Source organism: Winogradskyella sp. (assembly GCF_028282165.1).
Taxonomy (GTDB): domain Bacteria; phylum Bacteroidota; class Bacteroidia; order Flavobacteriales; family Flavobacteriaceae; genus Winogradskyella.
Window position 1 is genome coordinate 1 of record NZ_JANQIM010000044.1, and the last position, 57671, is coordinate 57671.

Below are 57671 nucleotides of genomic sequence, written 5' to 3' on the forward strand. Positions count from 1 at the left end.
ATAATAAAGGAACTGCAGATATGTTACAAGTTAGAGGTATTGAGATTTGCGGCAAAACTGGGACTGCAGAAAATTTTGCTATAATTGACAGTGTAAAAACACAGTTGACGGATCATTCTATTTTTGTTGCATTTGCTCCAAAGGACAATCCTAAAATAGCCTTAGCTGTATTTGTTGAGAACGGATACTTTGGAAGTCGATTTGCAGGGAGAATGGCTAGCCTTATGATTGAGTACTACATCAAAGGGGAAATAACAAGAAAAGACATGGAAAATTTTGTGCTTCGCTATTCCCTCGAACATGAATACCAAAAACCATTTTCAGGCGAACCTTTTGGTATTAACCGACAGACAACGCTTGAAGCTATTGATGAAAAAGCCTTTCGGAATCTTTTGAAACTTAAATCAGAAATACCAAAGTCATAAACTTATGCTTAGAGAGAATCAAAGACGCTTTAAATTTGATTGGCTCACAATAATTCTCTTTTTATTGTTGGTGGGTTTTGGGTATCTCAATATCTTATCGGCATCACATATTGGTGATATAACCAGTTATTTTGACACGTCTCAACTTTATGGAAAACACCTCATTTTTATAGGGCTGACCTTTGTCTTAATCATTCTAATACTCTCGTTTGAAGCCAAATTTTATGAGAGGTTTGCCAGTATTATATATTTAGTGGCTATATTATCTTTGCTTGGTCTATTCGTTTTTGGCAAAGATGTAAATGGCGCACGCTCATGGTATGGAATTGGCAGTATGACGATACAGCCCAGTGAATTTGCTAAATTTGCTACCGCATTGGCTGTCGCTAAATACATAAGTGACCTACAGACCAATATGCAGACCCTAAAGGACCAAATACGGGTTACTGCAATAATATTTATTCCTGCATTGCTTATTTTGCTTCAAAACGATGCTGGTAGCACCATAGTATATCTCGCTTTTTTCTTTGTATTTTATAGAGAGGGTTTGCAACAAATCTATCTCGTTGTTGCATTATCATTAATTATTTTAGCTGTCCTTGCTTTAAAATTCGGAATTGTTATTACAGCTGTAGTTACCGCTTTGGTTCTAGCGACGCATTATTTTTTCAGAAAAAAGAAACGGGCTTCAATGCTCCAATATGTATTGGTTTTATTATTGGCTATTGGTTTTTCTTATGGTGTAAAATTGTTTTATCAGCATGGTTTAAAAGTGCATCAGCAAAACAGAATTACAATTTTTCTTAGGTTGGAGAAAGATCCTGTAAAGCTAGAACAAATGCGAAAAAAGGAAGCTTACAACCTTATTCAATCCGAACAAGCTATCAGCTCTGGTGGTTTAACTGGTAAAGGGTTTTTACAGGGCACAAGAACTACAGGAAAGTTTGTACCAGAACAACATACAGATTATATTTTTAGTACTGTTGGTGAAGAATGGGGTTTTATAGGCAGTAGTATTGTAGTTATATTATTTGTACTCCTTATAATAAGGGTATTGTATCTAGCCGAGGCCCAAAAATCGCAATTTAGCCGCGTATATGGTTACGGAGTGGCTTCTATTCTTTTTGTGCACTTTACGATTAATATTGGAATGGTAATGGGATTAATCCCTACGGTTGGTATTCCGTTACCCTTTTTTAGTTATGGTGGCTCAGGACTTTGGGGCTTTACAATTTTACTATTTATTTTTGTAAAGTTAGATAGTAACAAAATAAACGAATGGTAAAAGTAAAAAAGACTGCCTTATTCTAGGCAGTCTTTTCAATCAACATTACTATTGAGCTATTAATCAATATTGATTATGTTTTTGGTCTTAAATGTGACCGACATTATATAAAAAAAGACACCAAGCACAGGTAGAAACAACAATAATACTAACCAGACTATTTTACTCTTAAGATTCCTCCGTGATCTAAGCACAACAATACACAGAAGCAGAATAATTAGTATGTAACAACCTATGAAAAAATTTACCAATCCTGAATCTACCATTGTCATGGTGTCTTTAACTTTTAACTTACATTCCAAGGGCTACATAACTAACTCTAAAAGTTTCCTTGGAATGTAAGCTTTGAAAACCCTTTACTGTCCTTGTCCTAGCGAGTAACCCCTTACTCCATCGAACGTATACAAGTTTTCTGTTTTAATGGCATCTATGTCATACTCCATAGCGGCCTGTAATACTTCTATAATTTTTCTTTTTGATAACTCTTTCCCATCTTTAGCAGAATACCTACATCGCCAATGGTCTGTACAAAAGGTTTCTTCAAAACCGTTTGGCCACACTTTTATACCTCTATTGGTAATCATTGACAGTTCTAGTTCATCATTATTCAATTGTTGTAATTTTTCTGCAAGTACATTGGCATCATAGCCATGCCAATCTACAAACAAATCTACTCCAACAACTTTCTTATCTCTTGAAGGTTTTCTCTGGTATTTAGGTAAAACTAAAGGCGTACTATCCTTAAATGATACTTCAGGTAGTTGCTTCGGTTTTTTCCCCAGATTCTCAATTACTGCTTCAGCAAATTCCTTAGTACCTACTCGTCTCGTACTCATTATAGGGTCATAAATATCATTGGTATGCACACCATCTTCTATAGTTCTTAACCAAGCATTCTGTATTTTCTCTGCAACATCACTTTGTCCTATATGATTAAGCATCATTACCGCTCCGTTTATTAAACCGGATGGGTTAGCAACATTTTTACCAGCAATATCTGGCGCAGAACCATGAATAGCTTCAAACATGGCACATTCCTGTCCTATATTTGCGGAACCAGCTAAACCTACAGAACCTGTAATTTGAGCTGCAATATCTGACATAACATCACCATAAAGGTTAGGCATAACTATAACGTCGAAATCTTCTGGAGAATCTGCTAAAAGCGCGGCACCAATATCTACGATCCAATGCTCATTGATGATTTCTGGATAACGTGAAGCTACCTCATCAAATACCTGATGGAACAACCCATCTGTTTGCTTCATAATGTTATCTTTTGTGAAGCAAGTCACTTTCTTTCTGCCATATTTTTTAGCATATTCAAAAGCATAGGTCACTATTTTTTCGCAACCAGGACGACTGATCAATTTTAAGCATTGAACAACCTCATCAGTTTGCTGATGCTCTATACCTGCATACAGATCTTCTTCATTTTCTCTTATGATCACAACATCCATATCTGGGTGCTTAGTAGTTACGAAAGGATGTAGACTACGACATGGTCTCACATTAGAATATAAACCTAATGTTTTTCTCATAGTTACATTGAGACTTTTATATCCTCCACCTTGAGGTGTAGTAATTGGTGCCTTAAGAAGAACTTTATTTCTTCTGATGGTTTCCCAAGCCTCATCTGAAATTCCGGTAGAATTACCAGATAAGTAGACTTTTTCTCCAACTTGGATTTCTTCGAAAATTAAATCCGCACCTGCTGCAGAAAGAATATTAAGTGTAGCGTCCATAATTTCTGGACCTATACCATCTCCTTTTGCTAACGAAACTTTTATCATAATTACATTTTTGTTTAAAAATTGTTATGCAAATATGACACTCATTTTCTATATATTTTTATATATGTTTCTTATGATATATATAAACAACATTTATAGAAAACGTTTTCGTAGCAGGTATTTGTTGAAAATTTGTTAATTTAAAGTAAGAAATGGACTAAAAATTTTTAAGAAATTTTAACTAATTAAGACTGTCTAAACTTGCTTTTATAGTCTCAATCTTTGCTAAAGCATCGGCTTCTTTCTTCTTTTCTGAAGCTACAACTTGCTCTGGTGCATTGTTGACAAAACGTTCATTTGATAGTTTTTTCTGAACAGATTTTAAAAAGCCTTCCGTATAGTTTAATTCGTCTGTAAGCTTTTTTATTTCGGCCTCCACATCAATATTTCCCTCCATCGGAATGAAATATTCATTAGACTTTACGCGATAGGTTAAAGCACCTTCAACAGCTTCAGAGACATAACGGAAACTTTTAAGATTACCCAATTTTGAAATGACTTCGTCAAATGTAGGATTTACCTCTTCATTATTAACCACTGAAAAATCTACAGCGTCCTTAAAAGCTATACTTTTTTGCTTTCTTATATTCCTGATCCCTGAAATAACCTCAGATGCAAAATCAAACTCAGAAATTAATTGCTTATCAACAGGCTTAGATACTGGCCAAGTTGAGATGATTAAGGCGTCTTTTGGTGAGCGTTCCTCAATAAATTGCCAAATCTCTTCGGTTAAGAAAGGCATAAATGGATGAAGAATTTTTAAGTTATTCTCAAACAATCTTATCACTTCATTGTAAGTCGTTTTATCAATTGGGTTTTGGTATGCCGGTTTAATGATTTCTAATAACCATGAGGCAAAATCGTCCCAAATTAACTTATATGTGGCCATAAGGGCATCACTTAAGCGATACTTACCGAAGTGATCTTCTATCTCTGCGATAGTTTTCTGGAATTTAGACTCAAACCACTCTAAAGCTATTTTACTAGAATTTGGTTGCTCTAAAGATACATCAACATCCCAGCCTTTAACTAATCTGAAGGCGTTCCAAATCTTGTTGGCAAACTGCTTTCCTTGCTGGCATAAGGCTTCATCGAACATTAAATCGTTTCCAGCGGCTGAACTTAAAAGCAATCCTACCCTAACGCCATCTGCACCGTACTCCTCGATCAACTTTAGGGCATCTGGTGAATTCCCTAATTGCTTGCTCATTTTACGGCGTTGTTTATCCCTAACTAAGCCTGTTAAATATACATTTTCAAAAGGACGCTCGCCTTTATATTCATAACCAGCTATAATCATACGCGCTACCCAAAAGAACAGAATATCTGGACCAGTTACCAAATCATTGGTTGGATAATAATACTTTATATCTTCATTTTCAGGATTTCTAATACCATCAAATACACTAATTGGCCATAGCCATGAACTAAACCAAGTGTCTAATGCATCAGCATCGCGAGTTAGATCTGAGATATTAAGTTGTGGATCTGCCGCTTTTTTCCTAGCTAATTCAAGTGCTTCCTCAATGGTCTCTGCAACCACAAAGTCTTCTTTCCCATCTCCGTAGTAATAGGCCGGAATCTGTTGTCCCCAAAGTAGCTGACGAGAAATATTCCAATCGCGAATGTTTTCCATCCAATGACGATAGGTGTTTTCAAATTTCTTAGGGAATAGTTTTACATCGCCATTTTTAAGTACCGCATCTAATGCCGGCTTTGCCAAGTCTTTCATCTTCAAAAACCATTGATCACTCAGTCGTGGCTCTATGATGGCTTTTGTACGCTCCGATATTCCAACACGGTTGTTATAATCTTCTATTTTAGCAATATGTCCTAAAGTTTCGAGTTCTTTGACTATGCCTTTGCGAACTACGAAACGGTCTTGCCCTTCATAGTGCAAACCATAACTATTAAGGGTAGCATCGTCATTAAATATATCGATAACTTCGAGATTATGCTTATCGCCCAAAACCTTGTCATTTTCGTCATGTGCTGGTGTTACTTTCAAACAACCTGTACCAAATTCTACATCGACATAATCATCTTCTATAATTGGAATTACACGATTACAAATAGGCACAATAGCTTTTTTTCCTTTAAGATTTTGATGTCTTGGATCTTCTGGATTAATACAAATAGCTGTATCTCCAAGAATAGTCTCAGGCCTTGTCGTAGCAATGGTTAAGCTTTCATCTGCACCTTCAATCTTATAATTTAAATAATAAAGCTTCCCTTGTTTTTCAATATATTCTACTTCCTCATCAGAAAGTGTTGTTTTGGCTTCAGGATCCCAATTCACCATTCTATAACCACGGTAGATCAGTCCTTTGTTATATAAATCAACAAATACCTTGATGACTGCTTCAGACATATCGTCATCCATCGTAAACTTGGTACGATCCCAATCGCAAGAACACCCTAATTTTTTAAGCTGCTCTAAAATAACGCCTCCATATTCTTCTGTCCATTGCCATGCATGTTTTAAGAATTCTTCGCGGGATAAATCATTTTTATCAATACCTTCTGCCTTTAACTTAGCTACCACCTTAGCTTCTGTTGCTATGGATGCGTGATCTGTTCCTGGTACCCAACAGGCATTTTTACCCAATAGCCTAGCACGCCTAATCAATACGTCTTGTATGGTGTTATTTAACATGTGTCCCATATGCAATACACCTGTTACATTAGGAGGTGGTATAACAATAGTGTATGGTTCTCTTTCGTCTGGTGTAGAGTGAAAAAAATTATGCGCCATCCAGTAGTTGTACCACTTTTTCTCTACTGATAATGCGTTATATTTTGACGGGATTTCCATATTTTGGTATCGTTTTTGCTAAGTAACTGACAAAAGTACTTATATTTCTTTTTTTGAAAAATTATTAGGTAGTTATTATAGATTAAAAAGCATCAAATACTGTTAAATGCCATGTAATACATCTAATTAATTTTGATGAGAATAAAAAAGTAAGTAGTTTTGATACTATCAATTTAAAATTAAAATGATGAAAAATTTAATAGCAATCCTATTTATAGGTTTAATAAGTCTGGGGTCTATTGCTCAAGAAAAAAAAGTAGCAAAGATTGAATTTAAGACAACTGTTATTGATTATGGCACAATAGAAAAGGGGTCTGACGGTGTAAGAACTTTTGAATTTACAAATACAGGTAATGCACCTTTAGTGATCTCTAATGTGAAGTCTACATGTGGATGTACTGTTCCTAAAAAACCAGAAGGTCCTATTATGCCTGGCGAAACTGGTGAGATTGAAGTGAAGTACGATACTAATAGAGTTAACTATATCAGAAAAACCATTACGGTAACTTCTAATGCAGAAACTGAAATGGTTGCGCTTAAAATTAAAGGAAGAGTTATTGACCCTAACAATACAAGCGTATTAGAGAAGAAAGAAAAAAGTATGATTGAGCAATAACCAATATTCAATCATTTAAACAACGGCTTTGAGCCCTCAATTATTTGAGGGCTCAATTTTTTTAAAGGCATTGTCTAATTTAAATTTATATATCATTTCTTCTCCATTTCGCTCTACCTTTAACCTGACGTTCTTTCCCGTCTTACCATGAAAAACAGCATTTACTTCTGGTAATTTATAATTATAAACTTCTTTCCCGTTTATACTGATTAAAATATCTCCTACCCTTAAACCAGAAGCAAAAGCATTAGAAGATTTCCTCAACTCAACAATTTCATAAATAGGTTTTAGTGCAATCCTATAATCTACAGAAAAATCTATTTGTACCGCACTGCTATTAGTGTCGTTTGAGTTATACCTCTCTTTTCTAGGTATTCTAATTTGCTCTTTGACAAATCGGGTGCCATTATATTCTAAAACGATTCCGCTATTATTATAGGTAAAAGGATCCCTATACAAGCTATTCTTTTTAAGGTGCAATTTTTGGCTATTGTAATCAAAAAATAAATTAAAGCGTTTTAAAACATCCCCTCCTAAACTCCCGCTTCTGCCCTTGTAAACTCTTGTTAGGTCTACAGACATGGTATCTGGATAAGCTACATTGACATTATCTAAAATAAAATCATTCAACTTAAAAGTATTTACTTTAGACCTCTTGCCATAAACCGATCCACTTAATCCTTTTCCTAAATAGTCCAAAAAGAACAAATCCTTATCTGGTATTAAGCCCTTTTTTTCATTTTCAAAGAGCCACAATGCATCACTACTGCCTGTATCTATAAGAAGCTTAACAGATTTTTGGCCCGTATTAATTGTAACTAAAGCATCTATGTAAGGTTTTTTCTTATAGATATCGATAGGGACGGTCTTCCATTTCGCAGAAGCTTTCGGCTTAAATACTTTAGGTTTATAAAGCCTGATGAATTGAGAACTATAATTGATCTCCACCACAAAATCCTTAAATACATCATGACCAATAATACCATGTACCAAAACACCAAGTCTTGGAGTAAAGTTTATGGCATTATCATAAACCACATACAGGTCTTTATTTACAGCAACCGCATCCCCTATTTTAATTCTATTGCTACCCGATTTTAATGCTTTTAGCTTACCATCTCCTCCTAATCCATGCAAAAAGAAGGTTTTTGTGTTTTTAAGATCAAGGGAATCACGTTCCGTTAAATTAAAAAGAATAGGTTTACTCACTCCTGTATCTAACACAAAGGACAATGTTACACCATTAATCTCTACAGGAATTATGATAAGATTACTGACAAACTCGAAATCAATTTTTTTGCTAACCTCATTTTTGAGAAAGAAATTATTTTGGGCTTTTATTAATGAACAATTAAAAAGTAAAAAAAGCAAAAAAATATGTCTAATGAGCAGTTTCAACTTTGATTGATTTTAAATGAAGTTACAAATCTTTAGCAAACAAGTTATTTTAAACATCATTTTTTACATAAACTTTAAGAAATTTCAGAACTTAGCACTTTAAAACTATTACGATGCCAAATATTTCAAAAAAAGGTATTGACATGCCTGAATCGCCAATTAGAAAGTTGGTGCCCTTTGCAGAGGAAGCCCATAAAAAAGGAAAAACTGTCTACTATCTCAACATTGGCCAACCAGATATAAAAACCCCAAAAGTAGCACTAGATGCTATTAAAGCAAGTACCTTAGATATTTTGGCTTATTCGCGGTCCGAAGGTTCAGAAACATATCGAAAAAAAATCGCAGGGTATTATGAACGTAATTCCATAGATGTTTCCCATAATGACATTATTGTAACTACGGGAGGTAGCGAAGCGTTACTGTTTACTTTCGGAAGTATAATGGACCAAGATGATGAAATTATTATTCCAGAACCTTTCTATGCCAATTACAATGGATTTTCTACAGCTTCTGGCATTAATATTGTGCCTGTAATATCCAAGATCGAAAACAACTTTGCTTTACCACCAATTGAGGAATTCGAAAAATTAATTACCCCAAAAACCAAAGCCATTCTAATTTGTAATCCTGGCAACCCAACAGGTTACTTATACTCTAAAGAGGAAATCAAAAAATTAGCAGCTATAGTTAAAAAACATGATTTGTTTTTGATTGCGGATGAAGTATATAGAGAATTTGTTTACGACGGTATATCACATTATTCTATCCTTGAAGAATCGGGATTAGAGGAACATGCCATAGTTATCGATTCGGTATCCAAACGCTATAGCATGTGTGGAGCACGTATCGGTTATTTAGTTTCAAAGAACAAAGCCGTTATTAGTACGGCCTTAAAATTTGCACAGGCTAGACTAAGTCCTCCTACACTAGCCCAGATTGCCAGTGAGGCTGCGTTAGACACACCTCAAAGTTATTTTGATGATGTTAAAGAAGAGTATGTAAAACGCAGAAATACGCTCATTGAAGGCTTAGAGAGTATTCCTGGAGTAAAAGTGGCCAAACCAAATGGTGCATTTTATTGTATTGCCGAATTACCAGTGAAAAATTCGGACGACTTTGCTAGGTGGCTACTAGAATCGTTTGATCATGAAAACGAGACGGTTATGGTTGCACCAGCTGCTGGCTTCTACTCCACACCTAATGTCGGTTTAAACCAGATTAGAATTGCTTATGTCTTAAAGGAAGATAGTTTAAAAATCGCAATAAAAATATTGGCAGAGGCTCTAAAAGTTTACAAAGACTAATGGCCATAGAGAAAAACATTTCATTAAGACCTTACAACACTTTTGGCATTGATGCTAAAGCCAAGTCCTTTTGTGACATCACTACAATTGAGAACCTGAAACATAATTTAGCCGAATATGCCAACCAACCTTTTTTTGTGCTCGGAGGTGGAAGCAACATGCTACTTACTAAAGACATTGAAGCACTAGTTTTACACATCAACCTAAAAGGCATAGAAGTCCTAGAAGAGACCGGAGACAAAGTCATAGTAAAAGCTATGGCTGGTGAAAATTGGCATGAGTTTGTACTATGGTGCCTTAAGCACAATTATGGCGGCGTGGAAAACCTTTCATTAATTCCAGGAAATGTAGGTACTGCTCCTATTCAAAATATAGGAGCCTATGGTGTAGAACTAAAAGACATTTTTGTGAGCTGCGAAGCAGTACACATCCAAAGTCAAAATGTAAGAACCTTTACTGAAGAAGACTGTAAATTTGAGTATAGAGAGTCTGTATTCAAGCAAGAATTAAAAGGCCAATATATTATCACCAGTGTTAATTTTGAGCTAACAAAGACCAATCACAAGCTGAGTACGGATTATGGAGCCATAAAACAGCAACTAGAAAATCTAGACATTAAAGCTCCAACTATTCAGGATATTTCTGATGCTGTCATTGCCATAAGGCAGAGCAAATTACCTGATCCAAAAGAAATTGGCAATAGCGGTAGTTTCTTTAAAAATCCTGTTATTTCTATAGATCAATTCAAACAACTACAGGAAAATTTTCCAGAAGTACCCTCTTATAAAGTTTCTGATAAAATGATAAAAGTACCTGCCGGTTGGCTTATTGAAAAGGCTGGCTTTAAAGGAAAGCGTTTTAATAACTATGGTGTACATAATAAACAAGCTTTGGTTTTAGTTAACTATGGCAACGCAAAAGGAAGCGATATATACGAATTGGCATTATTAATTCAGAAAACGATTAAAAGAATCTTTAATATCAGTATTGAGACTGAGGTAAACATTATATAAAACAAAAACACAATTTGTATTTAAGTATATTTACCCGTGAAAATCCTCTTTTGGATAACTAAAAAAATCTAATAAACGATTTTAAATTTTGAGCATAACACCAACAGAGCAAAAAATAATTGATTTACTTGGAAAAGGTGATAAACGCGCTTTAAGTCTACTGTACGAAAACTATTCTAACAGTCTTTATGGTGTCATTCTAAAAATAACCATAAATGAAGAGATAGCAGAAGATGCACTGCAAGAAACCTTTATTAAAGTTTGGAAAAATGCCCACAAGTACGATCCTAGCAAAGCAAAATTATTTACTTGGCTGTTTCGAATAGCTCGAAACACAGCAATCGATAAATTACGCAGTTTTAACAATCGTTTTCAGAAAGAAGTCCAAATCGACACTTCTAACGTATATATCTTACCATCAAGTAATTTAAACCAAGATGTTTTGGACATTAAAGAGCATGTTGGTCGGCTTGAAGAAAAGTACCAAATTGTGCTTAATGCCTTGTTCTTTCAAGGTATGACACAGCAAGAAGCAAGCGATGAACTAAATATTCCTCTTGGTACCATAAAGTCGAGATTAAAAATAGGATTGCGAGAACTTAAAAAAGTTTATAATCCATAAAGCAAATCATATGGAAACAAAATTACATAGCTTCTTAAATTCTAACTTACTGAATAAATATTTAGTAGGTGAGACTTCCTATGAAGAAACCAAGGAAGTAGAATTTTTTATCAATAATTACCCTGAGGCCGCAGAGGCTTACGAAAAACTTCAAAAAAACTTAGAGCTTATTGCCAAGGCCGGTGCAGTCGATGTTCCTAAACATATATTAGGAAATATCCTAAATGCCTTAGAAGACACTAGTGACACTAAAGTTATACAGCTGGTTCAAAACAAAAAAACATCCTGGTACAGTATTGCTGCAACTGCTGCTGCTGTGTTGTTTGCAGTAACAACATTCTTCTTATATCAGAAAAATCAAAATTTAATTGACGAAAACAACGTTGTTGTTGAGGAGATTTTTGATTTAAGAAGTGATATAGAGAAAAACAATGCAAAGTTAACAGAGCTATCTATAGAGCTCAATAAGCTAAATAGCCCTGACGCCAGAAAATATATAATTAACGGCAACGAACGTGCTAAAGACTTAAAAACCGTCGCTTATATCAATCCTGTTGAAAAAACATCGATGATAGATGTCATTAAACTACCTCAACTACCCGAAGACCAGCATTATCAAATTTGGGCCGAATTACAAGACAGAATGGTTAACTTGGGTATTTTAGACGAATCAGACCGTAAGCTAACACCAATTCCTTACATGGAAGATGCTTTAGCTTTGAGTATTAAAATAGGCAAAGATGGTGACGATACTAACACGAACAATACAGAAGTTGCTGAAATTTCGTTAAAAGATAATGATTAATGTTTCTTTCAATAATAAGAAAAAGGCACTTAGTTAAGTGCCTTTTTTTATTTTTTCATTTGTAGAACTCGTTGTGCATTTTAATGAAATTCGTATTCTCGATACAAATTTTACTCATTTACAATCGTAAAATGCACTCAAATTGACATTAAATATTAGTTTTTGAATCAAAATATAAAGCGGTTTATAAATTACTCTTTTTCAAAGAAAGCCTTGTGGATAATTCCACCTAAAATTGCACCTGCTATAGGAGCCACCCAAAATAACCATACCTGAGACATATAAGCGCCATCAGCAAAAATAGCCTGGCTTAATGATCTTGCAGGATTAACCGAGGTATTTGTAATAGGAATACTAATTAAGTGGATTAAAGTCAATGCCAAACCTATAGCAATAGGAGCAAATCCTTTAGGTGCTCTGGCATTAGTACTTCCTAAAATGACCAGTAAGAAAAATGCAGTTAGAATAACTTCCGCGATAAGCGCAGACATCATACTGTAACCATCAGGAGAAAGCTCTCCATAGCCATTGGCTGCAAAACCTCCTACGGTTTCAAATCCAGATTTTCCAGAGACAATGGCCCAAAGTGCCAAAGCCGCCACTATCGCACCAATGACTTGGGCTAAAATATAGCCGATTAAATCCTTAGCTTCAAATTTTCCACCAGCCCAAAGACCAATGGATACTGCAGGATTAAAATGACCCCCAGAAATATGCCCAACAGCATAAGCCATGGTTAATACCGTTAAACCAAAAGCCAATGCAACACCTACAAAACCTATGCCTAAATCTGGAATTCCAGCAGCAAATATAGCGCTACCACAACCACCAAATACAAGCCAAAACGTTCCAAAAAATTCAGCAAATAATTTTTTCATAATCGATAATTAATTAGTTAGTTAATAAATGTTTTATAATAATGTGACACAACACTTAAGCATTAAGTCACAAGAGTTTTAGGGCAAGAAATAAATGTAAAAACATTATCTTTGCATTAAATTTAAGGATAAATATGAAATTATTACTTCTTACCCTAGGAATGTTAGCATTGGCCATCGCGGGAATTACCATTAAGCTTTGGGCAAAAAAAGATGGTGAATTTGCCGGTACTTGTGCTAGCCAAAACCCAATGCTCAATAGAGAGGGAGAAGCTTGCGGTTTTTGCGGAAAAACTCCAGATCAATTTAAAGACTGCAAAGAACCTCAACATTCATAGGTCTTAAATGAACTTTACAGCAATACTCTTTTTTGCTTTTGTAGTTATTGTTGGCATTCAAATTATTTACTACCTCGCTTTTCTTTTTTCTTTTTCTATTAAGTCTGAAGACATACGATTAAAGAAACATTTTCCTATTTCTGTTATTATATGCGCTAAGAACGAAGCCCAGAATTTAGAAAATAACATTCCTCTAATCCTAGAACAAGCGTATGCAGACTTCGAACTGGTCTTAATCAATGATGGCTCGTCTGATGATACCTTGGAAGTGATGAAACGGTTTGAAGCTAAAAATAAGACTATAAAAATTGTAGACGTAAAGACCAATGAAACCTTTTGGGGAAACAAAAAATATGCGCTAACACTAGGAATTAAAGCATCCAAAAATGATTTTTTAGTATTTACCGATGCTGACTGTAGACCTAATTCAAACAAATGGCTAGCACATATGAGCAGTAAGTTTTCTAACGAGAAAGCTATTGTTTTGGGTTACGGAGCCTATGCTAAAAAGCGATTTTCTTTTTTAAACCAATTAATTCGTTTTGAAACTGTATTTACTGCTTTACAATACTTTTCTTATGCAAAACTAGGTTTACCTTACATGGGAGTGGGCAGAAATATGGCGTATAGAAAAGAGGTTTTTTTCAATAATAATGGCTTTAATGGACATATGGCTATAAAATCTGGTGATGACGATTTATTTATCAATGAAGTCGCAAATCGTTCGAATACAGAAATCTGTTTTGCTATAGAGAGCTTTACCATATCAGAACCCAAAACATCCTACAAGGATTGGATTTTACAAAAGCGTAGGCATGTGAGTACAGCTAAATTCTACAAAACCAAGCATCAATTGCTACTAGGTTTATTTTATGTTTCACAACTTTTATTTTGGGCTTTAGGCTTTCTACTTCTTATAATTGGTTATGATTGGCGGTGGGTAGCAGCGCTTATTGTACTGCGCTTTGTAGCACAACTATTGAGTTTTGGTTTTACTGCAAGGAAGCTCAATGACGTTAATCTTATCTTTTTAGCTCCTTTTCTGGAATTGTTTTTAATTAGTACGCAATTAAGTATCTTTATTGCTAATCTAATATCTACACCAAAGCATTGGAAATAAAAGACGTAATTAACAAAGCCAAACAAAATGACCAGATTGCGTTCAATTTTCTCTTAGATACATTCTGGAATGACGTGTATGCCTTTCAATTAAAACGTACACAAAATGAAAATGATGCCGAGGATATTACCATTCAAACCTTTTCAAAGGCTTTTGATAAAATCAGCACCTATAATGAAGATTATAATTTTAAAACTTGGCTGATTACCATATCAAGAAATATTCATATTGATTTAGTTAGAAAACAGAAAAAAACAATTCGTAACACCTCTAAGGATAACGAAGATAGTTATCTCGAAATCATTGATGACTCTCCTACTCCTGAAGATAAAATTATCACAGAACAGAATCTTGCAAAACTACTTAGAGACATAAAAAAGTTGAAACCACATTACCAAGAGGTGATTAATCTAAGGTACTTTCAAGAATTTAGTTATAAAGAAATATCAGACGAGCTAAATGAACCTATAAATAATGTTAAGGTGAAATTGTTAAGAGCAAAAAAGCTTTTAGCTGCTATTATCACCAAAGTATAATGCTCGCTCTACTAAAAAAATTAGGCCCAGGTTTATTGTTTGCCGGTGCGGCAATCGGCGTATCGCATTTAGTGCAGTCCACTAGAGCCGGTGCCGATTTTGGTTTGGGTTTGCTATGGGCTTTGTTATTGGTAAACCTTTTCAAGTATCCCTTTTTTCAATTTGGCCCAAGATATGCTTCAGCTACAGGCGAAACCTTATTGGAAGGCTATCGTAAATTGGGAAGGGGCATTTTAATAGTTTACTTCATCCTTAACCTAGCGGTCATGTTTACCATTCAAACCGCAGTAACCATAGTTACCGCAGGTTTGGCTAACTCATTTTTTGGAGATATTAGCTTTTTAAATTTTGGTATTGAGAGTATAAGCAGTGTAGAAATTTGGACTATTATCATACTTTGTCTATGTCTATTCATTCTTTTTTTGGGAAAGTATAGCACATTAGACAAACTCATTAAAGTTATAATCATAATTCTCACCATTAGTACTTTAGTAGCTGTTTATTTTGCATTTACAGAATTTGATGCTCCCCTTACCTATACTCAAATATTTCCCGATAGTAAAGTAGAGATTGTTTTTCTGATTGCTTTTATGGGCTGGATGCCTGCACCACTAGACATATCTGTATGGCATTCTATTTGGGCTATAGAAAAGAAAAATGATGAAGCTACATTTTCGCCACAAAATGCCTTGCTCGATTTTAATATAGGATACATAGGAGCAATCATCTTAGGCATTGCATTTATGTGTTTAGGCTATTTTGTAATGTTCAATACTGGAGAAACCTTTAGTAATAAAGCTGCCATATTTTCAAATCAATTAATAGATTTATACACCAAAAGTTTAGGTAATTGGGCATATATTATTATCGGTATTGCTGCTTTCACAACAATGTTTAGTACTACGATAACCACTTTAGATGCCTCACCAAGGGTCATGTCAAAAACTTTGGAAATTTTATTGAATAAAACCTACAAAAACGGTTATTTATCTTGGATTTTAATCCTAACCATAGGCACCATTATCATCTTTTTTGCCTTTGCTTCAGAAATGGGGCTACTGATTAAAATAGCAACAATTCTATCTTTTGTTACCGCACCCTTTTATGCTATTATCAATTATAGATTAATTTCCAGTAAATACACTCCTAAGATCTGGAGACCTAATTTAGCCCTCCATATTTTATCCTGGGCTGGAATACTATTCTTAATAAGTTTTAGTGTTTGGTACCTAAGTATATTATAAAAATTTTAATTAATTACTTCGTATCTTTGCTTACTGAAAAAGAAAATGAATGGAATCTAAAGTCGCTTCAAATATTTTACCAGAACGAAAACCAAAATGGTTACGCGTTAAGTTACCCACAGGTAAAAAATACACAGAACTCAGAAGTCTTGTAGATAAATACAAACTGAATACCATTTGTACCTCGGGAAGCTGTCCTAATATGGGTGAGTGTTGGGGAGAAGGTACAGCTACATTTATGATATTGGGAAATATCTGCACACGTTCTTGTGGCTTTTGTGGTGTTAAAACGGGACGTCCAGAAACTGTAGATTGGGATGAACCCGAGAAAGTAGCGCGTTCTATTAAAATAATGCAAATAAAACATGCGGTTTTAACGAGCGTGGATAGAGACGACCTTAAGGATATGGGTAGTATCATGTGGGCAGAAACCGTCAAGGCGGTCCGCAGAATGAATCCTGAAACGACTCTCGAAACGTTAATTCCAGATTTTCAAGGCGTAGAAAAGCATATCGATAGGATTATAGATGTTGCACCAGAAGTGGTATCCCATAACATTGAAACCGTAAGACGATTAACACGCGAAGTTCGGATTCAGGCCAAATACGATCGTAGTATGGGCGTTTTAAAATATTTAAAGCAGCAAGGACAACGAAGAACAAAATCTGGTATTATGCTCGGCCTTGGCGAAGCACGTGAAGAAGTTATACAGACACTTCACGATTTAAGAGAAAATGATGTAGATGTAGTAACGATTGGCCAATATCTTCAACCTAGTAAAAAACACCTACCTGTAAAACGTTTTATCAATCCTGACGAATTTGACGAATACAAGGCTATAGGTTTAGAACTTGGTTTTAGACACGTAGAAAGTAGTGCTCTTGTAAGATCATCCTACAAAGCACAAAAACACATTAATTAATGATTAAGGTTGCCATCAACGGATTTGGTAGAATTGGTCGTCGTATATTTAGGTTAGCACTTCAACATCCTCAAATAAAAATAGTCGCCATAAATGATTTGGCAGATGCTAAGACCCTAAGCCATCTATTAAAGTATGATAGTATCCATGGTATTTTAAACCATAATGTTTCTTATAATGAGCACTATATTATAGTAGGTGATGTAAGCATCCCATTATACAATCAAACACATCCAAAATCAATTCATTGGAACAGCGTTGCACCAGATTTTGTTATTGAGTCCACCGGAAAATTCAAAACTAGGACAGAACTTCAGTACCATATCACTAATGGTGCAAAGCAGGTTATCTTATCAGTTCCACCTGTGGAAGAACATATAAAAACTATTGTATTAGGTGTTAATGATGGTAGTATTGATGGCAGAGAAGCGATTATATCTAACGCATCCTGTACTACCAACAATGCTGCACCAATGATGGCCTTAATTAAGGAGCATTTTGGCATTAAACAAGCCTATATTACAACCGTTCATTCCTATACCACTGACCAAAGCCTACACGATCAACCGCATAGAGACTTAAGACGTGCCAGAGCCGCAAGTCAATCCATCGTACCAACAACTACAGGAGCAGCAAAAGCTTTAACCAAGATTTTCCCAGACCTATCCGATGTTATCGGTGGCTGTGGCATAAGAGTACCTGTGGCCAATGGTTCATTAACGGATATCACAATTAATGTGGAAAGAAATACTACCATTGAAGAAGTTAACAATATCTTTAAAGCAGCTTCAACTTCTCATTTAAAGGGTATTTTAGAATATACTGAAGATCCTATAGTGTCCATTGATATTGTGGGAAATCCCCATTCATGCATTTTCGATTCTCAAATGACCTCCGTTATCGGAAACATGGTAAAAATAGTAGGCTGGTACGATAATGAAACCGGTTATAGTTCAAGAATTTTAGATTTAATTTGCAATTTATCGGATAAAAAAGCACTTTTGTCGAATAAATAATTATATTTGTTCCAATAAAGTGAGCTGAAATGTCCCGAATCAAATATTACATATTTGTTTTTTTAGCGTGTTTTTGCAGTCTGATTTTCGCCCAACAAGATGGGATCGAAGATACAGATATGCTAACTATGAGATTACAGGAGCGTATTAATCAGGCCAAATTAGAGAGCGATCGAGGGGATTATTACGACGCTTTAGGTAATCTGGATAAAGCACTCAATATTGCCATAAAAATAGACGACAAAAAAAATCAAGGCATCATTCACACGAAAATCGCAAAAGTGAGGTACTTGGTAGGAGAAACAGACAAAGCATACGTATCACTAAATACTGCAATTCAATTACAACGTGAGAATAATGACTATGCCAACCTTGCCGTAACATATAATATTAAGGGTGTTATCCACAATACAAAAGAAGAATTTGAAGATGCACTCGAATATTACAACTCAGCTAAGAATTTATTTGAACAAGAAAGTTTAGAAGAATATATATCTGAAGTCACCTTAAATGAAGCTAAAGCTTATATTGCCTTAAATCGTTATGAAGAAGCCAAGGCACAGCTAGAAAAAACCATAATCATATCGAAAAAGTATGAGCAAAGACGGCGATTAAGCAGTGCATTAATACAAACCGGAAAAGTATCTAGCGCACTCAATAGCAATGATTTAGCCCTATCTCAAGTAGAAGAAGGACTCTCTATTGCCAAAGCCTACAATATTTCAGAAAATATAAATGAAGCTTATCTTACATTAAGTGATATTCACAAAGTGCGTGGTGACTACAAAAACTCTTACGAATACATTACGAAGCATATAAAATTATCTGATTCTATTTTAGATGTAAAGCGCGAGAATTTGGCACCAGGTATTTCTAGCCAATCCATCAGTAAGTATAAAGATGCGCAAAATGCACAACTAAAGGAACAAATAGAAGAAGTAAGTGCCGAAAGTAATTTTACAAGAATTACAACCATTTTAAGTATTGCACTAATAACCATACTATCACTTTTAACCCTGTCATTGTATAAAAACAATAACATAAGGTTAAAAACCAATAATATGCTTCACAAGAAAAACGATGAACTTATCGTTGCTAAAGAAAAAGCAGAATTGGCCTCTAAAACCAAAGCAAATTTCTTATCGACTGTTACCCATGAGTTGCGTACTCCTCTTTATGCAGTGACAGGTTTAACTAATATGTTGTTAGACGAAAAACCGAAAGAGCACCAAATTCCGCATTTAAAATCGTTAAAATTTTCCGGCGACTATTTGTTAACGTTTATAAACGATATTCTTCAAATCAATAAGATTGAAGCTAATAAGGTTGAACTCGATCCAGAAATATTCAACCTTAAAAATAAAATAGAAAATGTAATGTCTGCACTTTCCAATTCCGCTAAGGATAACGGTACAGATTTACACTTCGACTATGAAGAAGGGTTGCCCGAAACTTTTAATGGCGACCAATTAAAGATATCCCAAATCTTAATTAATCTACTAGGAAATGCTATTAAGTTCACTAAAGATGGTGACATCTGGGTAAGAACGTACAAGATCGATCAAAAAGACGATATGTACAGATTACGTTTCGAAATTGAGGACAATGGCATCGGTATTACAAAAGAAAAACAAGACGAAATGTTTGAGAGCTTCTCTCAAGGTTCTGTACAAATCAACCGTAAGTATGGCGGCACTGGTCTTGGTTTATCTATTGTAAAAGGACTTATCAAAATTCTAAAAGGAAAGATTTATTTAAAGAGTGAGCTTGGTAAAGGCACCACCTTCTTTTTTGAAATTCCTTTAGAAAAGGCCGAGAAGGTCGAAGCGCCAAAAGTAGAAGAAACTAAACAATCTAATAAAATGGAAGATTTGGATTTAAGCGAAGTAAAAATTTTAGTGGTAGAAGATAACAAGATCAACCAAATGATCACAAAGAAAATTCTCAATAAAATGGGACTTTATTGCGACGTTGTTGATAACGGCGAAGCTGCCGTAGAACAGGTAAAATCAACAGACTATAATGTAGTGCTGATGGATATTCACATGCCTGGCATAAGTGGTTTAGAAGCTACTAAAATCATCAGAACTTTTGACAAAGACTTGGTCATCTTTGCACTAACGGCAGTGACTCTAGAAGATAAAATGCATGAGTTTGGTGAGGCAGGGTTTAACGATATTATCTCTAAACCATTTAAACAAGAAGATTTTGAAGGTAAGCTATATGATGTACTTTCTGGTAAAGAGGTTGTTTCAAGCTTTTTTTAATCGACATATTTTCTGATAATATCATCAAAATCATCTGACTTATCCAAAACTACCTTAATTGGCAGATAATACAAATTAGGCTCTAAAATTTCATTATTAGATAATCTTACATAATCTTTTTCGGTCGTAATTATCAACCCTTTCTTAGATAACATCTCAATATCATTAGGTTTAAAAGAATAATGATCTGGATATTCAATATGATTGAACTTTAACTGTTTGCTTTCTAAAAATTCAGTTAGTGGTTTTGCATTTGCAATTCCTGTGACCAATGTAAACTTTGGCAAGGTATGAAGCGCTAATTTACCTTGCTTAGAAACAAAATCCTTAGCATAATCAATATGACTAAAAAATAATTTTTGTTTAGGCCTGACTTTTAGTTTTGACGCTATTTTTTCTTTCTCAGTCTCTGAAATATTACCAGGACATTTAGTAATAATAATAATATCGGCACGCTTTGCACCAGAACGTGGTTCCCTTAAATTTCCGGTAGGCAAAACTATATCATTAGAGTAAAGATTATAGTAAGCCGTTAATAAAATATTTAGTCCAGCTCTTACTTTTCTATGTTGGTAGGCATCATCCAACAAAATAACTTCAGGTTTGTTCTCTAATGATAATAGCTGTTCTATTCCATTTTGGCGATTGCCATCAACTGCAACTTGTATGTCTTTAAACTTTCTAAAAAATTGAAAGGGCTCGTCTCCAATAGTATCTGCATTAGCATCGCCATTGGCTAAAACAAAACCATCTGTAATGCGCTTATACCCTCTACTCAAGGTAGCCACAGATTTTCGATCCTTCAATAATCGTATTAAATATTCTATGACAGGTGTCTTTCCAGTACCTCCAGTACTTAGATTGCCAACACATATTATAGGGATGTCGTAAAATTTTGAAGATATTATTCCCTTGTCATACAACCAGTTTCTTATCCAAGTCACCAGATAATAAATCGGTACAATAGGGAACAATATGATACGGATAAATTTCATGAGCACTAAAATATATTATTTTTGAAACAAATATGCACAGTATGACAGTTCAAGATGTAATTAATCAACTACACCATTTAGCACCATTAGCTTACGCTGAAGATTTTGATAATGTTGGACTCTTGGTTGGAGACAAAAACCAAGAGGTCTCAGGAGTTCTAGTAACGCTAGATACTTTAGAAGCTGTGGTAGATGAAGCTATTGACAATCATTGCAATCTCATTGTTAGTTTTCATCCCATAATCTTCAAGGGTTTAAAAAAACTTACAGGAAAAACCTATGTCGAACGCGTCGTAATTAAAGCCATTCAGCATCAAATTGCCATATTTTCTATTCATACGGCTCTAGATAATGCCCTACAAGGCGTTAATTCAATAATTTGCGACCAATTAGAACTCCAAAATAAAAAAATTCTAATTCCTCAACCTAGCACCATAAAGAAACTCCAAACCTATGTACCCAAAAACCATGCAGAAGCTTTACGAACTGCTTTATTTAATGTAGGCGCGGGCAACATAGGTAATTACGATTCTTGTAGTTTTAATATTGAGGGCGATGGTACATACAGAGGTAACGAAGACTCAAATCCTTCCATCGGGAAAAAAGGAGAACTACATACCGAAAATGAAATTGCAGTTTCTGTTGTTTTTAAAAAACATCTCGAATCTAAAGTCTTAAAAGCTTTATTTAAAGCACATCCTTATGAGGAAGTAGCCTATGAAATTACTACTTTAGACAACACCAATCCTTATATTGGTATGGGAATGGTTGGTGAGCTTACAAAACCCATGGAAGCCCAAAAATGCCTTGAATATGTAAAGGCAAAAATGAACGCCAGTTGTGTTAGACACTCAAAACTATTAGATAAACCTATCAAAAAAATTGCGGTTTTAGGAGGCTCAGGGAGCTTTGCCATTGGCGCTGCAAAGGCCTCAGACGCAGATCTTTTAGTGACTTCAGACCTAAAATACCATGACTTTTTCAGTGCCGAAAACGACATCGTACTGGCAGATATTGGGCACTACGAAAGTGAACAGTTCACAAAATCGTTTTTAGCAGACTATCTCTCGAAAAAAATTACTAATTTTGCAATCATTTTATCAAAGACAAATACAAATCCGGTAAAGTATTTATAATTATGGCCAAAAAAGCTGAAACTACTGTAGAAGAACGTTTAAGAGCACTTTACGATTTACAATTAATAGATTCTAGAGTAGATGAAATAAGAAATGTTAGAGGAGAACTTCCTTTAGAAGTTAGAGATTTAGAAGATGAAGTTGAAGGACTTAATAAGAGATTAGAGAAATTAAATGATAGCCTTGCTGTTATTGATGAAGAAATTAAAAGCAAAAAGAATTTAATTGAAGAGGCTAAAGCTTTGATTAAAAAATACAGCGAACAACAAAATAATGTTAGAAATAATAGAGAGTACAACTCATTAACTAAGGAGATTGAATTTCAAGAACTTGAAATTCAATTAGCCGAAAAACACATTAAAGAGTTTAAAGTACAGATCGATCAGAAAAAAGAAGTCATTTCTGAAACTAAAGACCGTTTGAAAGATCGCCAGTCACATTTAAAGCACAAAAAAGGGGAACTGAACGAAATCCTTAAGGAAACAGAAAAAGAAGAGGAAGCGCTTTTAGATAAATCTGAGGAGTTTCAAAAGAAAATCGACGAACGTTTAGTTAAAGCTTATCTTAGAATTAGAAGCAATGTGAAGAATGGTCTGGCGGTTGTAGCCATTGAACGTGGAGCTTCAGGTGGTTCTTTCTTTACCATTCCTCCGCAAGTGCAAGTAGAAATTGCCTCTCGTAAAAAAGTAATAACCGATGAGCACAGTGGTCGTATCCTTGTGGATGCAATGCTTGCAGAAGAAGAAAAGGCAAAAATGGATAAACTATTTGCTAAACTGAGTAAATAAATAGTACATAATATTTTGAATTAAGCCTTCACAATGTTGTGAAGGCTTTTTTATTTAGTAAAACTTTATAACAATTCGCTTTAAGGAATCGTAATTTTACACGTCTATTGAAAAAGAAAAATAAACTTCAGGGTATCATTTAATGGGATCCTGAAATAAATTCAGGATAAATGAAAAAATTACTTTATGTCTTAAGCATAAGCCTATGCTTTAGTTGCCATAATCAAGCACAAATAAATCCAGAACAACAAAAAGTCATCGATGCAGATCCCGTTGAAGTCCCTTTAGAAAATGGAAAAGCTAGAGCTTATTTTGCAAGTGGCTGTTTTTGGTGTGTTGAAGCTATTTATGAAAGTGTTAAAGGCGTCGATGAAGTTATAAGTGGCTATTCTGGTGGGTTTACCGAAAATCCAACTTACGAGAAAAGTAATACTGGTAGAACAGGCCATGCCGAAGCCGTAGAGGTCATTTATAATCCAGAAGTGGTAAGTTTTTCAGCTTTAGTTGATGTGTATTTTGGATCACAAGATCCAACCCAGGTCAATGGACAAGGACCAGATTGGGGCTCGCAATACCGTTCCATTATTTTTTATCAGAATGATGCACAAAAGAAAATCATCCAAGAAAAAAAAGAAGCTTTAGCAAAAAAACTTGATGCTAAAATCGCTGCGGAAGTGTACCCATTTCAAAAGTTTTGGATTGCTGAAACTTACCATCAAGATTTTGAAAAGCGCAATCCTAATCAACGTTATATCCGAGCGGTGTCCATACCACGTTTAAATCGATTTAAAGCGAAATTCCCTGAGTTGTTAAAAGAAGAGGGAAAACATTAAAACAGATGTCAGTTCTAATGTCCCGACATTTACCGTCAGGATGTACTTCGACAGGCTCAGCAGGGCTATCGAGAGAACTATATCTTCGTTGCCTTAATCTCAAAAATCATAGGAAATAACTGATCCTTCATGCGATACATGCCATTGTCTTGCTTTATCAAATCAGGAAAAACATCATAAGGACTTTCATCATATTCGTTGAAGTACTCGATTTGCAATCCTGATTCAATCAATGCATTAACAACTTCGCTTAAGCCATGATTCCAGCCATATTCCTTGCTTACCATCTTAGAGGAGTTATCAGCATAAGTTCCTTCGTATTCTTCATAGATCACCTCATCTTGGCTATAATGGTATTTCATTTTTGGTTTACCATCAATATAGTCGAACATCCAAAGAATAGGATGAAACTCAACTATATAAAACATACCACCGACTTTTAAACGCTCTGCAATCATTTTAGCCCAAGGTTTTAAATCGGGTAACCAACCGATGACACCGTAACTGGTAAAAACAATATCAAAAGTTTTAGAAACATATTGTGAAGTATCTAAAACATTACAACACACAAATTCGGCATCTAATTTCAGTTCATCGTTTAACTCCTTAGCCAGCTTAATACCCTCATCACTTAAATCTACACCAACGCATTGGGCGCCCATTCTACTCCAGCTCAACGTATCTTGTCCAAAATGACATTGCAAATGCAGTAGGGACTTCCCTGAGACATCATCTAAAGCTTTTAGCTCATAAGGCATCAAAGAAGTCTCACCCGCTTTAAAAGCTTTCATATTATACATATCACTTTGAGAGTGTACAGCTACTTTTTGATTCCAGGTCTCCTTATTAACCTTAAAATAATTAGTGTTGTCCGTCATGGTTGGTTAATTTTGCATCTAAAATAAAACTTCTTTTACAATGAAATATATCCCGACACTGATTATTTATTTATTGTTATTTGTATCGTGTAAGTCTGAAAAAAAGGAGACTTTAGTAGATGAGTCCTCTAAAGCATTGAGTATCGCCGAAAAAATAGCTAATGCGCATGGGTTTAAAAACTGGGAGAATGTATCAGAAGTAAAATTTACATTCAAAGTAGACAGAGATACCATAAAAGGTAAAGGACGCTCTTGGGTATGGAAACCTAAAGAAGATATAGTAAAGATGACCGTTGGTGAAGCCGTAGTGGAGTATTCGAGACGTCAAATGGATAGTTCGCACATTGCTGCAGACAGAGGTTTTATCAATGATAAATTTTGGCTTTTAGTCCCTTTTCAGTTGGTTTGGGATGCCTCAGCAACCATTTCAGAACCTAAAGAAATGGTATCTCCCATAAAAAAGGAAACATTGCGAATGATTACCTTGACCTATCCAAATGAAGGTGGTTATACACCTGGTGACGCGTACGATATCTTTTTTGACGACAACTATATGATTAGAGAATGGGTATTTAGACAAGGAAATTCTGAAAATCCTTCATTAACCACAACGTTTGAAAACTATCAGGACTTTAGCGGTATAAAGATTGCTATAGATCATAAAAAAGAAGGTGGTAACTGGAATTTAAACTTCACCAACGTTAGCATAACATTAGAATAACATTTAAGTTAATATTTGGCATTACTTTTGTAAAGTACAGTGTAAGTATATCATCTAAATACCGACTTAGATCGTATATATGATACATTTCCGCTTTACGCGTCTATATATTTTCACCTGCGCTTTGTTTACAAAGCGCTTTTTTATGAAGCTCATTTTACAATTCACCAAAAGCCCTTTTAAAATATCTAGTTTAACAAACCCCATTGAATAACAGGATCATTTAAACTTAACCGTAATTATCCCCTAAAATCTTGCTTTACATGTGCACCATCACAGTAAGGCTTATTTTGCGAAGCACCGCAACGACAAAAGGCAGTCGTTCTATTCTTGGTTTCTTCAGTACCATCCTTGTGTGTCACCTTTAGAGTACCATAGACCAATAGGGGGCCATTTTCCAAGACTTCCACCTTCGTTTCTAAAATTTCAGATGTTTTGTCTTCACCATCATTCATGTAATAACTCAATGCTCCAGACGGACACTTTTTTATAGTATTGATCAACTCATCTGTTGAAGCGGCATCAACATTGATCCAAGGCTTTTCGTTTGGTTTAAACACATTTGGCAAACCATTAACGCACATTGCCGAGTGGATACATTTTTCTGCTTCCCAAACAACGGTAACTTCGCCATTGCTATATTCTTTTATTTTGCCCATAATTTATCTTTTTCTCTAAAGATAGTTAAAAATATTATGCTTTAAAAATGACTTTATCCTACCTATTAAATCCTTATTTTTGTTACAAACCGATAAAAACAATCTTACATTGTCCGACTACAAACTTGGTCTAGAATACGCTCAACAACAAGATGCATTAGACGAATTATCAAGCTATAGGCAACAATTTCATATTCCAAAAGATAAGGAAGGAAATGAACTTATTTATCTATGCGGTAATTCGCTAGGACTACAGCCAAAATCTACAAAAGACTATATCAATCAAGAGTTAGACGATTGGGCAAATTTGGGTGTCGAAGGTCATACCCATGCCAAAAATCCTTGGATGCCATATCATGAGTTTTTAACCGAAGCCACGGCAAAGTTAGTAGGTGCAAAACCCATTGAAGTAGTCACCATGAATTCGTTAACGGCCAATCTTCATTTTATGATGGCGTCGTTCTATCAGCCTACAAAGGAGCGCTATAAGATTGTTATTGAAAGTGATGCATTTCCATCCGATAAATATGCTGTAGAATCTCAGTTGCGTCATCATGGCTATGATGATAAGGAAGGATTGATTCTTTGGAAACCAAGAGCAAATGAAGAGTTGTTACATTACGAAGATTTAGAGCAAATCCTAGAAATCCATGGTCGTGAAATTGCCCTAATCATGATCGGTGGAGTCAATTACTATACAGGTCAGTTTTTCGATTTAAAACGCATTACAGCACTAGGTCATAACTATGGCTGTGTGGTTGGTTTTGATTGTGCTCACGGTGCAGGAAACGTTAATTTGGATCTTCATAATTCTGGTGCCGATTTTGCGATATGGTGTACTTATAAATATTTAAATTCTGGGCCGGGAAGTCTATCGGGCTGTTTTGTACACGAGCGACATGCCTACAATAAAAACTTGAATCGCTTTACAGGATGGTGGAGTCACAATAAGGAAACACGCTTTAATATGCGCCATGAATTTGATGTATTACCAGGAGCTGAAGGTTGGCAATTGAGCAACCCACCAATTCTATCAATGGCAGCTATAAAAGCATCACTAGATATGTTCAATGAAGTGGGTATGGGAAAGCTTGTTGCAAAATCCCGAAAGCTTACGGGCTATTTTGAGTTCTTATTAAAGAATTTAGGCGAAGATGTCATCCAAATCATAACACCCGAAAACCCTGATGAACGTGGTTGCCAGTTATCCATTCAAGTGTTGAATGCAGATAAATCATTGTATCAAAAATTAACAGCCTCTGGAGTTATAAGTGATTGGCGAGAACCCGACGTCATAAGATGCGCTCCTGTACCTTTATACAATTCATTTGAAGATGTCTATCAAATGGTTGAAAAAATGAAAGACATATTAAACAATAACTAAATGTCACCTTGATCGCAGTCGAGGTGACGGAATAACAATGAGTAATAAAAAACAAAACATATTGATTATCGGAGGAGGGCTTTGTGGAAGTCTTCTAGCTTTACGATTAGGTCAAAGAGGGTATAATGTCACAGTATACGAGATGCGCCCAGATTTACGCACCACAGATATTTCTGCTGGCCGTTCTATAAATTTGGCATTTTCGGATCGTGGTAACAAAGCCATGAAACTCGTTGGCATTGAAGACAAAGTGAAGAAACTTTGTATCCCTATGAATGGACGTATGCTCCATGATAAAGAAGGGAATACATTCCTATCAAATTATAGTGGTAGAGACTATGAATATATCAATTCAATATCCCGAGGAGAACTTAATGGTTTATTACTCACGGAAGCTGAAAAGCATAAAAATGTGAGTATTCATTTTAATAAAAAATGCTTGTCGGTTGATTTTGAAAAAACCACAGCACTATTTCAAGATTACCATACCAAAGATGAATTTATTGAAGATGCCGATTGTATCATTGCTACCGATGGCGCAGGTTCTGCATTGCGACAGAGTTACTTTTTAGAAAAAAAATTCCTCTTCAGTTTTTCCCAACAATGGTTAACCCATGGTTATAAAGAATTGAGTATTCTTCCTAACGAAGACGGCAGTTATAAAACCTATAAAAATGCTTTACATATCTGGCCAAGAGGAGATTTTATGGTAATTGCGCTACCTAATTTAGACGGTAGCTTTACGGTAACCTTGTTTTTGAGTTTTGATGAGGGTGAATACAATTTTAATAATCTCACCACACCCGAAATCGTTACCGAATTCTTTGAGAAAGAATTTCCAGATGCCTTAAAATTAATGCCCAATCTTGTTGAAGACTTTTTCGAAAACCCAACAGCCCCTTTAGGCACTGTTAAATGTTCACCTTGGCATTACAAAGGCAATACTTTGCTCATGGGAGATTCAGCACATGCCATTGTTCCGTTTTATGGACAAGGCATGAATGCTTCATTTGAAGATGTCGTGGTCTTTGATGAAGTGTTGGACCAGCATGAAGGTAACCTGCCTGACGGCGAGGCAGGTTGGGAAAAAGTGTTTTCAGAATATGACAAAATCAGAAAGAAAGATACAGATGCCATTGCGGATTTGGCCATTGATAATTTTCATGAAATGAAAGATCATGTGGCCAACCCTATTTTCCAAGAAAAACGAAAAATTGAAATGGCTCTAGAGAAAGAATTCCCAGAAGATTATTCTTCAAAATACAGCTTGGTGACCTTTAACGAAGATATAGGTTACAGAGAAGCTATGATAAGAGGAAGGGCGCAAGATAAAGCTATATTAAATATGTTATCAGATGGTGTGATTTCCACAGAAGATGACATCAATGATATTTTAGATAAAGTAAAAACTGAAACTGAAGCAATTTTGGAGGATGACAAAATTGCTGGATTACAGTGACGTTTTTGTCATTCCGCACGGTTCCACTGAGCGTAGTCGAAGTGTGATGCGGAATCCATTATAAATCGAAGTCAAATCAAAAAGATTCCTGCTTTTGCAGGAATGACAACTATTATGAGTAACAAAACCGTAACACCAAGAGGAGCTTATCCACATGTAAAACAAGTAGGAGATTTTATTTTCGTTTCTGGCACAAGTTCTAGACGACCAGACAATACTATTGCTGGCGTCGACATCATAGATAAGATGGGTACCAAGCGTTTAAATATTGAAACACAAACCCGTGAGGTACTTCAAAACATAGATAAGAATTTACAAAAAGTTGGGGCTTCGTTAAAGGATGTTGTTGATGTGACCTCTTTTCTAGTAAACATGAACGATTTTGCAGGTTACAATAAGGCCTATGCCGAGTTCTTTGATGCAGCAACTGGTCCTGCAAGAACCACAGTGGCTGTACACCAGTTACCACATCCGGATTTGGTGGTGGAGATTAAAGTGATGGCTTATAAGAAACAATAAAATGAAGTTTTTATTTCTTTTTTGTTGATTATGTTACAAAATTCATGTTCTGAAGATCAAGATAAATTGCAAGACAAAAAACAAGCTACAATGGATGACATCTCAAAGTTGGGTAAAGTTTATGAAATGTTAGATGAGGATATTTTCTGGTATATTGTTGATAAATCAGTTACTGAATCAAATTCTCAGGAGGAACAAGAGAAAATCCTTATCAATGAGATAACTAAACTTCCATTAAAAGATATAATTGGATTTAGATTAAGGACAGATAAACTGCTATTTGACACCTATAATTCCGAAATGTGGTGTGCAGGATATCTAATGAATCAAGGGTGTTCTGACGATGGTTTTGAATATTTCAGGAATTGGATAATTTCAAGAGGAAAAGAAACTTATTACAACGCAGAGACCAACCCAGATTCGTTGATAAGCCAGATTGAACATAAAGCATATGGCTTTTATGAATTTGAGGGATTCTGGTATGTAGCTTTAGAAGCTTTCAAAACGAAAACCGGACAAGAGTTATACGATTACATTGATTATGACAATTTTAAAACAAGGGAGGGCAATTACCCTAATTTTGAGTTTACTTGGAAAGAGAAAGAACCTGAATCTATGAAAGCCATATGCCCAAAACTTTACAAGGAATTTTGGAATTAAAATGAATATTAAAAACTACATAAACGGCAATTTTCAAAATCCAATCTCCAACGAATGGATTGATAACTATAATCCTTCAAATGGTGAGGTTTATGGAGAAATTCCCAATTCATCCAAAGCCGATGTTGAAGAGGCTTACAAAGCCGCAAAATCTGCCTTTAAGCAATGGTCACAAACGACGTTGGAAGAACGTAGTCGTATCCTCATAAAGATTTCAGAATTATTAGAAGCCAATTTACAACGCTTTGCTGAAGCCGAAAGCAAAGACAACGGCAAACCGGTAGCTTTAGCAAAAGCAGTTGATATTCCAAGAGCGGCGAGTAATTTTCGATTTTTCGGTAATGCCATTACCCAATTTGCAAGTGAAAGTCACGAGTCTGTTGGGCAAAATGCTATCAATTACACATTGCGTCAACCCATAGGTGTTGTCGGTTGTATTAGCCCTTGGAATTTACCCCTCTATTTATTCACTTGGAAAATAGCACCTGCACTTGCTGCGGGAAATTGCGTTGTTGCAAAACCTAGTGAAGTCACACCTATGACAGCATACTTATTGGGAGAAATATGCAATGAAGCTGGGCTACTTAAAGGTGTATTAAACATTGTTCACGGTTTGGGCACAACGACCGGACAAGCTATTATTGAGCATCCAGATATTAAGGCTATTAGTTTTACAGGTGGTACGGCAACTGGTGCGCACATTGCCAAAGTTGCTGCCCCTATGTTTAAAAAACTATCTCTTGAACTCGGCGGAAAAAATCCAAACATCATATTTGCCGATTGTGATTATGAAGATATGTTGAACACAACCGTTCGATCGTCCTTTGCTAATCAAGGACAAATCTGCCTATGTGGAAGTCGCATCTTTGTGGAAGCTACTATATACAAAAAGTTTAAAACTGATTTTGTAGAAAAAGTAAAGCAGCTAAAAGTCGGTCACCCTTCAGATTCAAAAACAAATATTGGCGCATTAGTCTCTAAATCACATTTAGAAAAAGTAAAAGACTATATAAAAATTGCAGAGGAAGAAAATGGCGTCATCCTTTGCGGAGGTCAGGAAGTAAATGTCCAAGGCTATGAAAATGGTTATTATCTAGAACCAACGGTAATTGAAGTTCCAACGGATGAGTGTCGTGTTAACCAAGAAGAGATTTTTGGACCTGTGGTAACCATTATGCCTTTTAATTCTGAAGAGGACGTCTTGCAAATGGCTAATAAGGTAAAATATGGACTGTCGGCTACACTTTGGACCAATGACCTAAAACGGACCATGCGAATGAGCAATCAATTACAAGCAGGCATTGTTTGGGTGAATACTTGGATGATGCGCGATCTACGTACACCATTTGGTGGTGTAAAAGCCTCAGGCGTAGGGCGTGAAGGCGGTTTTGAAGCCTTGCGATTTTTTACTGAACCTAAAAATGTGTGTATTAAGTATTGAATTGTCATTGCGAGAATCCTGATAGCTATCGGGAGACGTGGCAATCTCTGGGATTAAAAGAAATAATTAATTAAAAGATTCCTGCCTACGCAGGAATGACAATATGGATTTACAATTAAACAACAAAAACGCTCTCGTCTGCGGAAGTACAGCAGGCATTGGCAAAGCCACAGCTTTTGCATTGGCCGAAGAAGGTGTAAATGTCACCTTAGTGGCGAGAAATGAAGAGAAACTTAAAGCAACTTTAGCTGAATTGCCTCAACATCGCAACCATGATTATATTGTTGCTGATTTTTCTAATCCAAAAGAATTAAAGCAAAAGATTGAAGCTTATGTAAAAGCATACCATGGCTTTCATGTCCTAGTCAACAACACAGGTGGACCTGCTGGTGGGCCAATATTTTCTGCAAAAGTTGAAGAATTTGAAGCTGCATTCACCCAACATTTAAAATGTAACCATGTATTAGTTCAAGCTTTAGTTCCTTATATGAAAGACGAAGGCTATGGCAGAATAGTAAACGTCATTTCTACCTCAGTAAAACAACCGCTAGATGGTTTGGGAGTGAGCAATACCATAAGAGGTGCCGTAGCAAATTGGAGCAAGACTTTAGCCAACGAATTAGGCCAATTTGGAATCACAGTAAACAATGTACTTCCAGGCGCAACTGCTACAGAACGGCTAGCACAAATCATTAAAAATAAATCTACCAAGACAGGAAAATCAGAAGAAGAAGCTTCAGATGCAATGAAAAACACGGTTCCGGCGAAGCGTTTTGCTCAACCTGAGGAAACCGCAGATGCTATTACATTTTTAGCGAGTGCGCGTGCGTCATATATTAACGGAATTAACTTACCAGTTGATGGTGGACGCACAAAAAGTTTGTAACTTTATAGCGCTTGTTATTCCATATATCATTTGGAATTCAATTCTGATCAGAAGTGTAATTAAAAAAGATTCCTGCTTTCGCAGGGATGACAAAGTATTATGAGTAAAATATATCCACCCGTTAATTTCAAAGCATGGATTGAAGAAAATCGTCATTTGCTAAAACCACCTGTAGGTAATAAAGTCGTCTGGAAAGATGGTGATTTTATAGTTATGGTCGTTGGCGGACCAAATAGTCGTAAAGATTATCACTATAATGAAACCCCTGAATTTTTTTATCAGGTTGAAGGAGATATCGTTTTAAAAGTTATAGAAGACGGCAAACCTAAAGACATTCATATTAAGGAAGGTGATATTTTTTTATTACCACCAGGAATACCACACTCACCACAGCGTGGTCCTAATACCGTTGGTTTAGTTATTGAATATCCAAGACCTGAAGGTGTAAAAGACAAATTACAATGGTATTCTGAGGAGAATGGAAATTTATTATATGAAGAAGAATTTACTCTAGAAAATATTGAGACTGATATGCCTGCAATTTTTGACAGATATTACAATAAAATAGAGAAACAAAATTCTAACGAGTGAGGACAAATCACGAAATCACCTAAAAAGGTGAAGATTGATGGTTTATATCATTCCTGCAAAAAGTAGGAATTTAAAAAATTACAAACTACTAAGAAATTCTTGTTTTACAGGAATGATATACAATGAATAGAAAAAAGTTAAGAATAAACGGCCATTCTCACCTTCTTCCTTATCCTGAGGAAATCCCAGACTTTATGAGAGATAAAGGTATTTTCTGGGTAGATAAGGATCGTAAATTTATGCTTCAAAAAGATTGGAATCGTCCTATTACGGATTCCAGCTTCTTTTTAAATGAGAAGTTGGCGTGGATGGACCATTTTAAAATAGACCATGCTGTTGTATTAAACCTATCCCAACTTTATGGTAATGGTCTACGGCTTGAAGAAATGAAGCAAGCACTGCGATTTCAGAATGATTTTAATGCGCGTATACAACACAATCATCCAAGTAAGTTTACTTGTGGCTTTGTAGTGCATCCAGGTTTTGTTCGTGGAGCTTGTTGGGAAATTGAGCGTTGTGTAGAAGAATTAGGCCTACAATTGTTATGCTTGCCGACCCATTACATGGATACCATAGGGACTTGGCGTTGTATTTTTGACGAGGAAAACGAACCCATTTTTGAACTCGCGGACAAATACAATCTAGCGGTAGAAATTCATCCCTACGATGGCGAGAAGTTTATAAAATTAGAAAATACCTCTTGGCGCTTCCATCTTATTTGGATGCTTGCCCAATGTGCAGATGCTTATCACTTTTTAACACTTAATGGCTACTATGAAAAGTATAAAAATATGCGTATTTGCTTTGCGCATGGCGGACAGTTGGCACAAATAAATCTCGGAAGACGTATCCAAGGCTTTGATGGACGACCAGATCTTTTTGAAGGCAAGAGGCATCCCAGAAAAGCTGTTGGTCATAAAAATATATTCTTCGATACTTTGGTTCACGACACGGGCTCTTTGGAATTGCTTATTAAAAATCAAGGCTGTAAACAAGTCTTAATGGGCTTGGATGATCCTTATCCCTTAGGAGAAATGGAAAGTGCTAGGCAATCCTCATATCCAGGGAAAATTTTAGACTTAGCCATAGACCGAAACATTATTTCTGAGAAAGAACGCAATGCCATTTGGGAAGACAATGTCGTTCAATGGCTATGTGGTGACGATGAACGGGCAAAAAAAGAGTTAATTACCCGGATTACTTCTTAAAGCCTTGATGTTAGATTTTTATATCTATATTTAGATTCTAAATCATCAACTATTTATTTTATGAGAAAAATTGGTTCTTACATAGCAATTATAGGTCTTGCATTAATATTGCTTCCTTTCATAGGCTTAACCATTAGATTCACAGATTGGATCTACAATTGGGGAGAAGGCGTCGCTTGGGCCATAAAAATAGGTCTTGTAGTTGTAGGTGTGATCATGTTCTTTATGGGTAAACCATCCCAACAACAACCTGCATCTGAAGAAGAGGCGGCAGAATAATTTCATTCAATAATCTCATCAGAATATGTATTTCTTGCCAGAAGCCTTAGACAATTATATTATTGCCCATTCTGAGCAAGAGCCTGAGTTATTGCAACAATTAACTCGCGAAACTTATCAGAAAGTATTACAGCCTATTATGCTTAGTGGGCCTTACCAAGGAAGAGTACTAAGTATAATATCTAAGCTTATACGCCCTAAATCTATTTTAGAATTAGGAACTTTTACGGGTTATTCTACGCTTTGTTTGGCAGAAGGATTAACCAATGACGGACAAATCCATACCATAGATATAAATGAAGAATTATATGATTTTCAAAGAAAATATTTTGATAAATCTGGTTTTGGATCTCAAATTATTCAACATGTTGGCAATGCCTTGGATATCATTCCGACATTAGCCAAGACTTTCGACTTGGTTTTTATAGATGCCGACAAACCTAATTACAGTCATTATTTCCATCTCACTATTGACAAGCTTAATCCAGGCGGTATCATCCTATCGGATAATGTTTTGTGGTACGGAAAAGTTATTGAACCAACGGAAGAAAAAGACATATCGACAAAAGCTGTTGTGGAATATAATACACTTTTAAAAAATGATGATAGGGTCGAAACTATCATTTTACCCATACGAGATGGATTGACTATTAGCAGAAAAAAATAAAATGAACAGAAAAGATATTGCCAAAGAATTTTTACAATTAGCAGGAATGGGGCATGTTAAAGAAGCTTTTGACAATTTAGTTTCAAAAGACTTTATACACCATAATCAATACTTTGAAGGTACGAGAGAAGCACTACAAAATGCTATGAGTGATGCCCACTTAACTGATCCTAATAAAAGTATTGAAGTAAAGAATATCTTTGAAGAAAATAATATTATTATTACTCATAGTTTAGTGCACAAGGCTACAATGGATATTGCTGTTGTGCATATTTTTAAGTTTAACGCAGACCATAAAATAACTGAACTCTGGGATCTTGGTCAGGTTATCGAAAAAGATTCACCTAATAAAAATGGTCTGTTTTAATAAAAAATCGCTTTAAAAGGAAAGATTTAAGGACAATATGAGTATTACATCTTACGCTTAACCGAACCCGTAAAATCCTCTAAATCGTCTTTTACTTTATTAATTTCTTCTTGAATTTCTTTGGCAGCATCAGTGTCTATAAGGTTGCTTTCCTTAGCGCTTTTGGTTACTTCGTGCTTAATGTCGTTGGTAGCATCTTTCAAGGTTCGCATCCCTTTACCCAAACCTCTTGCTATTTCTGGTAATTTATCAGCACCGAATACCAATACTACGATAAATAGTATAAATACAATTTCGGTTCCACCTATAAAAAGAAATATTGGTTGCATCACGTTGCAAATATAATCAGTTTCACTAAAAAAGCCGACTGATTAAAGCCGGCTTAATATTAACACTAATTAAAAATTAGTTCTTGATTTTGTTTTTAAACTTATCGAAATCGCTCTCTTTTACCTCTCTTGGCCATGCGTTATTAGATGTATCAATATCTGCTGTCTCCAGATCAGGATCTACTGTAATTGATACTATTTCCTTGTCACTGGCAATGGCTCTTCTTACCTCTTTGTCATTAAATCTCCATATTTGAGCAGGATAAGTAATTTTTTCTTTAGAACCGTCTTTGTATTCGTACTCAACGATTAAAGGCATTACTAAACCTCCAGGCTTATCAAAAGTTACCTGATAAAAGTATTTAGGCGACTTTTTCATGTTCTTTTGCTGCTCTGGTGTAAAATTATCCATAATGTATTCTTTAACCGTAGGCATATCTTCCATAGCAACACTATTTTTTATAGCATCATCAAAACCTTCTTCACCTTCACCAACAAAGTATACCAAAGCGTTTGGATCAATATTATAACGCTCGGCTATCTGCTTACCTTTAGTATTAGGATTATTGGTTACTGCATATTTCTTTACTTCCTTAATACCAATATCTGTATAATCCGTGGTATAGAACCACCCTCTCCAAAACCAATCTAAATCAACTGCAGACGCATCTTCCATAGTACGGAAAAAATCTTCGGGTGTAGGGTGTTTAAACATCCAACGATTTGCATATTCTCTAAAGGAATAATCAAAAAGTTCGCGTCCCATAATGGTTTCTCTTAGGATATTAAGGCCTGTCGCTGGTTTGCTGTAAGCATTGCTGCCAAATTGGTAGGTATTAAGACCTTTGGTCATAATTGGCGCAATGTAATCTTGATCGCCTCCCATATATCTCACGATATTCTTAGCTGGCCCCCTACGAGATGGGTATTTATCCTGTCCGGGAGATAATGCACTTGGATACCACTCACCAAAATCCTGTTCGGCTACATATTGCACAAATGTGTTCAATCCTTCATCCATCCAAGTCCATTGACGTTCGTCACTATTTACAATCATAGGAAAGAAGTTATGACCAACTTCATGTATTATTACGCTTATCATTCCATACTTAACTCTATCTGAGTAATTACCGTCTTTATCTGGTCTTCCATAGTTCCAACAAATCATTGGGTATTCCATTCCTTGATTTTTGGCATGAACCGAAATTGCTTTATGGTAAGGGTAATTGAACGTCATACGAGAGTATGATTTTAACGTACTGGCAACGGCCTTTGTTGACCATTCTTCCCATAGGGGGTTCCCTTCTTTCGGATATAAGGAAACTGCCATTACATCTTTATCACCAATTTTAACAGCCATCATATCCAAAATAAACTTTCTAGATGTAGCAAAACCAAAATCTCTTACCATTTTAGCCGATAACTTCCATGTCTTTGTTTTTTTGCTTTTTGACTTCTCAGCTTTTTCAGCTTCTTCTTGAGTTACAATCATCACAGGCTCATCATATGACTTTTTTGCCTTTTTGTAACGCTTCATCATTTCTTTAGAAAAAACCTCTTCTCTATTTGTTAACACCCCTGTACCATCTAAAATGTGATCTGCAGGTACGGTAATATTTACGTCAAAATTTCCAAACGGTAAAGCAAACTCATCTCTTCCCCAAAACTGAGAATTTTGCCAGCCTTCAACATCATTATAAACTGCCATTCTCGGATAGAATTGTGCAATAACATAAGCTCTATTATCATCTTCAGAAAAATACTCATATCCAGACCTTCCTCTTTGATTTACGTGATCGTTAATATTGTACCACCACTTTATTTTAAATGAGAATTGATCTCCGGTCTTCATCGGCTTAGGTAGCTCTACACGCATCATGGTACGATTTATGGCATGCTTTAAGTCTTTTCCGTTTACATCCTTTACATGCTCTATATTAAATCCACCATCAAAGCGTTCTCTTAGATACGTTTTTGCGGCAGTTGAAGGAAAATTAGCTGGACTAATATCAGAACTATTTATCAATGGTGTTTTAGAATCCTTTGCACGCATATTCTGATCTAGCTGAACCCAAAGATAAGTCAGCACATCTGGTGAATTATTAGTATATGTTATCGTTTCATCTCCGTATAATCTAGCATTTACATCGTCAATTTCGATGTTCATTTTATAATCTGCTTGTTGCTGGTAGTATTCTGGACCCGGTGCTCCAGAACCTGTTCTAAACATATTTGGTGTAGCAAATTCGTCATATAACTGCTTGAATTTATTTTCATTGGTATGCCCAGGCTTACGTTCTGGCTTTATTTCATTTTGTGCGAAAGCTGTAGTAGAAATAAATAGGAAAGTGTAAAAGAAATACTTTAAAGTCTTCATTTTGCGATAGAAATTTTTAAAATGTGGTCGAAAATAGCCAATTTCTATGGCTTCAACAGATTTTTAGTTAAAGTTTAACATGCATTCCTCATTGCCCATTATCAAAAGAAAACTCTTGTTCTTATTTTTCATCTTAATCCTTACTATATTTTGCTGTTGATTAAAAACGTCGAATAAAATTTTATTTGTTAATTTTATGGATTCCACATTGGGTACATTACTTATCTCTAAGTAGCAATACGCTATATCCTCTTTATATTCTTTTCCTAAAAAATTAAACCGTTCAATTTTATCGTTGATACTAATATTTAATTTATCAGATAAATAGCGTTGCAAATAGTCATCAACCATCATGGAATCACTATCAGGATCTAGTGTAATTGTTTCGTCATACCGTTTACGCAATAGTTCTTCCAAATCATCAATAAAAATTTGACTAATAATCTGAACGGATTTGTCTTTTTCTGAATAGCCTATTTGTGTTACGCTCACATAATACTCGTGTTTCTTATTATATGACACTAACAATAAGGAAACCAAAACAATAAGGATTAGTTTAGACTTCATGCTTTCAACTCAGTTTTTTCTCTTTAACCAAAAAGTATTCCAAAATTAATCATTATCATTTAACTCCCTATTTTGACGATAAACTATTAGCTTTTGTTGCAAATACTCTAAGAGCTTTATTTCGTTATTTTCTTCGCATAAAGTCAAAAAGTTTTCATCTTCTTGAGAGAACAAAAAATATTCATTTCTTAGGTTTTTTGCCAAAGTATCTTTCTCAAAAATTATGGATTCGTAATTCGATCGCAGTCTATTGATACATTTATCCCTATCGTCTAATTCTACAATGGTTTTTAGCTTCTTTGTTCTTCCACTTATTTTGTTTAAGAGTTTATGGAAATTGACCCCAAGGCCTCCTCCAAATGGGCCTCCCATAATTGATCCCCAAGAACCGCCATCGGCATCATGTAACTTACGTTCATTCTGTGTTAGTGGCAATTTTGTATTTCCTGGAATACCCAAGTCGTAAAAATTAATATCGGTTTTGGCATCGGAGTTCTCAATATCAGATTGTAAACTACCCGTTAATATATTACCTACTATAACTTTATCTAGGGCATTAATTTTTTCTACGAGTAGAATTGATATTGCTTCTTCATCTTCATTGGACTGTGTAACAACGACCTCTTTATTTTCATATTTTAGACTTGAAACGAACAGTGTATCTTGTGCCTTAGCAAGAATAATGAAGCTTCCATCTTCGGAAGAGATAGCAAATTTAGAGGCTGTTTTATTCAAAATATGAATACCCTCTACCTCATCGCTTGCGATGAGCTGGCCTTTAATTTCTTTTCGTTGGGCTTGTAATATAAAAATCGAAAACAGAGCAACAAGACCACAAATTAGATTAGTCGTCTTCACTTTTGGTTTTCAAAAAAGATTTACTTAGCTGTGTAATACGCTCTAAAAACTGAAGCTCTTTGTCTTTATCTAATAATTTAGCATCAATACCTTCTTCCTCAACATAATCGATAAATGCCTCAACTTGTTCTAGAGGAATATTAAAATTGGTATTTATATAATTGACACTGTATTTATCCAAAGCTTCTTTAAAGGGTGTTTTATTTATGGCTTTTTCTCCATTTGTTTTGGAATCACCGGTATCTACATCTACAACTTGGCTAACTATAAAACCAGCTAGATTGACGATGTTAAGCATATTCTCTACACGAGGATTGTTTTCATTAAAAGCTACATTTTCTGCTCTCGTTTTGAAATCGGCAGAAAATTCAAAATCCTCAATATGGTCTAAGCCAAAATAAACATAATCCAAACTCACGTTATAAGTCCTTACATTCTCTAAATCTGCATTGATATTCCCCGTTAATCCAAAAGGCAATAATACCACTTCATCTAGCTTATTAACCTCTTCTACTAGTATAACCGTTAGTTTCTTTGACTTTAATACATCTTCGGTAATGGTTATTTTAAAATCCTTGAATTGAAGTGCCCTAAATTCTATGATATCGTTGAGTGCTACTTCTATTTCAAAATCTCCATTTTCATCGGTAACAGTACCTTTATTAGAGGATGTATTATAAACCGTTACGCCTTCTTTATCTTCAGAAGAAACGGCTATTCTCCCATTTATTGTAACTCTTTCCACCTCTTGTCCATAAATAGAAATGGTCAAAAAGGAACAAATTATAAATATAAAGTTTCTCATATTGGTCTTATAGTTCTATAAATTTCGTTGATATTCTCCACTTCTCATAAAAATCTGCTGATAAATCTTTGTTAAATAGTTATTCACTTTAAGCCTAGTTATTGTAAAAGATAACATTTACTTTTACAAAACATTATATGATTTAAAAGATGAGATCGATAATAATTGCAAGTACCTCAACAATCCATGGTAGTGAACCTCTTGAATATCTTTTAGATGAGCTAAAGATTCATTTTAAATCGGCTAGTAAAATATTGTTTATCCCTTATGCTAGGCCCGGTGGTATATCTCATGAAGACTACACGAAAAATATTACCAAAGCTTTTAATAAGATTGAAAAATCTGTAATAGGACTCCATGAATTTAATAACCCAAAAGAAGCTATAAAAAATGCCCAAGCCATCTTTACTGGTGGCGGAAATACCTTTGTCCTTGTTAATCAATTATATAAGAATGATGTTTTGACCGCTATTAAAGATGCTGTTAATAGTGGAACTCCTTATTTAGGTACGAGTGCTGGAAGTAATATTTGTGGCCTAACGATGAGCACCACCAACGATATGCCTATTGTATATCCACCCAGCTTTCAAACACTTGGTTTAGTACCTTTTAACATCAACCCCCATTATCTAGATCCTAATCCAGATAGTACTCATATGGGAGAAACCCGAGAAACACGTATCAAAGAATTTCATGCTTTTAACACGCAACCCGTAGTTGGTCTCAGAGAAGGGAGTTGGATAGATGTAAAAGGCAAACAGCTAACCCTTAAAGGCAATCTGGATGCTAGAGTGTTTGAATATGGTAAAACGCCATATGAAATAAAACCTAACTCTGATCTATCCTCATTAAATTAAAGCCGCTTTAAAAAGTGATAGCCCAAGATTTCGTAGCCTTCGTTATAATAAAACTTGTGTGAAGGATAATTCTGTACGTAGGTATTAAGCTCCATGGACTGATAACCTTTCCTTTTTACATAAGTAGTAATCCAATCCATAAATTGCTTGCCCAACCCTTTACTTCTATACTCTGGCTTTATATAAACATGATCTAATTCTACGGACTTTCCTATATAGTGTCTTGTGCAAAACCAAAGCCCTGTAACACCTATTACTTCATCACCATCGAGAATAACGGCACATTCGTAATTTTGTTGACCCATTTCATCAAAGCGTAATTTTAAGACTGCTCTGCTCACTCTATGCTCGTTTAATTCATAAACTAAAGGAATTATTATATCTAAGCTGCTATTAGGAATTATTTTGAATTGATAGCTCATTACCACTACTTTTTGTTTTTATAAAAATAAAACATTAAAGTTTTGACAGCAAAACCGATGACTTTTCAAGAAAAATTGTGTCAAACTTTTGTACATTTAACATACTAAGACAATCATCATGAGAAGAGGTAATTTTAAAGTTAGAATTTTAATTGCATTGGCTGTCGTAGCCTTTGCATTTATAAGAAAATGCAGTCAGGAGGAAATAAATCCATATACTGGCAAAAAACAGGCTATATCTTTATCACCCGAACAAGAAATCGCTATAGGTTTACAAAGCGCACCTGGCATGGCACAACAGCATGGCGGATTACACCCAGACAATCGCTACCAAGCTTTAGTTGATGATGTAGGCAATAAACTAGTTAATAGTAGTATTGCTAAAGACACACCTTATAAATACGAATTTCACTTACTGGCTGACGAACGCACCATTAATGCTTTTGCTTTACCAGGTGGCCAAATATTTATTACCTACGCTTTGTTTTCTAAACTTGAAAATCAAGATCAACTCGCTGGTGTGTTAGGTCATGAAATTGGTCACGTTCTAGGCAAACACTCTAACGAACGTATTACCAATGCTAATTTCTGGAAAGTCATAGCCATGGGAAGCTCGGCCATTGACATGGGAGGAGTAGCACAACAATATGGGCAAGGCCAACTTCTAAAAAATGGCAGAGGTGACGAATTGGAAAGTGACGAATTAGGTGTAAGGTTTATGATTGATGCTGGTTATAATCCAGAAGAGATGATTGGCGTTATGAAGATTTTGAAGGCTGCTGCTGGGCCAAATAGAGTTCCTGAATTTCAAAGTACACACCCAGATCCAGAAAATCGTATAGAAAAGATTAGAGAAGCCATTAGAAAATACAAAAATGCGTCTTAAAATTAAGACGCATTTTCCAATTAACTAACTCAAATAATTGTCTTTAATTAGACAGTTTTTCTTTTAAAACGTTTCAAAAACTGTGCTGCATCCTTAGCTTTAGATTGCTGTGCATGGCCTAAAGCAGTAAATCCTAAGTCGCAAGGCTTGTGAACATCAGCACCTGCTGTAATTAATACTTTAATTACTTCTACTCGATTATACTTAGCTGCATAATGAATCGGTCCCATACCATTAGATTTGGCATTAACATCAGCACCTTGTTCTATTAAAGACTTTACAAGGTCAATGTTACCAGTCGCTACAGCTTTGCATAACGGACTTACTTCTACAGTTTTAACAGTTACATCAATACTCTCTGAAGTTAAAATGTCATTTTTTGCATTTAAACTACTAATTGAAAAGCCTAATGCTAAGGCTAAAATAAACGCTGTTTTTTTCATGATGAATGATTTTTGATTTAAGTGATTGTTTTTTTTGATTATACCAAAGAGACGACAAATGTTTTAGTTTGTTACACTTTAAAAAACGAAATAACATACATTTAACGTTATGAAAACAAATCTGTTAAGGCTTTCATAAAAAAATACTTTTATGTAATAATCTGAATAATAAAGCTTAAAACATAAATAACATGTAAAATTTTTGGAATACAAATCTGTTGTAGTATACTAAGTCTTATATTTGACCGTATTAAATTTCAAAACATGAATAAGAAAGTAATCTTAATGATTTTAGATGGGTGGGGGAAATCACCAGACCCAAAAGTTTCTGCAATCGACCACGCAAATACACCATATATTGATGCTCTATATACAAAATATCCTAATGCAAGTTTAAGAACTGACGGCCTTCATGTAGGCCTACCTGAAGGACAAATGGGAAACAGTGAAGTTGGCCATATGAATCTTGGGGCTGGCAGAATTGTCTATCAAGATTTGGTGAAGATTAATCTAGCGGTAGAAAACAAAACCCTTCAAAAAGAACATGTATTGAAAGAAGCTTTTGAGTATGCAAAGGAAAATGACCAAAATGTACACTTATTAGGTTTAGTTAGTGATGGAGGGGTTCACTCTCATATCAATCATCTATTTGGTCTTTTGGATGCTGCCAATGAATTTGACCTGAAGAACGTTTTTGTACATGCCTTCACAGATGGAAGAGACGTTGATCCAAAATCTGGATATGGCTTTATTTCAGATTTAGAAGAACATATAAACAAAACCACTGGAAAATTGGCTTCCGTAACTGGTCGCTATTACGCCATGGATAGAGATAAACGATGGGAACGTGTTAAGCTAGCCTATGACGCCATTGTTGCAGGAAAAGGAACAACGACGACAAATGTGTTAAAATCCATACAACAAAGCTATGAAGAAGATGTTACGGACGAATTTATAAAACCCCTCGTTATAGTTGATGAACAGGTTAAGCCTATTGCTACAATTGATAAAAATGATGTTGTCATTTTCTTTAATTTTAGAACCGATCGTGGTCGTCAGTTAACCCAAGCTTTATCACAAGAAGATTTTCATGAATACAACATGCAAAAACTAAATCTTCATTATGTAACAATGACCAATTATGATGATAATTTTACAGGCATCCATGTGGTCTTTAATAAAGAAAACTTAACCGATACACTTGGAGAAGTATTAGAAAAGCACCATAAGCAACAAATCAGAATTGCAGAAACCGAAAAATATCCACATGTCACCTTTTTCTTTTCAGGTGGACGAGAAGAACCATTTGAAGGCGAAACAAGAATCTTAAGAAATTCACCAAAAGTTGCAACCTATGATTTAAAGCCCGAGATGAGTGCCTATGAATTACGTGATGCTTTGATTCCTGAATTACAAAAAGGAGACACCGATTTTGTATGTCTAAATTTTGCAAATGGCGATATGGTAGGCCATACTGGTGTTATGGAAGCCGCAATTAAAGCGTGTGAAGCTGTAGATGAATGCGTAAAAGATGTTGTAAATACGGCTCTAGAGAATGATTATACTACCATTTTAATCGCCGATCACGGCAATTGCGAAACTATGATCAATCCAGATGGCACACCACATACAGCCCATACAACCAATCCAGTACCAATCATTTTAATAGATAAGGATTTAAAAACAATAAAGGACGGTATTCTAGGTGATATAGCGCCAACGATCTTAAAGCTTATGGGCATAGAAAAACCAGAGACTATGACCCAAAAGAGCCTTGTTTAAATTGTGCATTGTTGTAACTTTGCTTCTTAATTGAATTGATAGCATGAATTTTCAGGATAGATTAATTATAGCAGTAGATTTTGATGGTACCATAGTAGAAGATGCCTATCCCAAGATTGGGAAAACAAGAATTTTTGCTTTTGAGACCTTAAAACGCTTACAACAAGATGGGCACAGACTTATACTATGGACCTATAGAAGTGGTACCAAATTAAAAGAAGCTGTTGACTTTTGTAAAGAAAACGGTATTGAGTTTTATGCCGTGAATGCTAGTTTCCCAGAAGAAAAATTCGATTACAGCAGAAGTCGTAAAATTCATGCCGATCTCTTCATCGATGATCGAAATATAGGAGGTGTTCTCGGATGGGGAGAAATCTATCAGATGATCACCAATGAGGAACCAAATATTAAACGCCCAAAAAAAGGGGGCCTTTTTGGTTGGCTTAAATAGTATTACATCAGCTCAAAATAAGCTTTATCGATTGTTTCCCTATGGTCTGGATGTGCAATTTCCACTAAGGCCTTAACGCGCTCTTGTATGGTTTTTCCATACAGGTTAGCCACACCAAATTCTGTTACTACATAATGAACATGTGCTCTCGTTGTAACTACACCTGCGCCAGGCTTTAAAGTTGGTACAATTCTACTAATTCCATGCTTAGTTACTGACGGTAAAGCAATGATGGCTTTACCCCCTTCACTCAATGATGCACCTCGTATAAAATCCATTTGACCTCCTACTCCAGAATACATCTTAGAACCTATTGAATCTGCACATACCTGACCTGTAACATCAACCTCAACAGCAGAATTTATGGCGACCATTCGTGGGTTTTGTTTAATAATCGACACGTCATTTACATAATCGGATGAGCGCATCTCTACAAAAGGATTATCATCAACATAATCATACAGACGCTGAGAACCCATTAAAAAAGTAGCTAAAGCTCTTCCTGGGTTAACACTCTTATAATTACCATTAATCACATCCTTAAGGATAAGATCGATAACGCCATCGGAAAACATTTCAGTATGTAATCCTAAATCCTTATGGTTATGCAATCGTGACAACACAGCATTTGGAATATTCCCTATTCCCATTTGCAGGGTACTTCTATCTTCAATTAGCCCTGCAACGTAATCACCAATTTTTGTTTCAACTTCGGTTGGCTCTGTGACAGGAAAAGCAGGTAAAGGCTCATCAACTTCAACAAAGGCATCAATCTCTGTAACGTGAATAATACCATCTCCAAAAGTTCTTGGCATTTGCTTGTTAACTTGTGCAATGACGTGGTCAGCATTATCAATAGCTGCTAAAGTCGCTTCTACAGACACGCCCAAGGAACAGTATCCGTGCTGATCTGGTACGGACACATGGATCAACGCCACTTTAACGTCAACAATATTGCGCTTAAACAAAAGCGGAACTTCACTTAAAAAAACAGGGGTATAAGAACCGTTACCTGCTTTTAAGGTATGTCGTACATTTCTACCAATGAAGAAAGAATTGACATGAAAACTATCTGCATACTCCGGATTGGCGTAAGGAGCTTCACCTTCTGTGTGTAATTGGCAAATTTCAACATTCCTCAATTCCTCATGCCTATCGGCTAATGCTTTTACCAAAACTGATGGAACTGCCGCTGCAGCCTGTAGATATATTTTATCGTTAGATTTTACGATTTTTAAAGCTTCTTCCGCACTTACTGGTGTATACATTTTCTTAGTTTTTATTTGACAAACTTAATGCTGAAAAGGTAGAAAAAAACTGTCTTTTATCATGTTTTTCAAAAATTAATTAATCGTTATAATTATCTATATTTGTGGATCAATTCACAATGTCATGATTATCGTAAAAACCAGTGAGGAAATTGAATTAATGCGTCAAAGTGCACTTGTTGTATCTAAGACTTTAGGGATGTTAGCTAGTGAGGTTAAAGAAGGGGTTACTACCAACCATTTAGATACTATTGCAGAAGAATTTATTAGGGATCATGGTGCCTTACCTGGTTTTAAAGGACTATACGATTGTCCTTCTACATTGCTTTGTAGCGTTAATGAAGCTGTAGTTCATGGATTACCAACTGATAGACCATTAGAAGATGGAGATATTGTATCTATAGATTGTGGCGCTTTAATGAACGGCTTTTACGGAGACCACGCTTATACCTTTGAGATTGGTAATGTTGATGAAGCTACTAAGAAGTTGATTAGAATTACTAAAGAATCACTATATGCAGGCATTCGTCAGTTGAGGGTTGGTAATCGTGTTGGTGATGTTGGTTATGCAATACAACAATATTGTGAAGCAGAAGGCTATGGTGTTGTGCGCGAATTGGTGGGTCATGGTATAGGACGTAAAATGCACGAAGACCCAGAGATGCCCAATTATGGAAGACGTGGCCGAGGAAAGAAACTTATAGAAGGTATGGTTGTTGCCATTGAGCCCATGATAAACATGGGGACACATAAAGTGAAGCAACTCAAAGATGGTTGGACGATAGTTACCCAAGATGGTAAACCTAGTGTTCATTTTGAACATGATGTCGCTATCGTCAATGGTCAACCCGAAATTCTTTCTACATTCGCTTATGTACACGACGCCTTAGGAATCAGTTCAGATGAAGAGAACGAGTTTAGACAGAATGCTTTAGTACTATGATAGTCGACCAGCGTATTTTGGATATTAAGCCTAAAGAAATCGTTAAAGGCTACAAAGCGCGATTTTTACACACTAATGCTGTTACTATCGCCTTTTGGGAAGTTGAGCCAGATGCGGAATTGCCAATGCACAATCATATACATGAGCAAGTTTCACAAATCCTGGAAGGGGAATTTGAAATGACCATAGATGGCATTACTAAAATCCACAAACCGGGTTCTGTTTTGGTAATCCCATCTAATGTGCCTCATAGCGGCAAAGCTATAACAGCCTGTAAAATTTTGGATATATTCAGCCCTGTTAGAGAAGATTATTTATAATTAGCAAGAACTATCTAATCAATACACTACTAAATAGATTTTACCTCTGTTTATTCTTATATTAACACAAATTTTACTAATTCCCCAAATTTATATTTATGTCCAACATAATATATAAACAAGAATCCTACTTTGTTATAGGCTTATGCATGGAAGTACACAATATCCTTGGAAAAGGCTTTAGCGAAGGTGTTAGTTCGAGCCATATAAAACAAACATTGAATTATGTAGCCGTAAGTAAACTTAGGTTGGGAATAGTCGTTAATTTTGGTGAAGACAGCCTAAACTATGTAAGAGTGATTCTTTAAAATTAGTGTCAATTCGTGTAATTCATATCAGCCAAATTTATATGTCAAGATTTTTTAAATTTTTTCTCAATCTATTGCCAAGACCTCTTCTGATAAGGTTAAGTTATCTTATTAGACCAGTATTAGAGTTTTTTCTAAGAGGAACTAGGTATACAGATCCTATTGATGAAAAAAGTTTTAGAACGTTTTTGCCCTATGGCTATGGCAAACAACGTCCAAATGTATTATCGCCATCTACTTTATCGTTAGAACGACACCGACTGTTTTGGCTGTATCTTAAAAATGAAACAAATTTCTTTTCTAAACCTTTAAAGGTTTTGCATTTTGCTCCTGAGCAATGCTTTCTGAAACGCTTTAGGAGACTTAAAAATTTAGAGTATACCACCACGGATTTATTATCGCCTATAGCAGATGTTAAAGCCGATATTTGTAATCTTCCATTTAAAGAAAACAGCTACGATGTTATACTTTGCAATCATGTCTTGGAGCATATCCCGGATGATGTAAAGGCTATGCAGGAGTTGTATCGTGTTATGAAACCTGGTGGTTGGGGGATTTTTCAAATTCCACAAGATCTAAATCGTGAAATTACTTTTGAAGATGATTCTATTACCGATAAGGCAGAACGCGCCAAAATCTTTGGGCAATACGATCATGTTAGAGTCTATGGTAGGGATTATTTTGACAAACTTCGCGCTGTAGGTTTTAATGTTGAAGAGGTGGATTATACTTCACAACTTTCAGACGAAGCTATTGATAGTTATCGTTTGGCCAAAGGTGAGATTATTCCATTAGTGAGAAAGTAAAAAAGCCGCACTAAAAACGAACAAAAGTGCAGCTTTTTATATATATAACGGTTAATAGCACTTATAAGACACACATTTTTTTAAAGGGTCACAAAAAATTACTCTGGAAAGTTGTTCAAATTTAGAGTGCTTAGTTCCTTATTTTCATTTTCATAAATAAAATAAGCTTTTAGCTCTGGATGTGTTTTTAAAAACTCAGTAACTCTTTCGATTCCCATAGCCTGAAAAGCGGTAGCATAAGCATCTGCCATCATACAATTTGGCGCAATAACCGACACACTTAAAACATTAGTCTTTGTTGGGTAACCCGTTTTTGTATTGATAATATGCGCATAGCGATTACCATTCTCGTCAGTTTTAAATTTTCGATAGGTTCCCGAGGTTGCCATAGCTTCATCCTTAAGGACAATGGCTTTAAAAACAGATTGCTGACCATCAAAACGAGGTTCATCGAGTCCTACCTTCCAAGGTGATTTTTTTTCTATGTTATCTCCTTTAACGCGTATTTCACCACCAATCTCTACCAAATAATTAACTACGTCCTTAGTTTCTAAAAATTCTGCAATAACGTCCACACCATAACCTTTGGCAATAGCATTAAATTCCAAATAACTACTTGCAGGTTTTTTAATCTTACCGTCTAACAAACCGATTCGATTTAAACCAACGTACTGCATTAAGCTATCGATAGTTGTACTATCCGTTAAGAATTTATTGGTCTCTGCCCCAAAATTCCATGCATTTACGACATTACCAATAGTAGGGTCGAATACACCCTCTGTTGCTCGATAAATATCTTTAGAAGCCTTAAATACGTGTTTAAAATGTTTGTCTACTTTGACTTCTTCATTTCTGTTTATTCTTGAGATATCAGAATCTGGGATATAGGTAGACATCGATTGATTAACCACTGCAAACAGACTATCTATTTGATTGATATAATTTGTATTGTTATCATGTGAATATTGAACATTAAAACCCGTTCCAAAAACAGGTCCAGAAAGTTTTACTAGTTGAGTTTGCTTTTTGTCTTCCTTACAAGACATGCTTAGAACTGCAATGAGAACTATAAAGGTTAATCTTTTCATGTTATATATTTAACTTTGACTTTAGCCTGTCTTAAGCGTAGTCTGAAGACTCAGCATGAAACGCTCAGTCTCACATTTATACTAGTTGAGATTCATTTCTATGACTTGTATACCATTATACTCAATCAGGTACTCTTCATTGAGATAGATAGGCAAGCCTTCTCCATTTGGGTTACCTAAACCAACGCCAGCATATAACACTTTAGCATCTTTTTCGTAAGCATGTTTCTTAAAGGTTTCCATCCAAATAACGTCATAATTATTGGGATTTTCAGGAAGCATAACAGCTCTAACCACCACAAAAAAATACTGATTGTTTTTATCGATACACACAAATTGCGGATGGCGTTTTAACTTGCTGTTTATAGCAATAAATTCAAAACCACGAGCTTCTAAATCTTTCCCTACGTGATTCATCGCTAAGTTATGTAATTCTTGTGGAGTTAATGGCTGGCTCATGTAACTGCCGCGAACACGGTAAAATTTAGTTTATGCAAAAATACGATATTAAATGATGAATAAAAAGTAGATTCATATTTCCGCAGGAATGACAAAAACTTATTTAAATCGTACAAATTCAGCACTACTAAAAGTGTAGTTTGATACGGGAACAGTAGCATTATCCTCTAATCGATACCATGGCGAAATTATGTTATTTTCAAGATTCTTTACTAAATGAACGCTTTGCGCAGGCGTATTTCCCTGAAATAACAAAAACAACTTTTCACCTTGATCATTCACTATTTCATCGCAAAGTATTACAATATGCCCTGGACTGCCACCTTTAATCAACATATCACCTATCTTTAAGTCTTTGGCTTTAACCGATTCTAATTCGTTGAAGAGCGATAATGTCCCTGAATACATATAAATGAGATTCAAGAACTTATAAAAATTAGATTTTGAATGATCTTCACTAGCTGTTTTATGAAAGCTAACCTTACTTCCGTTTATTTTAGGACGATAACCTTTAGCATATGCTTTCCAAGAGCAGTAATGCCCAGAAGTAAAATTAAATCCAATCTCATCTTTTCTATCGTTATCCCAAAGGTACTCACTCCGTATTCTAATCAATGCATCTGCACATTGTTGCAAACCATTGTCAGGAACGGGAACTTCTAAAATTCCGATATGACCACCTTGCCAAAAGTATTTGGAACCATCATAATTAACAATCTTACTTCCAAAGGGCTTCAACTTATAATTTCTTAAATAATCCTCAAAACTCCCTTTCGGATAGATGATTCGCCTATACCCTTCTGGTATATTTACTCTAGACCGGATTGTTAGACTATCTTTATTTATAAGACTTGGTGTTTCGACATAAGCAACTACCTTATCAACTGCTTTTTCAACAGGTTTCAATCTAAATGCTAATATAACTGCTGCTATGATTATTAAAACGAGTACGATTCTCTTCATAAACTCCTAACGTCATTTACTATGGATTTCGTATTAAATTTTTACTTTTATGCTAAATGAAACACTATCCGCTTTCTAAACGTATTGGTCTTTTCTTAGGCCCCCTATTATTTATAGGGCTCCAAATTTTATCGATAGAACTTGTTTCAGAAAATGCAGATACAGTTATAGCTACTGCATTGTGGATGATTATTTGGTGGATTACTGAGGCAGTTTCCATATCGGTAACATCATTATTACCCTTGTTATTATTTCCAGTATTTAAAGTGATGCCTATGGCAGATGTTGGAGCCAATTATGGAAGTCCTATCGTTTTTTTATTCTTTGGCGGTTTTGTATTGGCATTGGCCTTAGAAAAAGTAAACCTGCACAAACGCATAGCGCTTACTATTATTAAACTAACTGGTACAACACCTAACAAAGTGATTCTCGGCTTTATGTTGGCTACGGCTTTTATGAGTATGTGGATAAGTAATACCGCGAGTACCGTAGTAATGTTACCGATTGCATTGTCGGTCATCAGTTTACTGATAAATGACGAAGACGGTTTTACTAAGAAAGATCAAAATTTTGCATTGAGTGTTATGTTAGGTATTGCCTTTTCTGCCAATGCTGGCGGAATCGCTACTATAATTGGCACACCTCCTAATTCCGTACTCATTGGCTTGCTCGAAAATGAATATAACATAGAAATCTCGTTTTTGAATTGGATACTTATGGGCTTACCTTTTTCAGCTACATTAATTGCCATTATTTATGTTATACTCATAAAACTATTCCCCAATAAAGGGTTAGTATTCGGGGCTTCAAAATCTGCAATAACTAACGAATTAAAACAGTTAGGTAAAATCTCATCAAAAGAGAAGCAAGTCCTTTTCACTTTTGCAGTTATTGTGTTTTTATGGATTTTTAGATCATTGATTAACAGCTTATTTCTAAATTTGGGACTTACGGATACCATGATAAGTATTTTAGGTGCCATTGCTCTATTTGCAATACCTCATAAATTAAACAAGGGAGACTTTATACTACAATGGAATGACACCAAGAAATTGGCTTGGGGCATTTTAATTCTATTTGGTGGTGGTTTAGCTTTAGCAAAAGGCATGTCCGCCACAGGTATTGTGGACATGGTTGCTACTGCTATTTCCAATAGCAATATAAGTATTATTCTAACGGCTTCGTTACTGATTATACTAATGCTGTTTATGACCGAATTAATGAGCAATGTAGCTTTAACGGCAGTTTTGGCTCCAGTTGTTGCTGGTATTGCTATTGGCTTGGAGATCCCTATGTTGTATTTGCTAATTCCTGTCACCTTAGCCAGTAGTTGTGCATTTATGCTACCAATGGCTACACCACCTAATGCTATTGTTTTTGCCAGTGGATTTGTAAAAGTTCATCAAATGGCAAGGGTGGGCATCATTTTAAATCTTATTTCTATAGGATTGCTTATTTTAATGTTTCAGTTTGTTTTGCCTTTTATATTTTAAAAACGCTATAAATGTTTAAATACCGTATCTATTCCCAAATACTATCGATCTCAATTTTTATATTCCTTTTTATTTGCTTTGGATGCAAGAAAAGTGAAACGCTTCCAGATCCATTGGAAGCTGGCTGGAAGGGTGAAGCTGTTTGCGAACTTATAGAGGAAAATGAAGAAATACGTGTACTAAAATGTACATTCCAACCAAACGTTGGTCACGAAAAGCACTATCATAAGCCGCATTTTGGCTATGCAATTGCCGGTGGGACATTTAGAATTACGGATAGTTCTGGTTCTAGAGAGGTCGAAATTCCGACCGGATTTAGTTTCAGCAATGATGAAGTTATAAGGCATGAAGCGTTAAATATAGGAAAAACAACTGCCGTGTTTTTGATTATTGAGTATAAGTGATTCTTTTTTCTTATCTTCATAATTGAAAAAGAAAACTAAGGACCTATGAATATTTCAAGTCGATTTGATGCTGCTGTAAGAAAGCTATACACAGCATTTCATAATAATACTTTAAATCCTGAAGATTGCACACAATGTGCAGTCGGTAACATCTTAGACCAGAAAGATAGTTGGAAACATATGACTGACATGCATGGTTCTGTTAAATTGAATTATGTTGGTCTGGTACATCAAAATTTAGGTAGACGTTTCAACGGCTATTCACCCATTGAGCTCCTTCAGATTGAAGCTTCGTTCTTAAAAGGCTGTGGTTATCGTTTGGGCAAAACCTATTGCCATAAACCTGATTATTTTAAAGACAAGGCTATTTTGTTTAATGGTTTGAGTGAAGTTATTTCAACCCTATGTCGATTAGATCACATAGATAACATTATGGATTGTTCGAATTTATTCAATTATCAATCAAAGTCACTCGAATTACAACATTAAAATCAGTTTTATAAATTAAAAAAGCCAGTTCAAATTGAACTGGCTTTTTTTTGTTTATAAATTTTAGATTGCCACGCTTGGTTCGCAATGACGTAATTCCGAATGTGCTTAGCGACTAGCCACCAAAGTCATCAAATCTAATATGTTCATCGGGTATACCAAAGTCCTCTCCCATTTTTTGAACGGCTTGGTTCATTAATGGCGGTCCACAGAAATACAATTCTATATCTTCTGGTGCTTCATGGTCATTTAGATAATTATCAATCACACAATTGTGAATAAATCCAACGAAACCATCACCTTCTTCATCATTAATATCTTTTTTCACCTTCCAGTTATCTTCTTCTAATGGCTCAGATAAGGCCATGTAGAATTTAAAGTTAGGGAAGTCTTTTTCTAAATCTCTAAAGTGCTCGATATAGAACAGTTCTCTTTTAGAACGCCCACCATACCAATAGGTTACTTTACGACCTGTTTTTAGGGTCTTAAATAAATGATATAAGTGCGAACGCATTGGTGCCATACCTGCACCACCACCAACATAAAGCATTTCACTTTCAGACTCGTTGATGAAAAATTCACCATAAGGTCCAGATATCGTTACTTTATCACCTTGCTTCTGCGCAAAAATATAAGATGAGGCTATACCTGGATTTACACTCATCCATTGGTTTTTAGCTCTATCCCATGGTGGAGTCGCAATACGTACGTTTAGCATAATTTCGCGTCCTTCTGCTGGGTAAGATGCCATAGAATAAGCACGTTCCACAGTTTCATTGTTCTTCATCACTAAAGGCCAAAGCCCAAATTTGTCCCATTCCGTTTTAAACTTATCTGGCGTTTCGTGTTCTTCTGGGTGGGCTGTGATATCAATGTCTGAATATTTGATTTCGCACGGTGGAATTTCAATCTGAATATAACCACCAGCTTTATAGTTCATTTCCTCAGGAATTTCGACAACGAATTCCTTAATAAAAGAGGCTACGTTGTAATTACGTACAACCGTTGCTTCCCATTTCTTAATGCCAAATACTTCTTCAGGAATGGTAATTTCCATATCCTGCTTCACTTTTACCTGGCATGCTAAACGTGCCCCGTGTTGCAATTCTTTTCTAGAGAAATGAGGTGTTTCAGTAGGTAATGCTTCACCACCACCCGAAAGTACATGGCACTCACACTGAATACAGGTTCCACCACCACCACATGCAGATGGTAAAAATACCTTGTTGCTACCTAGTGTAGATAACAAAGTTCCTCCTGAAGCAACTTCAATTTCCTTCTCACCATTAATCAAGATCTTTACAGGCCCCGATGGTGAAAGTTTTTGTTTTACAAATAATAATAATGCAACTAACAACAAGGTCACCAATAAAAAGGCACCAACCGTTGCTATTATCGTTCCAATTGTACTTGCGGCTAATATCATCATACTCATCAATTACTTGTTTGTATTTTGAGCTATCTCTAAGTCAGACTTAGTAGTAGCGTCTTCTTCGTTAATATCTTCTTCAATCACTTCTACAGCTGTAGCATCTTCCTGTTTTGGACCTTCATCACCACCAGTCAACATCCCTCCAAAACTCATAAATCCTATTGCCATTAGTCCAGTGATGATAAATGTAATCCCTAAGCCTCTTAAAGCTGGAGGTACTGCACTATATCTTATCTTTTCTCTTATGGCTGCAATAGCCAAGATAGCTAAGAACCATCCTATACCAGATGCAACACCATAATTTAGTGCTAATCCCAAAGTAGCGATCTCTCTAGATTGCATAAATAAAGAACCACCTAAAATCGCACAGTTTACGGCAATTAATGGTAAAAAGATTCCTAATGAATTATATAATGCTGGAGAGAACTTCTCCACTACAATTTCTACCAATTGTACCATAGTTGCTATGGTAGCGATAAACATTATGAAAGACAAGAAACTTAAGTCGTAGCTTGCATACTCTGCACCCAACCAAGATAATGCACCAGGCTGTAAGATATATTGATCTAACAACCAGTTTAGAGGTACTGTGATCGCCAATACGAAAATTACCGCGGCACCAAGACCAACTGCGGTTGACACTTTTTTAGATACCGCCAAGTATGAGCACATCCCTAAGAATGTAGCAAATACCATATTATCTATGAATATCGATTTAAAAAATAATTCTACGTGTTCCATATTTTTTTAGTATTGAGTCTTGAGCAGTTAGTATTGAGAAATCTCAAATCTAGCATCTCATTACTATTTTTAATCTTCTATTAATGCTTTATTTTTTGTTCTTTGTACCCAAATAATGATACCTACTACTATCAATGCCATTGGCGACAATAGCATAAAACCATTATTTTCATATCCAAAAGCGTATAATCCTGTCTTTTCAATTGGGTCTCCTAATACTGGAATACCTAATAAAGTTCCAGAACCTAATAATTCCCTGAAAAATCCGACAATCACAAGGATGATACCATAGCCTAGAGCATTACCTATACCATCCAAAAAGGATCGCCATGGTCCATTTCCTAAGGCAAAAGCTTCAAAACGACCCATGATAATACAGTTAGTAATGATAAGTCCAACAAATACGGAAAGGGTCTTACTCAATTCGTAAGCAAATGCTTTCAGTACTAAGTCCACTATAATTACTAGCGTTGCAACAACAATCAACTGCGCAATAATTCTAATTTTTGAAGGGATAATATTTCGCATTAAGGAAATAACCACATTTCCTACGCCCATTACAAACAAAACTGATATTGACATTACAATTGATGCTTCTAATTCAGCAGTAATTGCTAAAGCTGAACAAATCCCTAATACCTGAATGGTGATTGGATTGTTATCCGTTAGCGGGTCTAATATTAATCTACTATCTTTTGCCATAGCTTATTTTCCTTTTAGTGAATTAAAGTAAGGTAAATACAATTTTAAATCTTTTTTAATCATCGCTGTAACACCATCACCCGTAATGGTTGCACCAGCGATAGCGTCGACTTCATTGTCGGTTTTATCATTATTTTTTGGATCAGCATTACCTTTTGCAACTGTGATACCTTTGAATTCTCCTGAGTTTGATAATAAGTGCTCACCAATAAAATCATCCATAAAGTAACGCTGCTTAATGTTAGCGCCCAATCCTGGCGTTTCGCCTTTGTGATCAAAATAAGCACCTCGAACCACCATATTTTCATCCATAGCCACATAACCCCAAATAGCATCCCATAGCCCCTTTCCTCTTATAGGAGCAACATACACTGTTTTTCCTTCAGAATTCTTACCAACGAAAAGCGGTAACTTTCTTTCTCCTCCATCCTTAGCACTAGCCTGTTGTTTCTTTACGTCAATGAGATAAGGTTCTTGCTTAGTTTCTTCAAAATACTCATCTCGGCTTTGGGTCTTTATGACCTTACCATTGGTATCTACTGTAATGACTATTTGATCTGCAACATTTTTATCGAAAGCTTCTGGAGCCTTATCGGTAGAAATAAACACA

General features: G+C 35.5%; 63 protein-coding genes (1 of these 63 running past the window's edge). 40 read left to right on the plus strand and 23 right to left on the minus strand.

The genetic code is table 11. The annotated features are described in order from the left end of the window. On the plus strand, nt 1-425 hold a 425-nt coding region (locus tag Q0972_RS16440; RefSeq protein WP_299367951.1), incomplete at its 5' end, for a penicillin-binding transpeptidase domain-containing protein. A gap of 4 nt (nt 426-429) precedes the next feature. Then, a complete protein-coding gene (gene rodA / locus Q0972_RS16445; protein WP_299367954.1) occupies nt 430-1710 on the plus strand; it encodes a rod shape-determining protein RodA in 1281 nt (426 codons plus the stop codon). A 59-nt stretch (nt 1711-1769) separates the two neighbouring features. Here rodA and Q0972_RS17940 read toward each other — a convergent pair whose 3' ends face one another. From Q0972_RS17940 to Q0972_RS16455, 3 genes are all read right to left on the minus strand, one after another. Next, complete coding sequence (locus tag Q0972_RS17940) at nt 1770-1982, minus strand: PLDc N-terminal domain-containing protein (RefSeq protein WP_367182412.1); 213 nt, start codon at nt 1980-1982, stop codon at nt 1770-1772. 84 nt (nt 1983-2066) lie between these two features. Next, the gene (locus Q0972_RS16450; RefSeq protein ID WP_299367956.1) at nt 2067-3503 is read right to left on the minus strand and encodes an NADP-dependent isocitrate dehydrogenase; all 1437 of its coding nucleotides are present in this window, start codon (nt 3501-3503) and stop codon (nt 2067-2069) included. A gap of 181 nt (nt 3504-3684) precedes the next feature. Next, complete coding sequence (locus Q0972_RS16455) at nt 3685-6318, minus strand: valine--tRNA ligase (protein ID WP_299367959.1); 2634 nt, start codon at nt 6316-6318, stop codon at nt 3685-3687. A 187-nt stretch (nt 6319-6505) separates the two neighbouring features. Here Q0972_RS16455 and Q0972_RS16460 point away from each other — a divergent pair, with 187 nt between their 5' ends. Then, complete coding sequence (locus tag Q0972_RS16460; protein ID WP_299368166.1) at nt 6506-6934, plus strand: DUF1573 domain-containing protein; 429 nt, start codon at nt 6506-6508, stop codon at nt 6932-6934. Between the two features lie 36 nt (nt 6935-6970). On the opposite strand, the gene Q0972_RS16465 is transcribed toward Q0972_RS16460, so the two are convergent. Beyond that, nucleotides 6971-8305: an aspartyl protease family protein gene (locus Q0972_RS16465; protein ID WP_299367962.1), complete on the minus strand. Its 1335-nt coding sequence runs from the start codon at nt 8303-8305 to the stop codon at nt 6971-6973. Between the two features lie 140 nt (nt 8306-8445). On the opposite strand from Q0972_RS16465, the gene Q0972_RS16470 reads away from it, so the two are divergent. From Q0972_RS16470 to Q0972_RS16485, 4 genes are all read left to right on the plus strand, one after another. Then, nucleotides 8446-9636: a pyridoxal phosphate-dependent aminotransferase gene (locus tag Q0972_RS16470; protein WP_299367965.1), complete on the plus strand. Its 1191-nt coding sequence runs from the start codon at nt 8446-8448 to the stop codon at nt 9634-9636. Further along, on the plus strand, nt 9636-10649 hold the full coding sequence (gene murB / locus Q0972_RS16475; RefSeq protein WP_299367968.1) for a UDP-N-acetylmuramate dehydrogenase: 1014 nt from the start codon (nt 9636-9638) through the stop codon (nt 10647-10649). The genes Q0972_RS16470 and murB overlap by 1 nt, the downstream gene beginning before the upstream one ends. 88 nt (nt 10650-10737) lie before the next feature. After that, nucleotides 10738-11271 carry a sigma-70 family RNA polymerase sigma factor gene (locus Q0972_RS16480; protein WP_299367971.1) on the plus strand — a complete coding sequence of 178 codons (534 nt, stop codon included), beginning with the start codon at nt 10738-10740 and terminating at the stop codon, nt 11269-11271. Nucleotides 11272-11281: 10 nt separating this feature from the next. After that, nucleotides 11282-12076: an anti-sigma factor gene (locus Q0972_RS16485; protein ID WP_299367974.1), complete on the plus strand. Its 795-nt coding sequence runs from the start codon at nt 11282-11284 to the stop codon at nt 12074-12076. Nucleotides 12077-12267: 191 nt separating this feature from the next. Here the strand turns inward: Q0972_RS16485 and aqpZ are convergent, their stop codons facing one another. Next, nucleotides 12268-12954 carry an aquaporin Z gene (gene aqpZ / locus Q0972_RS16490; RefSeq protein ID WP_299367976.1) on the minus strand — a complete coding sequence of 229 codons (687 nt, stop codon included), beginning with the start codon at nt 12952-12954 and terminating at the stop codon, nt 12268-12270. 134 nt (nt 12955-13088) lie between these two features. Here aqpZ and Q0972_RS16495 point away from each other — a divergent pair, with 134 nt between their 5' ends. From Q0972_RS16495 to Q0972_RS16525, 7 genes are all read left to right on the plus strand, one after another. Beyond that, nucleotides 13089-13292, plus strand: coding sequence for a membrane or secreted protein (locus tag Q0972_RS16495; protein WP_299367979.1), 204 nt, complete (start codon nt 13089-13091; stop codon nt 13290-13292). Nucleotides 13293-13299: 7 nt separating this feature from the next. Beyond that, nucleotides 13300-14412 carry a glycosyltransferase gene (locus tag Q0972_RS16500; protein WP_299367981.1) on the plus strand — a complete coding sequence of 371 codons (1113 nt, stop codon included), beginning with the start codon at nt 13300-13302 and terminating at the stop codon, nt 14410-14412. Further along, entirely contained in the window at nt 14403-14948 is a 546-nt protein-coding gene (locus Q0972_RS16505; RefSeq protein WP_299367984.1) for a sigma-70 family RNA polymerase sigma factor, read from the plus strand. Before Q0972_RS16500 ends, Q0972_RS16505 begins: the two co-directional genes overlap by 10 nt. Continuing rightward, entirely contained in the window at nt 14948-16192 is a 1245-nt protein-coding gene (locus Q0972_RS16510) for an Nramp family divalent metal transporter (RefSeq protein ID WP_299367987.1), read from the plus strand. The genes Q0972_RS16505 and Q0972_RS16510 overlap by 1 nt, the downstream gene beginning before the upstream one ends. Before the next feature lie 49 nt (nt 16193-16241). Beyond that, complete coding sequence (lipA, locus tag Q0972_RS16515) at nt 16242-17114, plus strand: lipoyl synthase (RefSeq protein ID WP_299367990.1); 873 nt, start codon at nt 16242-16244, stop codon at nt 17112-17114. Beyond that, on the plus strand, nt 17114-18130 hold the full coding sequence (gene gap / locus Q0972_RS16520) for a type I glyceraldehyde-3-phosphate dehydrogenase (RefSeq protein WP_299367993.1): 1017 nt from the start codon (nt 17114-17116) through the stop codon (nt 18128-18130). The genes lipA and gap overlap by 1 nt, the downstream gene beginning before the upstream one ends. A 128-nt stretch (nt 18131-18258) precedes the next feature. Beyond that, a complete protein-coding gene (locus tag Q0972_RS16525; RefSeq protein ID WP_299367995.1) occupies nt 18259-20397 on the plus strand; it encodes an ATP-binding protein in 2139 nt (712 codons plus the stop codon). Here Q0972_RS16525 and lpxK read toward each other — a convergent pair. Further along, the gene (gene lpxK, locus Q0972_RS16530; protein ID WP_299367998.1) at nt 20394-21392 is read right to left on the minus strand and encodes a tetraacyldisaccharide 4'-kinase; all 999 of its coding nucleotides are present in this window, start codon (nt 21390-21392) and stop codon (nt 20394-20396) included. The two genes, Q0972_RS16525 and lpxK, sit on opposite strands and share 4 nt — an antisense overlap. 41 nt (nt 21393-21433) lie before the next feature. Here lpxK and Q0972_RS16535 point away from each other — a divergent pair, with 41 nt between their 5' ends. From Q0972_RS16535 to msrA, 3 genes are all read left to right on the plus strand, one after another. Further along, a complete protein-coding gene (locus Q0972_RS16535) occupies nt 21434-22528 on the plus strand; it encodes a Nif3-like dinuclear metal center hexameric protein (protein WP_299368001.1) in 1095 nt (364 codons plus the stop codon). A 2-nt stretch (nt 22529-22530) separates the two neighbouring features. Further along, complete coding sequence (locus tag Q0972_RS16540) at nt 22531-23316, plus strand: C4-type zinc ribbon domain-containing protein (RefSeq protein ID WP_299368004.1); 786 nt, start codon at nt 22531-22533, stop codon at nt 23314-23316. Nucleotides 23317-23486: 170 nt separating this feature from the next. Beyond that, the gene (msrA, locus tag Q0972_RS16545) at nt 23487-24149 is read left to right on the plus strand and encodes a peptide-methionine (S)-S-oxide reductase MsrA (protein ID WP_299368007.1); all 663 of its coding nucleotides are present in this window, start codon (nt 23487-23489) and stop codon (nt 24147-24149) included. Between the two features lie 77 nt (nt 24150-24226). On the opposite strand, the gene Q0972_RS16550 is transcribed toward msrA, so the two are convergent. Continuing rightward, the gene (locus Q0972_RS16550) at nt 24227-25027 is read right to left on the minus strand and encodes a class I SAM-dependent methyltransferase (protein WP_299368008.1); all 801 of its coding nucleotides are present in this window, start codon (nt 25025-25027) and stop codon (nt 24227-24229) included. 40 nt (nt 25028-25067) lie between these two features. On the opposite strand from Q0972_RS16550, the gene Q0972_RS16555 reads away from it, so the two are divergent. Next, nucleotides 25068-25748 (plus strand): hypothetical protein, encoded by a 681-nt coding sequence (locus Q0972_RS16555; protein WP_299368012.1) that lies wholly within the window; start codon nt 25068-25070, stop codon nt 25746-25748. Nucleotides 25749-25987: 239 nt separating this feature from the next. Here Q0972_RS16555 and Q0972_RS16560 read toward each other — a convergent pair whose 3' ends face one another. Further along, nucleotides 25988-26407, minus strand: coding sequence for a (4Fe-4S)-binding protein (locus Q0972_RS16560; RefSeq protein WP_299368015.1), 420 nt, complete (start codon nt 26405-26407; stop codon nt 25988-25990). 109 nt (nt 26408-26516) lie between these two features. On the opposite strand from Q0972_RS16560, the gene kynU reads away from it, so the two are divergent. The 11 genes from kynU (at nt 26517) to Q0972_RS16615 (ending at nt 35868) form a co-directional block, all read left to right on the plus strand. Continuing rightward, nucleotides 26517-27791 (plus strand): kynureninase, encoded by a 1275-nt coding sequence (gene kynU / locus Q0972_RS16565; protein WP_299368169.1) that lies wholly within the window; start codon nt 26517-26519, stop codon nt 27789-27791. Nucleotides 27792-27828: 37 nt separating this feature from the next. Continuing rightward, nucleotides 27829-29250 (plus strand): NAD(P)/FAD-dependent oxidoreductase, encoded by a 1422-nt coding sequence (locus tag Q0972_RS16570; RefSeq protein WP_299368018.1) that lies wholly within the window; start codon nt 27829-27831, stop codon nt 29248-29250. Between the two features lie 114 nt (nt 29251-29364). Further along, nucleotides 29365-29769 (plus strand): RidA family protein, encoded by a 405-nt coding sequence (locus tag Q0972_RS16575; protein ID WP_299368021.1) that lies wholly within the window; start codon nt 29365-29367, stop codon nt 29767-29769. Between the two features lie 30 nt (nt 29770-29799). Further along, the gene (locus Q0972_RS16580) at nt 29800-30429 is read left to right on the plus strand and encodes a DUF4240 domain-containing protein (RefSeq protein WP_299368024.1); all 630 of its coding nucleotides are present in this window, start codon (nt 29800-29802) and stop codon (nt 30427-30429) included. Between the two features lies 1 nt (nt 30430). After that, nucleotides 30431-31870 carry an aldehyde dehydrogenase gene (locus Q0972_RS16585; RefSeq protein ID WP_299368027.1) on the plus strand — a complete coding sequence of 480 codons (1440 nt, stop codon included), beginning with the start codon at nt 30431-30433 and terminating at the stop codon, nt 31868-31870. Between the two features lie 103 nt (nt 31871-31973). Then, nucleotides 31974-32756: an SDR family oxidoreductase gene (locus Q0972_RS16590; protein WP_299368029.1), complete on the plus strand. Its 783-nt coding sequence runs from the start codon at nt 31974-31976 to the stop codon at nt 32754-32756. A gap of 99 nt (nt 32757-32855) precedes the next feature. Continuing rightward, nucleotides 32856-33347, plus strand: a complete 492-nt coding sequence (locus Q0972_RS16595; protein ID WP_299368032.1) for a 3-hydroxyanthranilate 3,4-dioxygenase — start codon at nt 32856-32858, stop codon at nt 33345-33347. Between the two features lie 122 nt (nt 33348-33469). Further along, the gene (locus tag Q0972_RS16600; protein ID WP_299368035.1) at nt 33470-34555 is read left to right on the plus strand and encodes an amidohydrolase family protein; all 1086 of its coding nucleotides are present in this window, start codon (nt 33470-33472) and stop codon (nt 34553-34555) included. 60 nt (nt 34556-34615) lie between these two features. Beyond that, nucleotides 34616-34834: a hypothetical protein gene (locus tag Q0972_RS16605; RefSeq protein WP_299368037.1), complete on the plus strand. Its 219-nt coding sequence runs from the start codon at nt 34616-34618 to the stop codon at nt 34832-34834. Nucleotides 34835-34859: 25 nt separating this feature from the next. Further along, entirely contained in the window at nt 34860-35501 is a 642-nt protein-coding gene (locus Q0972_RS16610; RefSeq protein ID WP_299368039.1) for an O-methyltransferase, read from the plus strand. Between the two features lies 1 nt (nt 35502). Further along, nucleotides 35503-35868 carry a nuclear transport factor 2 family protein gene (locus tag Q0972_RS16615; RefSeq protein WP_299368041.1) on the plus strand — a complete coding sequence of 122 codons (366 nt, stop codon included), beginning with the start codon at nt 35503-35505 and terminating at the stop codon, nt 35866-35868. 44 nt (nt 35869-35912) lie between these two features. Here Q0972_RS16615 and Q0972_RS16620 read toward each other — a convergent pair whose 3' ends face one another. The 5 genes from Q0972_RS16620 to Q0972_RS16640 form a co-directional block, all read right to left on the minus strand. Continuing rightward, nucleotides 35913-36197: a twin-arginine translocase TatA/TatE family subunit gene (locus Q0972_RS16620; RefSeq protein WP_299368044.1), complete on the minus strand. Its 285-nt coding sequence runs from the start codon at nt 36195-36197 to the stop codon at nt 35913-35915. A gap of 76 nt (nt 36198-36273) precedes the next feature. Next, nucleotides 36274-38574, minus strand: a complete 2301-nt coding sequence (locus Q0972_RS16625; protein WP_299368047.1) for a M1 family metallopeptidase — start codon at nt 38572-38574, stop codon at nt 36274-36276. A gap of 63 nt (nt 38575-38637) precedes the next feature. Further along, nucleotides 38638-39141, minus strand: coding sequence for a DUF6702 family protein (locus Q0972_RS16630; protein ID WP_299368050.1), 504 nt, complete (start codon nt 39139-39141; stop codon nt 38638-38640). A gap of 45 nt (nt 39142-39186) precedes the next feature. Further along, nucleotides 39187-39999 carry a carboxypeptidase-like regulatory domain-containing protein gene (locus tag Q0972_RS16635; protein WP_299368053.1) on the minus strand — a complete coding sequence of 271 codons (813 nt, stop codon included), beginning with the start codon at nt 39997-39999 and terminating at the stop codon, nt 39187-39189. After that, the gene (locus tag Q0972_RS16640) at nt 39986-40771 is read right to left on the minus strand and encodes a carboxypeptidase-like regulatory domain-containing protein (protein WP_299368056.1); all 786 of its coding nucleotides are present in this window, start codon (nt 40769-40771) and stop codon (nt 39986-39988) included. Before Q0972_RS16640 ends, Q0972_RS16635 begins: the two co-directional genes overlap by 14 nt. Before the next feature lie 182 nt (nt 40772-40953). On the opposite strand from Q0972_RS16640, the gene pepE reads away from it, so the two are divergent. Beyond that, nucleotides 40954-41661, plus strand: coding sequence for a dipeptidase PepE (gene pepE, locus Q0972_RS16645; RefSeq protein ID WP_299368059.1), 708 nt, complete (start codon nt 40954-40956; stop codon nt 41659-41661). On the opposite strand, the gene Q0972_RS16650 is transcribed toward pepE, so the two are convergent. Beyond that, nucleotides 41658-42083, minus strand: a complete 426-nt coding sequence (locus Q0972_RS16650; protein ID WP_299368062.1) for a GNAT family N-acetyltransferase — start codon at nt 42081-42083, stop codon at nt 41658-41660. The two genes, pepE and Q0972_RS16650, sit on opposite strands and share 4 nt — an antisense overlap. A gap of 118 nt (nt 42084-42201) precedes the next feature. Between Q0972_RS16650 and Q0972_RS16655 the strand changes: the two genes are divergently transcribed. Beyond that, on the plus strand, nt 42202-42969 hold the full coding sequence (locus tag Q0972_RS16655; RefSeq protein WP_299368065.1) for a M48 family metalloprotease: 768 nt from the start codon (nt 42202-42204) through the stop codon (nt 42967-42969). A gap of 47 nt (nt 42970-43016) precedes the next feature. Here Q0972_RS16655 and Q0972_RS16660 read toward each other — a convergent pair whose 3' ends face one another. Continuing rightward, nucleotides 43017-43412, minus strand: coding sequence for an ankyrin repeat domain-containing protein (locus Q0972_RS16660; RefSeq protein ID WP_299368068.1), 396 nt, complete (start codon nt 43410-43412; stop codon nt 43017-43019). Nucleotides 43413-43676: 264 nt separating this feature from the next. Here Q0972_RS16660 and gpmI point away from each other — a divergent pair, with 264 nt between their 5' ends. Both gpmI and Q0972_RS16670 read left to right on the plus strand, forming a co-directional pair. Further along, entirely contained in the window at nt 43677-45194 is a 1518-nt protein-coding gene (gene gpmI / locus Q0972_RS16665; protein WP_299368071.1) for a 2,3-bisphosphoglycerate-independent phosphoglycerate mutase, read from the plus strand. A gap of 43 nt (nt 45195-45237) precedes the next feature. Then, nucleotides 45238-45645: a BT0820 family HAD-type phosphatase gene (locus Q0972_RS16670; RefSeq protein WP_299368074.1), complete on the plus strand. Its 408-nt coding sequence runs from the start codon at nt 45238-45240 to the stop codon at nt 45643-45645. A gap of 2 nt (nt 45646-45647) precedes the next feature. Here Q0972_RS16670 and Q0972_RS16675 read toward each other — a convergent pair whose 3' ends face one another. Continuing rightward, a complete protein-coding gene (locus tag Q0972_RS16675; RefSeq protein WP_299368077.1) occupies nt 45648-46913 on the minus strand; it encodes an acetyl-CoA hydrolase/transferase C-terminal domain-containing protein in 1266 nt (421 codons plus the stop codon). 124 nt (nt 46914-47037) lie between these two features. Between Q0972_RS16675 and map the strand changes: the two genes are divergently transcribed. From map to Q0972_RS16695, 4 genes are all read left to right on the plus strand, one after another. Next, complete coding sequence (gene map / locus Q0972_RS16680) at nt 47038-47856, plus strand: type I methionyl aminopeptidase (protein ID WP_299368080.1); 819 nt, start codon at nt 47038-47040, stop codon at nt 47854-47856. Continuing rightward, the gene (locus tag Q0972_RS16685) at nt 47853-48176 is read left to right on the plus strand and encodes a cupin domain-containing protein (RefSeq protein WP_299368083.1); all 324 of its coding nucleotides are present in this window, start codon (nt 47853-47855) and stop codon (nt 48174-48176) included. Before map ends, Q0972_RS16685 begins: the two co-directional genes overlap by 4 nt. A 98-nt stretch (nt 48177-48274) precedes the next feature. Further along, nucleotides 48275-48484: a GxxExxY protein gene (locus Q0972_RS16690; protein WP_299368086.1), complete on the plus strand. Its 210-nt coding sequence runs from the start codon at nt 48275-48277 to the stop codon at nt 48482-48484. A gap of 41 nt (nt 48485-48525) precedes the next feature. After that, complete coding sequence (locus Q0972_RS16695) at nt 48526-49290, plus strand: class I SAM-dependent methyltransferase (protein WP_299368089.1); 765 nt, start codon at nt 48526-48528, stop codon at nt 49288-49290. Between the two features lie 98 nt (nt 49291-49388). On the opposite strand, the gene Q0972_RS16700 is transcribed toward Q0972_RS16695, so the two are convergent. From Q0972_RS16700 to Q0972_RS16710, 3 genes are all read right to left on the minus strand, one after another. After that, on the minus strand, nt 49389-50378 hold the full coding sequence (locus tag Q0972_RS16700) for an FAD:protein FMN transferase (RefSeq protein ID WP_299368092.1): 990 nt from the start codon (nt 50376-50378) through the stop codon (nt 49389-49391). An 81-nt stretch (nt 50379-50459) separates the two neighbouring features. Continuing rightward, the gene (locus Q0972_RS16705; RefSeq protein WP_299368095.1) at nt 50460-50837 is read right to left on the minus strand and encodes a Na(+)-translocating NADH-quinone reductase subunit F; all 378 of its coding nucleotides are present in this window, start codon (nt 50835-50837) and stop codon (nt 50460-50462) included. A 99-nt stretch (nt 50838-50936) separates the two neighbouring features. After that, nucleotides 50937-51800 (minus strand): DUF4846 domain-containing protein, encoded by an 864-nt coding sequence (locus tag Q0972_RS16710; protein WP_299368098.1) that lies wholly within the window; start codon nt 51798-51800, stop codon nt 50937-50939. A 56-nt stretch (nt 51801-51856) separates the two neighbouring features. Between Q0972_RS16710 and Q0972_RS16715 the strand changes: the two genes are divergently transcribed. The 3 genes from Q0972_RS16715 to Q0972_RS16725 are packed head-to-tail and all read left to right on the plus strand — an operon-like array spanning nt 51857 to nt 54186. Then, nucleotides 51857-53293 (plus strand): DASS family sodium-coupled anion symporter, encoded by a 1437-nt coding sequence (locus Q0972_RS16715; RefSeq protein WP_299368101.1) that lies wholly within the window; start codon nt 51857-51859, stop codon nt 53291-53293. 11 nt (nt 53294-53304) lie between these two features. Then, nucleotides 53305-53697 carry a cupin domain-containing protein gene (locus Q0972_RS16720; protein ID WP_299368104.1) on the plus strand — a complete coding sequence of 131 codons (393 nt, stop codon included), beginning with the start codon at nt 53305-53307 and terminating at the stop codon, nt 53695-53697. A 45-nt stretch (nt 53698-53742) separates the two neighbouring features. Further along, the gene (locus tag Q0972_RS16725) at nt 53743-54186 is read left to right on the plus strand and encodes a Na(+)-translocating NADH-quinone reductase subunit F (protein ID WP_299368107.1); all 444 of its coding nucleotides are present in this window, start codon (nt 53743-53745) and stop codon (nt 54184-54186) included. Nucleotides 54187-54301: 115 nt separating this feature from the next. On the opposite strand, the gene nqrF is transcribed toward Q0972_RS16725, so the two are convergent. From nqrF to Q0972_RS16745, 4 genes are all read right to left on the minus strand, one after another. Then, nucleotides 54302-55612 carry an NADH:ubiquinone reductase (Na(+)-transporting) subunit F gene (gene nqrF, locus Q0972_RS16730; RefSeq protein ID WP_299368171.1) on the minus strand — a complete coding sequence of 437 codons (1311 nt, stop codon included), beginning with the start codon at nt 55610-55612 and terminating at the stop codon, nt 54302-54304. 12 nt (nt 55613-55624) lie between these two features. After that, nucleotides 55625-56359, minus strand: a complete 735-nt coding sequence (nqrE, locus tag Q0972_RS16735) for an NADH:ubiquinone reductase (Na(+)-transporting) subunit E (RefSeq protein WP_299368110.1) — start codon at nt 56357-56359, stop codon at nt 55625-55627. Between the two features lie 69 nt (nt 56360-56428). Next, a complete protein-coding gene (locus tag Q0972_RS16740) occupies nt 56429-57061 on the minus strand; it encodes an NADH:ubiquinone reductase (Na(+)-transporting) subunit D (protein ID WP_299368113.1) in 633 nt (210 codons plus the stop codon). Between the two features lie 3 nt (nt 57062-57064). Then, nucleotides 57065-57671 carry the 3' portion of a Na(+)-translocating NADH-quinone reductase subunit C gene (locus Q0972_RS16745; RefSeq protein WP_299368116.1) on the minus strand. 188 nt of this gene lie beyond the right edge of the window, so 607 of the gene's 795 nt are visible here — the last part of the coding sequence; its start codon lies beyond the right edge, outside the window — the gene reads right to left on this strand; its stop codon occupies nt 57065-57067.

Bases quoted from the DNA above. Each gene is read 5' to 3' on its own strand.
- rodA (WP_299367954.1), top strand. From the start codon at position 430: ATGCTTAGAGAGAATCAAAGACGCTTTAAATTTGATTGGCTCACAATA.
- Q0972_RS17940 (WP_367182412.1), bottom strand. From the start codon at position 1,982: ATGACAATGGTAGATTCAGGATTGGTAAATTTTTTCATAGGTTGTTAC.
- Q0972_RS16450 (WP_299367956.1), bottom strand. From the start codon at position 3,503: ATGATAAAAGTTTCGTTAGCAAAAGGAGATGGTATAGGTCCAGAAATT.
- Q0972_RS16455 (WP_299367959.1), bottom strand. From the start codon at position 6,318: ATGGAAATCCCGTCAAAATATAACGCATTATCAGTAGAGAAAAAGTGG.
- Q0972_RS16460 (WP_299368166.1), top strand. From the start codon at position 6,506: ATGAAAAATTTAATAGCAATCCTATTTATAGGTTTAATAAGTCTGGGG.
- Q0972_RS16470 (WP_299367965.1), top strand. From the start codon at position 8,446: ATGCCAAATATTTCAAAAAAAGGTATTGACATGCCTGAATCGCCAATT.
- murB (WP_299367968.1), top strand. From the start codon at position 9,636: ATGGCCATAGAGAAAAACATTTCATTAAGACCTTACAACACTTTTGGC.
- Q0972_RS16485 (WP_299367974.1), top strand. From the start codon at position 11,282: ATGGAAACAAAATTACATAGCTTCTTAAATTCTAACTTACTGAATAAA.
- aqpZ (WP_299367976.1), bottom strand. From the start codon at position 12,954: ATGAAAAAATTATTTGCTGAATTTTTTGGAACGTTTTGGCTTGTATTT.
- Q0972_RS16495 (WP_299367979.1), top strand. From the start codon at position 13,089: ATGAAATTATTACTTCTTACCCTAGGAATGTTAGCATTGGCCATCGCG.
- Q0972_RS16500 (WP_299367981.1), top strand. From the start codon at position 13,300: ATGAACTTTACAGCAATACTCTTTTTTGCTTTTGTAGTTATTGTTGGC.
- Q0972_RS16510 (WP_299367987.1), top strand. From the start codon at position 14,948: ATGCTCGCTCTACTAAAAAAATTAGGCCCAGGTTTATTGTTTGCCGGT.
- lipA (WP_299367990.1), top strand. From the start codon at position 16,242: ATGGAATCTAAAGTCGCTTCAAATATTTTACCAGAACGAAAACCAAAA.
- gap (WP_299367993.1), top strand. From the start codon at position 17,114: ATGATTAAGGTTGCCATCAACGGATTTGGTAGAATTGGTCGTCGTATA.
- Q0972_RS16525 (WP_299367995.1), top strand. From the start codon at position 18,259: ATGAGATTACAGGAGCGTATTAATCAGGCCAAATTAGAGAGCGATCGA.
- lpxK (WP_299367998.1), bottom strand. From the start codon at position 21,392: ATGAAATTTATCCGTATCATATTGTTCCCTATTGTACCGATTTATTAT.
- Q0972_RS16535 (WP_299368001.1), top strand. From the start codon at position 21,434: ATGACAGTTCAAGATGTAATTAATCAACTACACCATTTAGCACCATTA.
- Q0972_RS16540 (WP_299368004.1), top strand. From the start codon at position 22,531: ATGGCCAAAAAAGCTGAAACTACTGTAGAAGAACGTTTAAGAGCACTT.
- msrA (WP_299368007.1), top strand. From the start codon at position 23,487: ATGAAAAAATTACTTTATGTCTTAAGCATAAGCCTATGCTTTAGTTGC.
- Q0972_RS16550 (WP_299368008.1), bottom strand. From the start codon at position 25,027: ATGACGGACAACACTAATTATTTTAAGGTTAATAAGGAGACCTGGAAT.
- Q0972_RS16555 (WP_299368012.1), top strand. From the start codon at position 25,068: ATGAAATATATCCCGACACTGATTATTTATTTATTGTTATTTGTATCG.
- Q0972_RS16560 (WP_299368015.1), bottom strand. From the start codon at position 26,407: ATGGGCAAAATAAAAGAATATAGCAATGGCGAAGTTACCGTTGTTTGG.
- Q0972_RS16570 (WP_299368018.1), top strand. From the start codon at position 27,829: ATGAGTAATAAAAAACAAAACATATTGATTATCGGAGGAGGGCTTTGT.
- Q0972_RS16575 (WP_299368021.1), top strand. From the start codon at position 29,365: ATGAGTAACAAAACCGTAACACCAAGAGGAGCTTATCCACATGTAAAA.
- Q0972_RS16580 (WP_299368024.1), top strand. From the start codon at position 29,800: ATGTTACAAAATTCATGTTCTGAAGATCAAGATAAATTGCAAGACAAA.
- Q0972_RS16585 (WP_299368027.1), top strand. From the start codon at position 30,431: ATGAATATTAAAAACTACATAAACGGCAATTTTCAAAATCCAATCTCC.
- Q0972_RS16590 (WP_299368029.1), top strand. From the start codon at position 31,974: ATGGATTTACAATTAAACAACAAAAACGCTCTCGTCTGCGGAAGTACA.
- Q0972_RS16595 (WP_299368032.1), top strand. From the start codon at position 32,856: ATGAGTAAAATATATCCACCCGTTAATTTCAAAGCATGGATTGAAGAA.
- Q0972_RS16600 (WP_299368035.1), top strand. From the start codon at position 33,470: ATGAATAGAAAAAAGTTAAGAATAAACGGCCATTCTCACCTTCTTCCT.
- Q0972_RS16605 (WP_299368037.1), top strand. From the start codon at position 34,616: ATGAGAAAAATTGGTTCTTACATAGCAATTATAGGTCTTGCATTAATA.
- Q0972_RS16610 (WP_299368039.1), top strand. From the start codon at position 34,860: ATGTATTTCTTGCCAGAAGCCTTAGACAATTATATTATTGCCCATTCT.
- Q0972_RS16615 (WP_299368041.1), top strand. From the start codon at position 35,503: ATGAACAGAAAAGATATTGCCAAAGAATTTTTACAATTAGCAGGAATG.
- Q0972_RS16620 (WP_299368044.1), bottom strand. From the start codon at position 36,197: ATGCAACCAATATTTCTTTTTATAGGTGGAACCGAAATTGTATTTATA.
- Q0972_RS16625 (WP_299368047.1), bottom strand. From the start codon at position 38,574: ATGAAGACTTTAAAGTATTTCTTTTACACTTTCCTATTTATTTCTACT.
- Q0972_RS16630 (WP_299368050.1), bottom strand. From the start codon at position 39,141: ATGAAGTCTAAACTAATCCTTATTGTTTTGGTTTCCTTATTGTTAGTG.
- pepE (WP_299368059.1), top strand. From the start codon at position 40,954: ATGAGATCGATAATAATTGCAAGTACCTCAACAATCCATGGTAGTGAA.
- Q0972_RS16650 (WP_299368062.1), bottom strand. From the start codon at position 42,083: ATGAGCTATCAATTCAAAATAATTCCTAATAGCAGCTTAGATATAATA.
- Q0972_RS16655 (WP_299368065.1), top strand. From the start codon at position 42,202: ATGAGAAGAGGTAATTTTAAAGTTAGAATTTTAATTGCATTGGCTGTC.
- Q0972_RS16660 (WP_299368068.1), bottom strand. From the start codon at position 43,412: ATGAAAAAAACAGCGTTTATTTTAGCCTTAGCATTAGGCTTTTCAATT.
- gpmI (WP_299368071.1), top strand. From the start codon at position 43,677: ATGAATAAGAAAGTAATCTTAATGATTTTAGATGGGTGGGGGAAATCA.
- Q0972_RS16670 (WP_299368074.1), top strand. From the start codon at position 45,238: ATGAATTTTCAGGATAGATTAATTATAGCAGTAGATTTTGATGGTACC.
- Q0972_RS16675 (WP_299368077.1), bottom strand. From the start codon at position 46,913: ATGTATACACCAGTAAGTGCGGAAGAAGCTTTAAAAATCGTAAAATCT.
- map (WP_299368080.1), top strand. From the start codon at position 47,038: ATGATTATCGTAAAAACCAGTGAGGAAATTGAATTAATGCGTCAAAGT.
- Q0972_RS16685 (WP_299368083.1), top strand. From the start codon at position 47,853: ATGATAGTCGACCAGCGTATTTTGGATATTAAGCCTAAAGAAATCGTT.
- Q0972_RS16690 (WP_299368086.1), top strand. From the start codon at position 48,275: ATGTCCAACATAATATATAAACAAGAATCCTACTTTGTTATAGGCTTA.
- Q0972_RS16695 (WP_299368089.1), top strand. From the start codon at position 48,526: ATGTCAAGATTTTTTAAATTTTTTCTCAATCTATTGCCAAGACCTCTT.
- Q0972_RS16700 (WP_299368092.1), bottom strand. From the start codon at position 50,378: ATGAAAAGATTAACCTTTATAGTTCTCATTGCAGTTCTAAGCATGTCT.
- Q0972_RS16705 (WP_299368095.1), bottom strand. From the start codon at position 50,837: ATGAGCCAGCCATTAACTCCACAAGAATTACATAACTTAGCGATGAAT.
- Q0972_RS16710 (WP_299368098.1), bottom strand. From the start codon at position 51,800: ATGAAGAGAATCGTACTCGTTTTAATAATCATAGCAGCAGTTATATTA.
- Q0972_RS16715 (WP_299368101.1), top strand. From the start codon at position 51,857: ATGAAACACTATCCGCTTTCTAAACGTATTGGTCTTTTCTTAGGCCCC.
- Q0972_RS16720 (WP_299368104.1), top strand. From the start codon at position 53,305: ATGTTTAAATACCGTATCTATTCCCAAATACTATCGATCTCAATTTTT.
- Q0972_RS16725 (WP_299368107.1), top strand. From the start codon at position 53,743: ATGAATATTTCAAGTCGATTTGATGCTGCTGTAAGAAAGCTATACACA.
- nqrF (WP_299368171.1), bottom strand. From the start codon at position 55,612: ATGATATTAGCCGCAAGTACAATTGGAACGATAATAGCAACGGTTGGT.
- nqrE (WP_299368110.1), bottom strand. From the start codon at position 56,359: ATGGAACACGTAGAATTATTTTTTAAATCGATATTCATAGATAATATG.
- Q0972_RS16740 (WP_299368113.1), bottom strand. From the start codon at position 57,061: ATGGCAAAAGATAGTAGATTAATATTAGACCCGCTAACGGATAACAAT.